Origin of the sequence: Pantoea sp. Seng (genome assembly GCF_009829935.1) — a bacterium.
Taxonomy (GTDB): domain Bacteria; phylum Pseudomonadota; class Gammaproteobacteria; order Enterobacterales; family Enterobacteriaceae; genus Pantoea; species Pantoea communis.
Genome location: NZ_SZZV01000019.1, coordinates 54,894 through 107,215 on the forward strand (window position 1 = coordinate 54,894; position 52,322 = coordinate 107,215).

A 52,322-nucleotide genomic window follows, 5' to 3' on the forward strand; every position below is an offset into this window, starting at 1 on the left:
TCAGAAATACCAACCCCGCCAGCGGCAAAGATGCGGCATTCTGCAACATACGTTGATAGCTTTCTGCTGAATCGACATTCAGCAACAGCGTCACTAAACCACGCGCGTTTAACTGGCGCGTCATTTCATTCAGCATCGTGACGGTATTTGGGTTGGTGAATTCATCGCTGACGATGCCGATGATATTGGGATTAACGGCCATGAATGAGCTCTCCTGCAACTTAGCGTGCGGTCATTATTTTGTAGGTAACGTAAGACACTTCACGTTACCCGATTAAGTCGCTATCGCCAATCATCAGACTTGCTGTCTCTTCTGCATTTTTAACGTCGGGTCAGGGCCAGGCGAATTCCCAGGCCAATGAATGTCATACCGACGATACGATCCAGCAGCTTTTGCAGCGTAATGTTGCGCGATACTGCACTCGCAGCACCGCCCGCCAGCAGGGCAAACGTCACATCAGTGATCAACCCAATCACCGCGTATGTTAGTCCCAACAGCAGGAAGGAACTCGCATGATAGTTACCCTCTACCACGACGAATTGTGGGAAGAACGAAATGAAAAACAATAACACTTTGGGATTAGTGATAGATGTAATAAAACCGCGGACTAAAAGATTACGTGTATTGGAGCGTGGCACCTGAGTCTGTGAGCGACATCCCTGTGGTTTGACAATAAATGTTTCCCACACCATCTTGCCACCTAAATAAATAAGATAAGCAGCCCCGATATATTTAATCGCTGTAAATAACATCGGCGAGGCGGTAATTAACGCCGTTAAGCCTATTGCACTGGCCAACGCATGCGTACAGCTGCCGAGCGCCACACCGCTCGCAGATATCACGCCGCTGCGTCGCCCATTGGCCACGCTTTGCCCGACCACATAAGCGAGGTCCGGACCCGGCGTGATACACAGCAGAAATACCGAAACGAGGAACAGGGGAAAATGGATGATATCCAGCATGTTAACTCCTTTTTGAAGTGGCGTTTGTTGTACTGAGTATGGCCACGTAATCCAATCTGATGACGATTTATTTTGAGACAAAGTAACGAAGGTAGAGCTGATACTCTTCGCTCATATTATCGGGCATATCATCAGTGGTGAAGAATGCCAATGACAACCCCTCACTTTTATCATTTATTAAACTACCATGCCATTTTTTTGACCAGTAAAGGGCGGTGACAACATTGATTTCATCGTTATTATTAAGCGTAAAAGTAAATTCTTTGCCAGAAAAGACTTTCAAAAAATGAAGTTCATCGATATCAATATTCGTCTCTTCTTTCACTTCACGCACAGCGGTTTGTTCGAGGCTTTCACCCGGTTCCATCAACCCACCGGGTAGTCCCCAGCTTCCGTCTAATCGCTGTTGTAGTAAAATACGTTGCTTATCGTCAAGGATGATGACGTTCGCTCCCACAAGCAGCAACATACGATGTCCAACTAAGGTTCTCATCTCGCTGACATAGCTCATCATGTTCTCCATCCCGTTTAGAATTAAGAAAAAATAGCGTTAATTCATGACGATTTAGCAACGCCAATACACAATGCGCACGCATTGCGCCATCACTCTTTTGTCGCCGCTACAGTATGAGTGACAGGACTAAACCTCATCGTCATGGAGTTAAACTTGTGGCAACACTTACCCTACGCGTAGCGCGACCAGTTTCACAACTGGAGCTCAGTCGTGAACTTTATCAATCAGGATTGGGACTGGATGTGATTGGCGCCTTTGAAGACCACCAAGGCTTCAATGGCGTGATGCTGGGAAAAGCAGATGTGCCCTGGCATCTGGAATTCACACAATGCACTTCGCATCCGGTCATCCCTTCACCCTCATCAGAAGATCTGTTGGTGCTGTATTTACCCGAGCGTGATAGGTGGCAGCAAACATGCCAGCAAATGGTATTGGCGGGATTTGTACAGATTGATTCGTTCAACCCATATTGGGATCAAAACGGAAAAACGTATCAAGATCACGATGGTTATCGAACCGTCATACAGTGTCAGCAGTGGCCGTAGCCTCTCGCATGCCTGACCGCGACAGAAATGTGCAGGGCGCCGACGCGCCCTGCACATTACTCTTCGAGTAGAATCGAGAAACCGCCGTAAATCATTCTTTTGCCATCAAACGGCATGTTTTCGCCCATCTCTTTCATCCGCGGATCGGACATCATTTTCTGATTGGCCGCATCACGCACTTCACGTGAGGGATATTCAATCCAGCTGAACACCACTGTTTCTCCCTCTTCCGCTTTCACCGACCGATAAAAATCCGTGAGCTTGCCTTCAGGTACATCATCTGCCCAGCACTCCACGATGCGGGTGGCACCAAACTCCTTAAACAGCGGCGCTGCTTTGGCCGCCATGGCACGGTAATCCTCTTTATTAACTTCAGGCACCGCAACGACAAAACCATCTACGTACGACATAGGCTATTCCTCCGTCGTGCTGTACACGGCCGACAGTGACCGCAGAGTAAAGTGTACAAATGATGTGCAAATCATGAGCAACTGCAGCACTGAAACTGCGTGTTGTCTCGCAGATTCCTGCTTGCGGCCGAAATTGCGTTACACTGTGCACCTCGATAGTTACGCCATCAGGATAGTTATGCGCATCACCATTGATTCGGCCGATCAGCCGTTTATTCACCGTTTGCTCGGAGAAGAGATAGGGCAAGTGGATACTCAATCCAGCGACACGCGTTTACAACACGCCCTCGACATCGCTCGGCAGCAGAAAAATCACGAAGCGGAACTCGACTGGAAACGCAATGCGGTGTTTTTAGCGTTGTTTATTTTCCTCTATGCCGTCCTGGGCGCCTCGCTGACGCTGGATCTCACCGCACAAGCACCCAGCCACAAAAGTTTGGTGTATGCATTAGAAGCTGTCCCCGTGCTGATCGCCTTTTCCGGTCTGTTTGTCTCGTTGTTATTCCTGTTCTTCACCCGCAGCAGCGCGCGACGCCTGCGCAGTTGGGATCAAGGCATTTTTGTGCTGGAGAAATACGTTGGCACCAACCTCTATAAGCAAATCAATGAGATGGGCGCTCGCACTACCAACTATTCACAGTCAGCCATTAACGTTGCGCTTGCCCTGTTTATTTGTGTGACCTGGGTGGTGATGTACAACTACTTCACCTTTACCACCAGCGGCGTAATTGGCAGCGTGATTTCTTTGTTTATCACCACCATGACCTACGTGATACTCGATATTCAGTTGTTAAAGTCAGGCACCTCTATTGCGATTGATGAGCCACTGATTCCGGCTGACGAAGATAAAGAGAAGAAATAATCCCCTGCATCAGGTGGCCTAAGGGCCGCCTCGATATTTCTGGCCTATAATCATGCTGACATACCCTTTAATACGGATCAGGATCGATTAAGGAGCAGTAATGAAAATATGGCCCATCGCCGCACTTGCCGCGTTATCGTTAACGCTGGTTGCCTGTAAATCCCCGACGCCACCAAAAGGTGTCACGCCTATCAGCCCTTTTGATGCCAACCGCTATTTGGGCAAATGGTACGAAATCGCCCGCCTGGATCACCGCTTTGAGCGCGGCAAAGATCATGTCACAGCCACTTATACTCAACGCAACGATGGCGGCATAAACGTGCTGAATCGTGGATATGATTCGGTGAAAAAAGAGTGGAGTGAGAGTGAGGGCAAGGCCTATTTCACCGGCAAATCGGATACCGCAGCGCTTAAAGTCTCCTTTTTTGGCCCGTTCTATGGCGGCTATAACGTGATCGCATTGGATGATGATTATCAATACGCGCTAGTGAGCGGTCCAAATCGGGGTTATTTATGGATCTTGTCGCGAGAGCCGAAGCTTCCGAATCAAGTGAAAAAACAGTACCTGGCTATCGCGCAAAGGCTGGGGTTTGATGTGGATAGGCTCATCTGGGTGGATCAAGGTTAAAACTGCACTCAGGAATGAAGTCATTCTACTTTCCATCCCTGTGTAGTTCAGCATAACCGGGCGTGAGATTCTGGTTATGCTGCAGCGTTGGGGTGGAGAATCTTCAATCGGCTTATGACCAATAACTTGCAGGCTTGCAACCTATCACGGGTTACCCCTTATTGGATGAGGAACACATCATTCAGTGAAAAGTGTACATGAATGATTTATTTGAACGAATCCCTTATTTATTAATCATATAACCAGGCATGTTTATAATGCGCTTCTCTTCGCAATATTGCCCTTTCAAAAAAGCTGCTAAAATACGTCATCGTCTATGATTTCATCAGTATAAAATATCTTTATCTGAAATTTCAAAGCTCTGATCATTCTGACTTATCAATCAACATGTTTAGTCAACCCATCAGGTTGCTGTTCGCTTTTTTCATTATCGCATTGCCAGTGGTGAGGAAAAAATGAATGAAATAACAGAAGAATCCCCCAGAACAAATCTCAGATTATTATGGGGCTTACTGATTGTATTAACACTCATTTCGCTGCAGTGCCCAGCGAGCGAAATTAACCTATATTCCATCAACACGGGTTCCTACGTTTATCATCTGACCGGGAATCATGGGCAATACACTGAAAATTTTGAGAATAACTTCTTTTCGGTAGAAAGAAAATTGTCCGAAGATTCCACCTATAGCGTCCTGATCGGCACCATGAAAAACAGCTTTGACGATCGCTGTCTTGCGTTAGGGGTGAGAAAAGACTGGAAAACCTGGGATGATGGCTGGACCTTTAAAGGTATCTACGGCTACACCGGTGAGTTTTTTTTCGATGCCTTTAAGGATTGTGGCGATCACGGTTCCTATCACGACTTTAAAAAGGCCACCGGAATAGGATTCTCACCCTATATTTATCATGGCTTTCAATATAATTTCACACCCTATTTCGGCATTGAATCGGGAATTATTATCCCCTCGGTATTTGTTATCACCATTCAATGGAGCTTTAGATAAGCTCTGCACTGTTTATTCAAAGTGCTGTTTTTCAAGCCAATCGGCGATGACAGAAGTGAGTCGAACAGGTTGCTCAAGGGGCAACATATGGCCACTGTCACCGATAATTTCCATATCGCCCCCCAATAAAGTGACAATCTCTCGGGATTCTTCAAGACCGCGCAGGCCATCCCCTTCAGATGCAATAACCAATATTGGGCAACTCACCGGTTGCTGCGTGACACCACTGCGATCAAGCATGGCTTGTGTTCGAAAAACATTTGCACCGAGATGTTTCCCCATAACACGAATTTTATCAATTAGTTGAGCATCATTCCGTCGAGAGGGATGTAGCGATGGCTTCAGCACCGCCTGGCTAAAGCCATTAAAATCCCCCATCAAGGCGGTTTGTGATGCCTTATCCAGTAACTCACGTTGTTCAGGCGGATCTTCACGGAGTGAACTGGCAACCAAAACCATACCTGCAGTGCGCTCGGGAAAGGCTTCAGCGATGGCTCGGGCCACATAGCCTCCCAGTGAGAAACCGACCAAAATAAAGCGCGGCGGCAAGGTTGCCACGATATTGCTGGCATATTCGGTGATGCTCTCGCCGCGACTTAAGCTGGCTCTGATACAAGTTCTGTCATCCGGATAGGCGCGAACAAAATCGTCCCACAGCGTTTCATCAAGCATGAAACCTGGAATGAGTACGAGGGGTAAAGTTGTGTTGTTCATCCGTGAATCCTTAATTGTGAGTAATTAATGAGATTGTGTAACGTCAGGTTCGTATAAAGGCTGTGGCTTCACAACATCGCGAATATTCTGTGGATAATGCCAGCCCAGGTGACTATCATCAACCCACCCTACTCACTACTGATAAATAAGGAGGATTACTATGCCATCGTGTGAATTGTTTATTTACTCACACTTTTATAGTAATTGGCCGCGCTCAGCTATCTCTGCATTCGTGCTGCGATAATCCGCCTGAGCGAAGTTAACTACATTTCATTCCTTCCTCCGGCTTACCGGGTTGTCGTCAGCAGTTTTTGACGTCGGGCGTTCGCACGCCTGCAACTTATGAGTAAGCACATGAGCACATTACTATCCGCACACGCAGTCGGCTTTGATAACGCCTTCGGCACACTATTTCACGACATCCACTTCAGCCTGAAAAAAGGCGACCGTATCGGCCTGTTGGGTGATAACGGAACAGGTAAAAGCACCCTCCTGAAGATCCTGAGCGGTGAGCTTGAGAGCAGCCAGGGCAGCGTTACCTTAGCCAATCACTGTCTTCTGGCACGAATTGAACAGCATCTTCCCTCTCAACTCCAGCAAGCCACGCTGCTTGCAGGCGTTATTGCCCGTCTTCCAGAGCAGCAACAGATCAGTGATGCCTGGCGTGCAGAAGCATTACTCTCTTCGCTGGGGTTCGATGCTGAACAGCATACCCAAACGGCAGCGACGTTGAGTGGCGGTCAACATATGCGGTTACTGCTGGCGCGTGCGCTCATTCTTCAGCCCGATCTGTTGTTACTGGATGAACCCAGTAACCATCTGGATCTTCCAACGCTGCTGTGGCTCGAGCAGTTCCTGATAAGTTGGAAAGGCAGCTTTGTGCTGGTGTCACATGACAGTACCTTGCTGGACCAGGTCACCAACTGTAGCTGGATACTGCGCGATCAAACTCTGCAATTCTTCAGTTTGCCCTGCTCTGCAGCACGTCAAGCGCTTGCGCAGCAGGATGAAGCCGATGCACAACGTTTCCAGGCAGAACAGAATGAGATTGATCGCGTTGAAAAGAGCGCCAAACGACTGGCGATTTGGGGACGTACTTACGACAACGAAGGGTTGTCACGTAAAGCGCAACAGATGGAAAAGCGCGCCAATTGGTTGAAGGAGGCGCAAACCACGTTGACCGATGGTAGCCTGTGGCGACTCAAACTGCAGGGGGAAGCGTTGGATGCCGATCGCGTTCTGGCCCTGCCTGAGATGAGCATCCGACCTGCTGACAACGCTCCTGCGTTATTTACATTACCCAGCCTTCAGGTCAAAAGCGGCGACCGCATCGCTATCGTTGGTCGCAACGGCAGTGGGAAATCATCGCTGCTGCGTCAACTTTTGCTGGAGTACCAATGTGAGGCCACCACGCTGTTTCACCCGCGCGCAAGGCTCGGCTATTACGATCAAAGCCTCTCACAATTACAGGATGAAGAGAGCCTCAATGAGGCACTGGCGCATTTCGCACCATTAAGTGACGACCAGCGAAAGATGGCTTTGATAGGCGCCGGCTTCCCCTATCTTCGCCATCAACAATTGGTAGGTTCGCTGAGTGGCGGTGAACGCTCACGACTGCTGTTTGTCGGACTGACACTCGCACGATATTCCATCTTGCTACTGGATGAGCCCACCAACCATCTGGATATGGTCGGCAAAGAAGAGCTGGCGGAAGCCCTCAATCAGTTTGAGGGCGCGGTGTTGCTGGTGTCGCACGATCGCAATTTGATTGCCAGCAGCTGCAATCGTTTTTGGCTGATACAAGATCAGCAACTGAGCGAATGGCATGACTTTGCACAGGTCATTGAACTGATGGGGGCCGCGCAACCTTCAGAAAAGCCTGTTGCCAGCGGTCAGCCCGTGGCGGCCGAATCGCATAACGACGAGGAGGAAATACTGTTGGCCTTGTGCGATTTAGAGAGCAAGCTGGATGAAGATATGATGCGAAAGACTAAGCATCAAAAACCGACGTTGCAGACACAATGGCGCGACGAGATTGCGCAGTTGAAACAGCTGCTGGGGATCTCGTAAGCGTTCTGCCGATAAAAAGCCCCTACGATATTTTGATGCAGTGTCGTAGGGGCATAATCGACGAGCGGCTTAAAGGTTGCCTTGTACATCTACACCAGAGCGGCGTTCAACACCTGCGCCGCTCGCTTTAACTGATCCGCCGGATTGCGCCCAATCAACACGTACTGGTATCCGCTGCGATGCCACCACACCAGATTCATGCCGTGCCGCTTTTCCTGCGCCAGTGCACTCTGCTGAGCATGCTCTTCCCGCGAAATACACAGTGCCATCGGACCGTAACTGCTGTGATTCCAGGCGATTTGGGTGATCAGTGAATCGTCATAGCGCAGCATACGCACGCTTTTCAAACTCGCTTCAGGTAGCGTCAATTGCTCTGCCGTTAAATGCAGATCGAGGTCACGCGCGGTACGTTGTAATGAGCGTGCCAGCACTTGTGGAGAGCTGTCGACATCGGCCAGCGTTTCTGGGCTATAGAGCGACATGTATTGCGCCTCAAGTTCCCGAATGTGCGCGCTTTCGCCCTGCTCAGTGGTTGCCACAGATCGCGGTCGCGCCCAAAACCCAATCCCACTGCCCACCAGCAGAAAACTCACTGAGGCGGCGATCAACGCACGGCGGCTGACCTGAACAACAGCTTTTGCCGGCGCGGATGGCGTGTTTTCGAGCAGATATGCCAGCCGTGACTCCATACGCTCCCGTGGCGCATCATCCAGCATCGGCGCGAATGCATCTGCGAAAGGCTGGTTGCTTTTCATCAACTCGGCCGTCCGTGCTGATAAGGTTTCACTGCGCTTTAATTCGTTTTCAAACGCCTGCGCATCCTCCGCGCGCATTTCACCATCCAGCCAGGCAACGATAGCTTCATCGGCATAGGGCGAGGTAAATCGTGGTGCATTCACAAGCGTTTCTCCTGTCCCGCAGGCCGCGCTTTCACTGCGCTGGCTAAAGTGGTGCGTGCCGCAGCGAGGCGGCTCATGATGGTTCCAATCGGCACGGCCAGCGTGTCGGCAGCTTCCTGATAGGTGAAGCCCTCGACGTAAACTAAAAATACCGCGTTGCGCTGCGCCTCCGGCAACTGCCCGACACGCTGCATCACTTTGGCGTACTGCATGCGCTGTTCATTGTGTTGCTGATGGTCGGGAGCGAGCAGTTCATCACTCTCAACGAATCCCTGCCCCATGCGAACCCGCTGCGCGCGCAGTTCATTAATCCACACCGAGTGCAGCACGGTAAACAGCCAGCGATCGATGCGAGTACCTGGCGTGTATTGGGCGCTGCGTTCCAGCGCCCGCACACAGGTGGATTGCACCAGTTCTTCGGCCACATCTTTGTTGCGCGAAAGCACCATCGCGTAACGCCACATACGTGTCAGATGTGCCGCCAGATGTTGACGGACTTCAGTGCTGGTGATGTTTACGTCCTCCGTCAACCGCCGTCATCAGGACTCCGGATGACCATTAATCGCCGCGTTCAAATCCTGATACTCTTCACAATTCACCCCGCACAGCGATTTGATGATAGTAAGCTGCTCTTTAGCCAGGTCCGGACGGCCTTTGATCATCCAGGCTTCACCTAAATATTCACGCACTTTGGCATATTTGGGGTCCAGCGCGATGGATTTCTGATAGTAACTCATCCCTTCGTCGGTGCGGCCGAGTTTACGTGTGGCGTAACCGCGATAGTTCCACGCCTCTTTGGTGTTCTGATTGTGCAGCGTATCCAGTAACGTCAGCGCAGCTTGATACTCGCCTTTTTTCGCCAGATGGTAGGCGTAGTTGGTCTTGTCCTCATCACTCAGCATGCTGGTTTTTTCCGGCACACAAGATTTGGTTTTGCTGTCATAAACCTGCCCTTTCGGACAGTCCGGGGTTTTCTTGTCGCTGTCGTCATCGCCCATGGCGAGTGCCGCAGGTGTATGTAACGCCATCAGCAAAACCGGCACGGCAAACCAGCGAACCTGATTCATCATCTTCATCATTCATTTATCCTCGCGGAGTGGCATCCGAAATTAGAGCCATTTAAGCGGTAAACAACTCAACGATGATTTCTATTCGGAAAATTTTCATTTTTTTCTCAACGCACCCGATTTAATGCAGGAATCCTGACGAATTTTCTCCTGTTTGTTGCATTTAGTGATTACTATTCTCGCTTCATTAAAGGGATGCTTATGTTGAATACCTCTAAAAAGCGGCTTTTGGTCGCGATCGCTATTTTGGCGATCATTATTTTGGTCTGGGCCTACAGCAGTTCAAGACCAAAACCGAATCCACTGGTCACTGCCGTGGTGCGTCAAGGCGACATCGAAAACGTCATCGCTGCGACCGGCAAGATGGACGCTATCGAGCGCGTCAACGTCGGTGCGCAGGTTTCAGGTCAGGTGAAAAAGCTGTATATCAAAGCCGGTGATAACGTCAGTAAGGGCGAGCTGATCGCTGAAATTGACGATCAGCCACAGCGCAGTGATTTACGCAACGCGCAGGCTGCACTGAGCGTCGCGCAAGCCGATCTGGAAACACGTGAAGCGACGTTGGTCAGGCAGGATGCGCAGTTCAAACGCCTGCAGCAAATGATTAAAGCCAATCTTGTGTCACGTCAGGATTATGACGAAGCGGCCGAAGCCTCGAGCACCGCGCGGGCAGAACTAACGGCACAGAAAGCCCGCGTGATTCAGGCACAGATTGAGGTGGACAAGAAACAGCTCGATCTCAGTTATACCCGCATCATGGCACCGATGGACGGCACGGTGATAGCCATCGTCACCAAACAGGGCCAGACGGTCAACGCCGCGCAAAGTGCACCGACCATCGCCAAACTGGCGCAACTGGGCACCATGACCATTAAAGTGCAGGTTTCCGAAGCGGACATCACTAAGATCCAACCCGGCCAGCAGGCTTGGTTTACCACCTTTGCCAATCCCGACAAACGCTACTATGCCACGCTGCGCAGTATCGAACTGGCCCCGGAATCGGTGATGAAAGATGACGCCTTAATGGGCAACAACGAGAGCACGCCTTCCAGTAGCACCAACGCCGCGATTTATTACAACGCCCTGCTGGATGTGCCTAACCCTGATAACACTCTGCGCATCTCCATGACCGCGCAGGTGAATTTACTGCGTGACACGGCAAAAAATGCCCTGCTGATTCCGGTGCAAGCGACTAAAAAAGATCCCGATGGTAAAACCTACGTGGAAGTCGCCGATCAGCAGAATCAGCCCGAGAAACGGGTCATCACCACCGGTATTTCAGACAGCGTCGATATTCAGGTTCTCAGCGGATTAAAAGCCGGTGAAAAAGTGATTCTCGCGACCCAGGCTATTGGCGCGGACAAGGTGGTGATGTGAGCCTGATCGAACTGAAAAACATTCAGCGCAACTATGTTAACGGTTCAGAATCTCTGCATGTGCTGAAAGACATTAACTTGCAGATCGCCAGTGGCGAAATGGTCGCGATCATTGGCCCTTCCGGCTCGGGCAAATCCACATTGCTGAATATTCTCGGCTGCCTGGATGCCGCCGACAGCGGTCACTATTTTATTGCCGGGCAGAATACCGCTTCACTGTCACCGGATGCGCTGGCGAAAGTCCGTCGCGAACATATTGGTTTTATTTTTCAGCGCTACCACCTGATGCCGGACCTTACCGCATTAAGCAACGTCGAAATTCCGGCGATTTATGCCAATTTACAAGGGCAGTCGCGTCGGGAGCGTGCTGCTCAGTTGCTGGAGCGACTGGGACTAAAAGGCCGTGAACACCATAAACCGGGCGAACTCTCTGGTGGCCAGCAGCAGCGTGTGAGCATTGCGCGCGCACTCATCAACGGCGCTGAAATTATTCTTGCCGATGAACCCACCGGCGCGCTGGATTCCCATTCGGGCGAGGAAGTATTACGCATCCTTCATGATCTGAATCGTGATGGCCACACGGTGATTATCGTCACGCACGATATGAAAGTGGCACAGCACGCTGACCGCATCATCGAAATCCAGGACGGCGAAATTTTTGCCGACAGCGGGCCAAAAACCGATGCGACGCGAGCGCGCTATCAGCCGATGGCCCGCAAAAGCCAGAGCAAGCTGCGAGGATTTGTTGATCGCCTGCGCGAATCTATGCGCATGGCGCTGAATGCCATGAACACCCACCGCTTGCGTACCGCATTGACCATGACCGGCATCATTTTTGGTATCGCTGCCGTGGTCACCGTGGTGGCGCTCGGACAAGGCGCACGAGAAAAAACGCTGGAGAGCATCTCCGGACTCGGCACCAATGTGGTGTCGGTGTATGCCGGCGGCGATTTCGCCGAAGATGATGCGCATCCGGTGTTGACGCTGGTGATGGCTGATGCCGATGTGATTGCTCGCCAGCAGTTTGTCGACAAAGTCAGCCCTGAGCTGCTATCGACGCAGCCGATCCGTTATCTCTCCAACTCGTCGAAAGCATCCGTATCGGGCGTCGGCAAAGATTACTTTGAGATTCAGGGCATCAAACTGACCGAAGGCAGTAACTTCAGTGATGAACGCCACGCCCGGCAAGAGATCATTATCGATACCAATACGCGCAATAAACTGTTCGCTGCCAATGAAAACCCTATCGGCAAGATGGTCGTTTTAGGTTCTGTGCCGGTGCGCGTGATTGGTGTGGCGCATGAAGATAACGGTATTTCGCCCAATCGTCTCAGCGTGTGGCTGCCGTGGAGCACCATGATGTACCGCATCAGTGGGCAAACGGCGCTAACCAGCATTAGCATTAAGCTAAAAGATGATGTGATCAGCGGCCCGGCGGTGGAATCGCTGACGCAATTACTGACTGCGCGTCATGGCACCAAAGACTTCCTGATGTTTAACCGCGATAAGTACCGTAAAGCCATCGAAGGCGCGGCAGCCACCTTGACCTTGCTGATTTTGATGGTGGCGTCGATTGCCTTGATGATTGGCAGTATCGGCGTGATGAATATCATGCTGGTGTCGGTGACTGAGCGAACGCATGAGATTGGCGTGCGCATGGCCGTGGGGGCGCGACGCGGCGATATCATGCAGCAGTTTATGATTGAAGCCGTGCTGGTTTGTCTGGTGGGCGGCTCGCTTGGCGTGGCGCTTTCATTGGTAATCGGTCCGCTGATTAGCCTGATGGCAGGCGGCGTACTGACTGCCATCTACTCATGGGAATCCGCGGGCGCGGCCTTCGCCTGCTCTACCATCATCGGCATGATTTTTGGCTATCTGCCCGCGCGCAAAGCTGCACGTATGGATCCGGTCGCCGCATTAGCGAGTGAGTGAATTTGTCTTCTAAGGGTGCGCATCGCTGCGCACCGATTTTTCCGTCATGTTGGGATTGAGAGCGACTTACATTACGGTTAGATCAGCATCGGTAATGTGGCACTGGCCGTTTGCTGACTAGCAGTGGCGTAATGCGCATCATGTGCCATCAGCTCCCCCATTAACGCCTCAACCAGCAACATCGCCCCTACCTTCCCACTCAACGTTCCGGCATTAAGCGGACCTTCCGGTCGCGCCGCCACCAGCAGCATATCCGCCAGATTGCCCATCGGGCTGCGCAGCGTATTACTTAGCATCAGCACCTGCGCTTTTCGCTTCTTCGCTACATTGATCACATGCATCAGATCTTTGGTGGAACCGGAAGCAGAGATCGCGATGACCAAATCACCTTCACCCAGGGTCGAAGCATTCATGGCCGCACGATGCATATCACCAAACAGCTGCGCGGATTTGCCCAGCCGTAGTAGACGATAATGCAAATATTCACCGGTTATCGCGCTGGCAGCCACACCATAGATTTGGATAGAACGCGCCTGATGCACCGCCGCACCTGCCTGCTGTAAAACCTCGCGATCAATAAATTTTCCGGTATCGCGCAGTGCCTGCACCGACTCTTCCACCAGCGCATCAACCGGATCGCCCGTTGCTGCTAGCGCGGGCTGACTCTGTTGCACATCCAGCGCCAGTGCCATCTTAAATTCGGTATAACCTTTGCAGCTCAGATTACGACATAAGCGCGTCACGCTGGCTTCGCTGGTGTCCGTCTCTTTCGCCAATTCGGTAATGGTGAGATACAGCACTCTCTGCGGTTCGGTCAGGATGAAGTCGCCCAGCTTTTGCAGCGCCGGACTGTAACCCGGCAGGCCCTGCTTCAGATGCAGCAAAATATTTCCATTGTCCGTCATGACACCTCTCCATTAGCCAATATTGATGGCGCTTAGTGTGCGTAAAGGCCCTGCTTTGTGCCAGCAGAATTCATTATAAGTGAAAGCTATCACACTAATGGTAGTAATTTTCATCCGATTAAGTAGATTGTGATAATAATTTTTACCACAACAACACTTCGGGGATAAAAATTTATGTCAATGTTCAGTGGAGCCTCTTCAGGAGGCTGGTTTGAAAAAGCGCAACGTTTTGGAAAATCCTTTATGTTGCCGATCGCGGTATTGCCTGCCGCCGGCTTGCTGTTGGGCATTGGCGGCGCGTTATCCAATCCCAACACTGTTAAAGCCTATCCGTTTCTGGATATCGCCTGGCTACAAGGGGTGTTCACCATCATGGCCAGCGCAGGTTCGGTGGTCTTCGCCAACCTCGCTGTGCTGTTTGCGGTGGGCGTGGCGGTAGGTCTCGCGAAAAGCGACAAGGGCACAGCAGGACTGGCATCTCTGCTCGCCTATCTGGTGATGAATGCCACCATCAATGCCCTCTTGATGCTAACCGGCGTGCTGGCCAGCAGTAATCTCAGTGCCGTGGGTCAAGGCATGGCGCTCGGCATTCAAACGCTGGAAACGGGCGTATTCGGTGGCGTGGTGATTGGGCTGGTCACGGCGCTGCTGCACAATCGTTATAACAAAATCGCCCTGCCGCAATTCCTTGGCTTCTTCGGTGGCTCACGTTTCGTCCCGATTATTAGCTCGTTTGTGGCGATTATCGTTGGTGCAGCAATGACCCTCGTATGGCCGCACTTCCAAAAGCTGATTTTTGGCATGGGCGGATTGGTCGATGCCACGGGGTATTTTGGCACATTTATCTATGGCTTTGTGCTCCGCATGCTCGGGCCATTCGGCTTGCATCACATCTTCTATCTGCCGTTCTGGACCACCGCATTGGGCGGTAGCGAAATGGTGAATGGCCATCTTGTTGAAGGTACGCAGCGCATTTTCTTTGCTCAGTTAGCCGATCCGAACACCCAGCAGTTTTACTTGGGGACTGCGCGTTTTATGTCGGGCCGTTTTATCACCATGATGTTCGGACTGCTTGGTGCCTGTCTGGCGATGTATCACACCGCCAAGCCCGAGAACCGCAAACGTGTGGCCGGTTTGTTGTTGTCCGCCGCCCTTACCTCATTTCTGACTGGGATCACCGAACCGATTGAGTTCTCGTTCCTGTTTGTGGCGCCGGTGTTGTATGTAATCCACGCGCTTTTCGATGGCCTGGCCTTTATGATCGCCCACATTTTACACATCACCATTGGGCAAACCTTCTCCGGCGGATTAATCGATTTCATTCTGTTTGGTGTTTTGCAGGGCGAAGCGAAGACGCATTGGATGTATGTGCCGTTGGTCGGTGTGCCGTGGTTCCTGCTCTATTACTTCACCTTCCGCCTGCTGATTGCTCGTTTCAATTTTAAAACGCCAGGCCGTGAAGATATCAGCATCGATACGCTGCCGATTGCCGCTGGCGAACGCCCTTTGCAGGTGATTGAAGCGCTGGGCGGTAAAGACAATATTGCCGAACTTGACTGCTGCGCCACACGTTTGCGTATCACACTAAACGACAGTTCTAAACTTAATGAAGCCGCATTGAAGGCCACGGGCGCTCGCGCGGTTATCCAGCGTGGCAACGGCGTACAGGTGATCTATGGCCCGCACGTCACCATTATCAAAAATGAAGTTGAGGAGTTACTCGCGCTATGAAAGTAAACATGCTGGAGCAAATTAAAGGAAAACTGGTGGTGTCTTGTCAGGCACTGGAAAATGAACCCCTGCACAGCGCCTATATCATGTCGCGTATGGCATTAGCCGCGAAGCAAGGTGGCGCGTCGGCAATCCGCGCCAACAGTCTGATCGATGTAGAGCAGATTATGCAAACCGTGGATTTGCCCATTATCGCCATTATCAAACGAGATTATTCAGGCAGTGATGTATATATCACTGCCACGCTCAAAGAGGTCGATGAATTGATGGCGGCGAATCCAGCGATGATCGCGCTGGACGCCACGCAACATCAGAGGCCTGGCGAACTGCAGTTGCCGCAGTTGGTGGCGGCGATTCGTCAACGCTATCCGCAGTTATTGCTGATGGCAGATATCGCGACAGTTGATGAGGCGTTGCTGGCGGATGAACTCGGCTTCGACTGCGTAGGTACTACGCTGCATGGCTACACGGCGGAAACGCGCGGAAAGTATCTGGCGGCAAATGATTTTCACTTTCTGCGTGAAGTATTAACAGCAGTGAAGGCGCCAGTGATTGCAGAAGGCAATGTGGAAACACCTGAGATGGCGGCGCAGTGTTTAAAACTGGGCGCGCATGCTGTGGTGGTCGGTGGCGCGATAACCCGTCCTCAGCAAATAACGCAGCGTTTTGTCAACGCAATCAGCTAAGACGTCTTGCTCGGGTCATAAAAACAGCAAAGCCGCCCGAAGGCGGCCTTAACGCGGAAGCGGAAACTGAACTTATTTGTACAGTTCTGCCGTCATGTGCACACGGTTGTTGGTGTTCGCTTCAGTGATTTTATACTGAGCGCCCTGCTGTTGTGCGACTGCGGCAACTTTCGCTTCGGCACCGTCAAGAGTTGAAGACTCAACGGAGATGCTCTGGGCAAAGCTGGCAGCGGACATCAGTGAAAGAGCGGCGGCAGCGGCGATGGTCAGTGTTTTGATAGTTTTCATGGTCTTATTCCTTTGGGTTGTTTGTGAAGGCTGTGTGCCTTCGATGGAAATAATAATACCCTAGGTTACAATTACCATATTAACTATTAGTGCGGTCATGATGATCCAGCTAATCATGCACAGCGTTACTGTCACATCGACTGTCATAATGATCAGGATGTTATCCACATTTCGGGTGAAAAGACTGCGCGCTAACCTGTGGATAAATCACCTCCCACCGCAAACCACGCCAGCTGCACTGCCGTGGTTACTTTTCGTACGAGCTTGTGCCTGATTGCTCACTCATCTCCTGTTACGCCTAACGGATCAAATCGTTACCGATTACGGTTAGTGTGGTTTCATACCGAATCCTCTTTCTCAACCACCAGTACCCGCGCGGCGCCCTGCGGATGGGCAACATGCTCGGTTCCCACACTGGCAAAGAAAATATCACCGACATTCAACATCACTTTCTGTACTTCGCCCTGCTCGCGGTAATGCATTTCTACTGCACCATCCAACACCACAAAGACCTCTTCGCCGTCGTTGATGTGCCAGCGATAAGGTTTATCAGTCCAATGCAATCTGACGCTGGTACCGTCGAAATTGGCAATATCGACGGCATCCCAGGCTTTGGCTGGAGTAAAGTTTTTACTGATGATGGTTTTCATGCGGATCCTAAATGATTGAGATTGCGCACTATCTTAACGGTAAGCCATAGATGGATGAGGACATGCATCGACCCTTTTCGGACAGATTAATTCCTCACCACGGCGAACTTACGCAAAGCAACAATATTCATCACGGCCAGTATTGCTGCGGCAATAAAGGTCATCGCCACCTGGCCGGGAATATAAGCCATACAGGCCGCGAGAAATTGCCCGGCAAAGATTGCCATCGATAAACGCGCCAGTTGTCGTCCACGCTCATGCGGTTGGCTGGTTTCAACCGTCATATGGTTGACCAGAGGCACTGACAGGCCAAATCCTATGCCTAACAGGATGCCGCCCGGCAGGCACAGCAGCATGTCCGGTGCAGCAGCAAACTCCAGGTGCGCCAACATATAACAAACGAACGCCATGATCAGGGTTGGATAAGGACCAAATTGCAGTGCCACATGCGGCATCAACGCTGCAGCCAACACGGCCACCAGCGAAACGAATGACAGAAAATACCCGATATGAGCGGCATTAACGCCCAACGCGGCAAAGCGTTGTGGCAGCATGATGATGGCGGTATAGAAACACATCATGGAGCAGATGGCCGCCAGCAATACCGGACGCAATGCCCGATCGCTGTTGGTTGCGCCTTCATCCCTGGTTTCAGTGGCGATTTGCTGTTGCGGACGTGGAAACAAAATGACCACCAATGCGAGCAGCAACCAGGACAAAAGATAGAGTGCATAGGGATAGCGCCAACTCAAGGAAGCCAGAATCCCGCCAATAAATAAAAACACCACTCCACCAAGTTCGATAGCCATGCCCTGACGCGCCATCATTTTAAGTCGTGCTTCAGCCTGATAAAAACTGGCAATTAAACTGGTTCCAGCCGACATCACTACGGCGGTAAAACAGCCTAATAGGACACGATCAATGATCTGCAGGGGTGCGCCGGGTAACCAGGCACCCGCCACGCCCAATCCGCCGTAACAGAAAAGACCCACAAGAAGCATGGGGTAAGCGCCATAACGGTCTATCGCTCGTCCGGCAAAAGGCCCTGCCAGTACTACGCCCAATGCTGGCAGCGTTACCAACCAATTAGCCAGATGTGAGACTCCTAATTGCGCAGCAATCTCACTCAATCCCGGTACGATAACGCAGCCCACCATGATGGTCAGGCAACTTACCGCCAATAACGTCATTGCCGCTGCAGGTTTTAATACAGTCATGAATACACCTATCCGCATAATGGGTTTATCATCCACATATCGGACATGAGTGTTAGGGTAATCGCGTGTGATGTCAATCGCTAGCGGGTAACGTGATAAAGTGGCGCGTGGGTAAATCGATGAAACGGATGAATAATGGTCGCAGATACTGAAGCTAACGGATCACAGGTGATTGCACGTGCCGCCACCCTTTTGCGCGCACTGGAAAATCGCCCCGCTGGATTATCAATGTCCGAACTGGCGAAATCGACTGCGTTACCGCGAACCACGGTTCATCGATTGGTGACCTCTCTGATTGCGCAGCAGTTGCTGATCCAGGACAGCGCGGGAATTAAATTGGGGCCAGCACTGACCAGACTTGCCGCCTCAGCGCACACCGATATTATTGCGCTGGCGCAACCGGCGATGGAGACGCTGGGGCGTCGCACCCGCGAAACGGTGGACTTGTGTGTCTGGCGTGGCAGCCACACGGTACTGGTCAGCCAATATGCTTCGGATCAGGAGCTGCGCGTGGTTTCGCCCATCAGCACAGCCTTTCCTTCCCACTGCGCCGCACATGGCAAAGCCCTATTGGCGGAACAGCCTGAAGAGCTTTTGACGACGTTAATGCCGCAGTTGAATGAGGTGCGCACCCTGCAAACGTTGAAAGATCGTCAGCCTTTGCTGAAAGCGATTGAGTCAATTCGCCAGCAAGGTTATGCGATTGATCGGGAGGAGCATGCGCGCGGCGTTTGTGGCGTCAGTGTTGCTCTGCACACCGGGCCGGGTGAACGCTATGCCCTGGCCTTAGCCGTGCCGGCTATGCGCTTCGATGAGCAGTTTCCCCAACTACTGGCCGCGCTGATGCAGGCGAAGGCAGAAATTGAAACGCTGGTGGCGCGCTAAAAAGATAAAACCCGCCAGGGCGGGTTAGATTTGAGAGTGGTTTACACACCCCAAAACAGAATGTTAATAGCGTCTTTAATTTCAGTTTCGTAGATTGCAAGACTTCCGACTTTATCGCCAAACACGCTTTTTGAAACGCTAACGACATCGTCAGTTTTCAGCCGATAAGCAGTGCCATTGAGTTGAACGATTGGAAGGAGCTCTTTACTCACTTTTTCAGAGAGTAAAGAGGCATCAACAAGCGGGATGGCCATTCTAAATCCCGGTGTATCAAGGATGTTACTCTGAACATCGACAAAAAGTTGGTAATGACTGGTCCGCTTATATTCATAAACATCAAATTGCATGAGTTACCACTTCCTGTTCTCATCAGCGAACGAGCCAAACTTTTGGTTAAAAGCGGCAAGTTCTTCCATGCCCTCACGATTTTCTTCCTTCCAACGTTCCCCTTTAATGCGCTTAGCCTCTTTGGCGTAAGCCGCATCCGCTAATGCAGAAACGTTAACGCCGGAGTCAACCAAATATTTATAGTTGTCTTTCTCAACGGTGATACTGACTTTGCCTCTCATTTAGCCCCCTAAATCGATGTCGTTTAGAGGTATACTATATGGGTATACAATGAGGGTAAATAGTCACCATTGCCAAATCTGTGTCAGGGAAATCTTAATATTACAGATTTAAGGTATATGAGGGGGGCCTGGATGACCTTAGAGATCATCTAAGTAGAACGTATGAGAGGCGGTTACTTAGTTCAGAAACAGCAAAGCCGCCCGAAGGCGGCCTTAACGCTGAAGCGGAAACTGAACTTATTTATACAGCTCTGCAGTCATGTGCACACGGTTGTTGGTGTTTGCTTCAGTGATTTTATACTGTGCGCCCTGCTCTTGTGCCACTGCGGCAACTTTTGCTTCTGCACCGTCAAGAGTTGAGGACTCAACGGAAATGCTCTGTGCAAAGCTGGCAAATGAAACCAGAGTAAGGGCTGAAACTGCAACGAAAGTTTTGATAGATTTCATGGTCATTTCCTCAAATTCATTTTCAGATTATGAGGCATTCTGCCTCGATGTGAAAAAGAATAGACCTGTATTGTGATGGTTGAAATCTAATCATTTTGCTTTTATCGTTCTAATTATTTGAATGAGAGTTTTGGGCTGAGTATTTGCCTTAGCGCATCAGAAATAACAAAGCCGCCCGAAGGCGACTTGAATTAAGGCCTTGCCGCAGAGCCATCCGGCAAGCGAGCATTAGTCCACTCGGGTTGATCACCTTTAACTGGATACTTAGCTGCACGGGCTTCATCAATATCTACACCTAAACCTGGGCGAGCACTGAGGTATGCATAACCACGATCAATCTCCGGGCAGCCCGGGAAGACTTCCTGCAAAGCCTCATTGACCGGCGTATATTCCTGAATACCGAGGTTAGTAATGCTCATATCAATATGCAGATTTGCAGCGACACCAACGGGTGAAATATCACCTGGTCCATGCCAGGCGGTTCTTACGCCGTAGAGCTCAGCAAAAGTCGCCAGCTTTTTGGCAGGCGTAATACCGCCGATGGTACTGACATGGCAACGAATATAATCGATAAGCTGGTTTTGGATCAGGGGTTTCCATTCGTTAATCTGGGTAAATAACTCTCCCATCGCAATCGGTGTACTGCTCTGTGTCCGTAATGTTTTAAGCCAATCGATGTTCTCAGGGGCGACAGGATCTTCGAGGAAAAACAACTGGAACTCTTCCAGCGATTTCGCCATTTGAATCGAGGCAATCGGTGTGATTCGCTCGTGTACGTCATGAATAAACTCCACACCAAAACCAATTTTATTACGCAGATGATCAAACAAACGGGGCACCGCACGCGCGTAAGCTTCGGGGTCGAAATAAACGCCCGGCGTCTGACTACGCGGTGACACCTTCGGCTGAATATTACGTGCCTTAGCCAACTTACCGGCGATCAGACGTAAATCATCGGTGCCAGCACCGCCGTACATGCCCACCTGGCAGCGTACATATTGATAACCCTCTTCCATACGGGCCCGAATATTATCTTCAACTTCAACTTCATCTGCGCCGTCACAGTGGCGATAAAGAGCAATGCCATCACGGCACTTACCACCCAACAGTTCAAACACTGGCAACCCAGCCACTTTACCTTTTAAATCCCACAAGGCCATATCGACGCCAGACAGTGCGTTGTTCATGACCGGGCCATTTCGCCAATAGCCACTCACCGCAGCCGATTGCCAAATATCCTCAATACGCGCGGGATCCTTACCTATTAAGAACGGTTTCATGTAGTTGTCGATAGCAGAGGCGACGGCATGAATACGTTGTGTAAACGTCGCACAGCCTAAACCGTATAACCCAGGTTCACTGGTTTCAATTTTGACCACCACCAGGTCAATACCGCCCGGTGCAGTGAGAATGGTTTTTACGTTGGTAATCTTAAGTTGGCTCATGCTAATCCTCATTAATCCTGTATGATGTCCTACATGTTTGAAGTATAAAAAAAGCCGCAATGGGCTTTTGCTATGTTCAGTTATGGCGTACATCTTCGATAGCGTGCACGTTATGGGTCATCGCACTGTTCAGCGTCTCTGTTGCCAAATCTGCATCACGATTTTTCAGCGCCATAAATACCTTAATGTGGGCTTCAACGCTCTCAAGCGTAATGCCCAGCACACGGTTTAACTCTTCGAGATAATGCACATAGATGCCTTTGAGTGACTCCATAACATGAATAAAAATTTTGTTATGCGAAGCTTTCACGATGGCCAGATGGAAGTCGTAGTCTGCCAGGGAATACTTCTTGTAATCATCCCGATTAACCAGCATTCGATTGAGCGCACTCTCTAACGCCTGAATGTCTTCATCAGTCGCATTCTCTACAGCCAACTTCATGCAACGAAACTCAACGGTTTGGCGAAACACGCGCATATCGTCAAACTCTTCCTGAGACAGATGCAAAATCGGCTGATTGTCGCTGAAGGCCCCATAGCGCGCGACATCCAGGGTAACATAAGTCCCCTTGCCCTGATGCGTGATGACGATACCTAAATCACGTAACTTTTGCACAGCACTGCGCACGCTGACTCGGCTGACCTGGAAGGTGGCCGTGAGTTCTGCTTCAGAAGGCAACTTACAGCCTGGCTCCCAGATGCCATCCTGAATGTTCTGCTTCATCTGTTCGTAGATCACGTCCACGATATTGTGTTTTTGAATACTTGCCAGCGCCACGTTGCTCACTCACTTGTCCTACATGTTGGTCTTTTTAACTTTTTCACTCTCCTGGCACAAGACGTTTTTTCTTTTATCACGCTTAACCCTTTTGACTAGAATTATAAAAACACATCAATTTCATACAGTTGATGTGTTATTTACTATTTCCAGCTCCTGCTAACTGATCCCATTTTTGTGAAACAGTCTGCAATTTATTGATCAGGTTATTGCTGCTACTTACAACCTCACGTACAACTTTTACACCAACTTGTTAGTCATGTTACATGAGGAATTATCATGCACTCCCTTTTCGATTTAACGGGAAAAACGGCCTTGATTACCGGTTCAACGCGTGGGCTCGGTTTTTCCTATGCCACGGGATTAGCGCAAGCTGGCGCTTCTGTCATCCTCAACGGCACTCGCGAACAGCACATGCATCACGCGTTAGCACAGTTAAAAGCCCAGGAATTTAATGCGCGAGGCTTTCTCTTTAACGTCGCAAACGAGGATGAGATAGAGCGCGTTTTCGCACAGCTTGATGAAGAAAATATCCACGTCGATATCGTCATCAATAATGCGGGCATTCAATTCCGTAAACCTATGCTGGAGCTGGCGTTAAGTGACTGGCAGCGTGTAATAGATGTGAATCTCACCAGTGCCTTCCTGGTGGCTCGTGCCGCAGCGCGGCGTATGGTGGCGCGCAACAGCGGTGGCAAAATTATCAACATCGGCTCACTCACGAGTGAAGCCGCTCGCGCCACCGTTGCCCCTTATACCGCAGCAAAAGGCGGTATCAAATTACTGACGAAATCGATGGCAGCTGAATGGGCAGTCCATAACATCCAATCGAATGGCATTGGGCCAGGTTATATCCTCACCGACATGAACAGTGCGCTGGTAGAAAACCTGGAATTTAATCAATGGGTTTGCAATAGCACACCCTCAGGGCGCTGGGGTAAACCTGATGAGTTGATTGGCACAGCGGTGTACCTGGCCTCCTCTGCCTCTAACTACGTCAATGGACAAATGATTTATGTCGACGGCGGTTGGCTCGCCACGCTTTAGACCAACGTCATTTAAAAATGCATTTCCAGACTCATTGTACCCTCCCCTTAAAACGATAAGAGGTCAGAACATGAATCAGACCATTTCAGGGACACTATCTAATAAACGTTGGGGGCGGCTCATTCCCATCGCCTTCATCACCTACAGCCTGGCTTATTTGGATCGAGCAAACTACGGTTTCGGCGCTGCAGCTGGACTCGCAGAAGACCTCAACATCACACCGGCAATATCGTCGCTGCTGGGCGCTCTATTCTTCCTGGGTTATTTCTGTTTTCAAGTGCCAGGCGGTATCTATGCAGAGAAACACTCAGCCAAGCGATTGATTTTCTGGAGTCTCATCCTTTGGGGGGCGCTGGCTGCTGCAACAGGAATGGTGCATAACGTTGCACTTTTAGCGGCCGTACGTTTTCTTCTGGGTGTCGCCGAAAGCGTTGTCATGCCCGCAATGCTGATATTTCTCAGTCATTGGTTCACACGGGAAGAGCGTTCCAGAGCAAATACCTTCTTGTTTCTAGGTAATCCCATCACAGTTTTGTGGATGTCGATCCTTTCAGGATACTTAATCAATTCCTTTGGTTGGCGTGGGATGTTCATTATCGAAGGTGCGCCAGCCATCATTTGGGCGGTCATCTGGTGGGTGATATACGCCGATCGACCAAAAGACGCCAAATGGTTAAGCGATACGGAAAAACGTGCCATCGAGAATGCGCTGGCTGAAGAACAACAAGCCATAAAACCCGTTAAAAACTATCGCGAAGCATTTCGTTCACCCAAAGTGCTTGCCCTTGCTTTCATCCATTTCTTTTGGAACATAGGCATGTACGGCTTCATTATGTGGCTGCCCTCGATGCTCAAAACGGCATCTGGATTAGGCATCGTGGCAACCGGTTGGCTATCTGCAGCCCCCTATCTGCTGGCCGTTCCACTGATGTTAACCGCGTCCTGGTACTCTGATAAATTTCAGCAGCGCAAAGCTATCGTTTTGGCTTTCCTCGGGCTGGGGGCCGTTTGTTTTATTGCATCCTTCACCCTCGGCGCATCTCATTTCTGGATTTCCTGGTCACTTCTGGTCATTGCGGGAGGAGCAATGTATACGCCGTATGGTCCATTCTTTGCCGCCATACCTGAAATGATCCCGCGCAACGTTGTAGCCGGTGCAATGTCATTTGTCGTTTGTTTTGGCGCATTAGGGTCATTCGTCGGCGCCTGGATTGTGGGTTACTTAAATGGTTTGACCGGGAGTCCGGCGGCTTCATATGTCTTTATGGGCGCGTCTCTAGTGGTTGCTGTGCTTTTAACCGCACTGACCCGGTTTAGTAACGCATCGAACACGTTAACCCACGCCACCACTGCGCACTGAGAAAGGTCAATCCATGACAGCTAAACCCACCCGTACCCGTTTCTCCGTGCTGGCGATGTTGTTTGTTGTAACGGCCATTAACTATATGGACCGTGCCAACCTCTCCGTGGCGGGTTCTCATATTCAGGGAGACCTGGCGCTCTCACCGACTCAACTCGGATTGCTGTTTTCAATGTTTACCTGGTTCTACGCCATGAGCCAGATTCCCGTGGGATATCTGCTGGATCGCATCGGATCCCGCTGGCTGTATGGTAGCGCGATTGTGCTGTGGAGCGTGTTCACCTTATTAATGGGGTTTGCTTCACACCATCTTTTCGCCACCGCCACTGCTTCATTTATGATGTTGCTGGCTTGCCGTGCTTTGGTGGGGATCGCTGAAGCCCCCTCCTTTCCTTCGAATACCAAAATCATTGCGACATGGTTCCCTGATCACGAGCGTGCTCGCGCAACGGCAACCTATTCCAGTGCGCAATACATTGGGCTCGCACTCCTTACCCCTCTACTTTCCCTGATCGTAAGTAAATGGGGCTGGGAGATGTCGTTTTACATTTCTGGTGCGGTCGGCATTGTATTTGGTTTTTACTGGCTGATTCGCTATCGCGATCCGCAACACAGCACGCAGGTAAACAAAGGTGAACTGGATATTATTCGCCAGGGTGGCGGCTATGGTTCTGAAGTAAAAGGGGCAAATACCCGGGTAAACTGGCCTGAAGTGCGCTTCATCTTGCGTCAACGCACCACCTGGGGGCTGTTTATTGCCCAGTTCGCAGCGTCGTCCACGCTCTACTTTTTCCTGACCTGGTTTATTGTCTATCTGGAGAAAGGATTGCACCTGTCGATCGACAAAGCAGGGATTGGCGCCATGTTCCCTTACCTCATGGCCATGGCTGGTGTGTTGTGCGGCGGTACATTAAGTGATCTGCTGCTGAAGCGCGGCCGCAGCCGTACCTTTGCGCGTAAACTTCCTGTGATGACAGGAATGTTGCTGACCTGTTCTATTGCGCTGGTGAATTTCTTCCAGGACCAACCCGTGATAGCGATTGGTATCCTGTCTATCGCCTTTTTCGCCAATGCTTTCTCCAATCTCGGTTGGGTGGTATGCAGTGATGTGATTCCTCGTCACCTGATTGGCACCATTGGTGGATTTCTCAATATCTTCGGTAACTTGTCCGGTATCGCCAGCCCCATCATCATCGGCATTATTTTGCAACGCACGCAAAACTTTCAATACGCGATGTGGTACATCGCGGCTGTCGCTCTGGCAGGTTTCCTCGCCTATCTGTTCCTGGTGGGAAAAATCGAAGTCATGGTTCCTCCAGAAGAACAACCGACCCCGCGTGACAAAGAGAAATATAAGACACCTTCAAATGCTTAGGAGTAATCATGCAGCATAAAACGGTTAAAGCCGTCATGGTGGCGGGAGCCCATGATGTACGGTGTGAGAATCAAGATATTGCCTTGAACAGCGATCAAGTGCTGGTGAAAGTGGAGCGCGGGGGAATCTGTGGTTCCGATATCCATTATTTCTTGCATGGTCGGGCAGGTATGTCGGTATTGAAGTCGCCGATGGTGTTAGGGCATGAATTTGTTGGCATCGTTGAGCAAGCACCACAGGCAAGCAGCCTGCATGCAGGGCAACGAGTGGCCATCAACCCATCGCAACCCTGCCAGCAGTGCGATATCTGCCGCTCAGGTAAACAAAATCTCTGCCGCTCCATGCGATTCATGGGAAGCGCACAGTTTTACCCTCATGTTAACGGTGGATTCGCCCAGCATGTGGTGGTCGCGCCAGAGCAGTGTATCCCTTATGAAGATAATGTAGAGGCAAAGGTGATTGCCTTCGCCGAACCGCTAGCTGTGTGTATTCACGCCATCAAACAGGCTGGGGATTTAACGGGCAAACGCGTTTTGGTGACTGGCGCAGGACCGATTGGATGTCTGGTGATTGCAGCGGCTTTAGCTTCAGGCGCGACAGAAGTGGTGGCGACCGATCTCAGCGAACGTTGCCACACGTTGGCATTAGAAATGGGAGCGGCCTCGGTCTGGGACCCGCGAGATGAAGGAGTCGTTGCCGGATGGCGTGAACAAGGTGGCCGCTTCGATGTGTGTTTTGAGGCCTCCGGCGCTGCCGCTGCCGTCGCCTCAGTCGTTGCCTATACCCGACCCGGCGGGATTATCGTGCAACTTGGTATGGGTCAGGCTGAAATCACCTATCCCATCGGTCCTCTCTTGGTTAAAGAGGTTCAATTACGCGGCTCGTTTAGGTTCGTCGATGAGTTTTCCACTGCCGTACGTTGGCTGGAGACGGGGAAAATTAATCCTCTGCCGTTACTGTCCGCTGAAATGCCGATGGACCAGGCGGTTGCCGCACTCGAGTTGGCGGCTGACAAAGAAAGGGCCGCAAAAGTGCAGTTAGTTTTCTAGGTTTCAGATACAGCAAAGCCGCCCGAAGGCGGCCTTAACGCTGAAGCGGAAACTAAACTTATTTGTACAGCTCTGCAGTCATGTGCACACGGTTGTTGGTGTTTGCTTCAGTGATTTTATACTGAGCGCCCTGCTCTTGTGCCACTGCGGCAACTTTTGCTTCTGCACCGTCAAGAGTTGAAGACTCTACGGAAATGCTCTGTGCAAAGCTGGCGGCAGACATCAGTGAAAGAGCGGCAGCAGCGGCGATGGTCAGTGTTTTAATGGTTTTCATGGTCATATTCCTTTGGGTTATTGATGAAGGCTGTGTGCCTTCGATGAAATGATGATAACCTTAGTTATCGTTTCTATATTAACTATTAGTGCGATAATGATGATCAGCCTAATTATTATTCGCAAGCAAGGTGCGCACGGTCGAGATAAACTGCGGCCACTGATGGAAACGCATCACCGGCATATGTGCATGACGCTGCGTGCGCAGCGCTTCAACAAATGCACTGGCTTGCTGATCAATCTGGACATGATTCTGTTTCATGATGCGGTCTCCACTGCATTACGCCTCTCAACGAAAAAGGCCGCCCCGTAAGGCGGCCTGCTCCGGCACTTCCCTGTGCAACCATCCGATAATTATTTGTACAACTCAGCGGTCATGTGCACGATATTGCCGTCGCTGGCTTCAATGATTTTGTATTGTGCGTTCTGCTGATGTGCCTGAGCAGCGATTTTCGCTTCCGCACCGTCCAGAGTCAGTGAAGTGGCAGATACTGTTTGAGCAAAGCTGGCAGCAGACATCAGTGAAAGAGCGGCAACAGCGGCGATTGACATTGCTTTGATAGTTTTCATGGTCATATTCCTTGGTTTGTTTGATGAGAAGGCTGTGTGCCTTCGATGGAAGTGATAATAACCAAGTAAACTATATCTATCTTAACTATTAGTGCGATCATTATGATCGCACTAATAGTTAATTAGCCTAAGACAGACTCAGAAATTCAATCACTTGTCTCACTTCCCGTTGATCTTCACTGGATAATGCCCGTAGTGGGCGTGGCAAATTATTCTCGTCCGCCAGGCTCAGGAGAGCCGCTGCAGCCGCCATCACTCGGATACTTCCGCCATGCTGACGGAACAGCGCCCAAAGCGGGGCTAACCGTTGGGACTGCTCGGCGACTGCAGTGAAATCCCCTGCCTGAGCGGCTCGGGTAAGCGCTAATGCCGTGTTGGGGAACAAGCCACCACACACGGAATACCAAACCTCACATCCGGCCATAAGACCGTTACCCGCTGAGGCATCGCCACTGACGCCGATACTAATGCGTTCAGGCAGTTGCGCACGCAGTGCGCTCACCCGCTGGGTAGCCGCTGACATTTGGTCAGGAACACCGGGGATTTTTATCGAAGCTATGTTGGAAAGCGCGGCTATCCGTGCGTAGAGCGCGTCGGAAAACTGCGTGTGCGTCGTGCCGGGGTTGTCATAAACGCAAATGGGCACCGAGACGTGCTGAACCACCTCGGCATAAAAATTAAACACTTCTTCTTCGGTGAGCTTTTGGTACGAAACTACCGGCAATAGCAGAGCCCTTACGCCTGCCTGCTGCGCATCATCAGCCAGCCGCAACACTTCATCAGTGCTAATCGCGCCAATGCTGACCATTACCGGAATACCGTCTGCATGCTGGACCGCGAGTGTCGCCACGCGCTTGCGTTGCTCTCGGGAGAAGTAGGCATAGCTGCCGGTTGAACCCAGCACGCCCAGCGTGTCGACCTTAGCGGCAGTTAATCGCGCCAGAATCTTTAGAAAGGATTGTTCGTCGATGCCTGTAGCATTGACGGGGGTCAGTGGGAACGCACTAAGACCTGAAAACATAGCCAGCTCCTGTTAGATAACGCAAAAGCGCATCTTAACAACAGCTGGCTATTTGTCATAGGACAAAGCCGTCAGCGTTTGTCCCTTTTTCTAAATCTCAACCAGATCAGACCGATCACTACAATGATGCCCGCAGCAGCCATGCCAAGCCGCGATACCAGCATCAAATGTGACGCGTCACCGCCCGCGCGCAATGATTTCACACGCTCTTCAGTGATTTGCACCTTGCTGTAACCGATATCCTGCATCACATAGTTAGTGACGGCAGCCACCTGATGGTCATTCAACTCACCGGCAAAACCAATCATCCCCTGACCGTGTTCTGGCCATACGCCATCCAATACCGCCATCGCCACATTATCGGCGTTAGGCTTGTTGAGCACCGGATGATTCTGCAACGCTGGCAAACCGTTTAGCCCTTCACCTGTCAGGTTATGGCAGGAGGCGCAGTTGTTGCGATAGATCTGCTCACCTTCGCTGACCGCAGCCTGTGGCGTGTCGTCGCCTCGCACTGGCGTCCAGTGATTCGTCGGTGCTGGCTCAGCCGCAGCACTATCCTGCGGCAGCAGATACGTTGCAATAGCCTGACGATCTGCTGGCGTCATGCGCGAGAAGCTTTTATCAATGGCTTCGAGCATCGGTCCACCCGCCGTGGCGCCGTTGCTGGCATGGCCTGTCGCCAGATACTGTGCCAGCATGTCACGCGTCCAGTGCGGTTTTCCCTGCAACGTAGCCGCCGTGATATCGGGCGCAAACCAGGTACCCAGTGAAGCACCCTGCAGGTTCTTATCCTGCTGCTCCGCCATCAGGAAATTACGCGGCGTGTGGCAGGTGCTGCAGTGGGTTAAACCCTGCACCAGATAGGCGCCGCGATTCCATTCTTCTGACTGCTTCTCGTCCGGCTGGAAGGGCTTGCTGTCCATAAACAACAGATTCCAGGCTGCCATGCTGAAACGCAGATTGAAGGGGAACGGCAATGCCGTTTTCTCAGGCTGAATATCTACCGGCTGCACACCCTGCATAAAGTAGGCATACAATGCAGCGACATCCTCATCGGTGAGCTTCGCGTAAGCGGTATACGGCATCGCCGGATAAAGTTGACTGCCATCACCGCGAACCCCTTTACGCAACGCATCGGCAAACTGCTGCTCGCTGTATTGGCCGATCCCTGCCGTTTTAGAGGGGGTGATATTGGTACTGAAGATCGTGCCCAACGGGCTGGCAATCGCGTGGCCGCCACTGAAAGGGGCTTTACCCTCTTCGGTGTGACACGCGCCGCAGTCACCGGCAATCGCCAGATACTCCCCGCGCTTAATCAGTTGCTCATCCGCTGCATGCGCTTGTGAAACAGCCAACGCCAACGTGCCTGCTGCAAGCAGGGCTTTCCAGTGCTTAGCCATGTTGCGTCTCCTGCAGGATTTTGTCGGCGGTACGAAGAGCCAGCGCCATTGCCGTGAGCGTGACGTTACAGGTGCCCACCGTTGGCATCACACCCGTGCCAACCATAAACAGATTATGATGATCATGTGCACGCCCCCACGCATCGGTCACACTGGTCGCCGGGTCGAGGCCCATAGAGAGCGTGCCGGTGATGTGCTGACGATTAGAGAACTTGCCAGTTTTGCTGTGCTTAATGTTGGTTGCGCCGAGTTTGGCCGCAATCGCGTCATAGCATTCACGCGTTTTTTCGGTGCCTTTGATGACATAGTCGTTCACGTCCCAATACAGCGATGGCGTGGGTAAACCCAGCTCGTCCTTGTTGCTGCTCAAGGCCACGCGGTTGTTCGGATCGGGTAACTGCTCAAGCGCATTTTTGATGCTAAGGCGACGCGCGGCGCGGAAGCGAATCGCTTCCTGCAACTTCTTGCCAAACAGCCCTTCCGCCAGCGCTTCTTTAGTCACTGAGGCAACCTGTGAGGCGTTAGAGATATCGATACGGAACGGTGAATGTTCGCTGCGGAAATCGCCGTCACGGAACTGACCAATCGAACAAGGACTCACCGGGCCACGCCCTGGCCAAATCTCTTCATCGACGTCAAACGTCACGCCTATCGCCGGGTGATCGCACAGGTTGCGACCCACATTATCGTGCGCGTTGGCGATACCGTTCGGGAATTTATCGCTGACAGACATCAGCAGCAGTTTTGGGGTTTCAATCGCGTTGGCGGCCAGTACAAAGGTTTCAGCCGTGACACGATGGCTGACTTTGTTCCAGTCATAGTAATTGGCTGCCACGATATTGCCCTTGGCATCGTGCTCCAGCTGATACACCACCGCTTCGGTGATCACTTTCACGCCGCTGTTTTCAGCCTGCTGTGCGGCAATCCCGCCGTGATACTGGGCGTCGATTGGGCAGAGCGGCATGCAGTTGTTATTGCCGCAGCAGGCCGGACGGCCATCGTAACTGTGGCTGTTGCGACCCGTGCTGTCATCGAGCACGGTGAAGTCGGGTGCCAGGCGTGCGGTCACGCGTTGCTGCAACCAGGACGCCGGCACGCGCTCCATCGGATAAGGTTTGCTGCGCGGCGAACCATTGTCCGGCGATCCGCCGACCCCCGCGATCACTTCCGCCTGATAGTAGTACTCTTCCAGGTCGTCATAGCCAATTGGCCAATCTTTGCCGACGCCATACTGGCTGTGCTGACGGAAGTCGTTGGGAACAAAGCGCCACAACTGCGCCGCCCAGTGCCAGCTGGTGCCACCAAACATTCGAATGTACTGCGCAGCAAACGGATGCGGCCCGGCCTGATGCAGGTAATCATTCGGTTCCGGTGTATAGCGCGGATGCGGTGCCTTGGGCGAGAACGGATACGGCGACATAAAGTCAGATTTGAACGCCGATGCACGGAAACGCTCAACCAGCTGATCGCGTGCTACTTTCGGGCCGGACTCTAGTAACAGTACTGATTTACCTGCTTTTGCCAGACGGGTCGCCAGCAGCGAGCCGTTAACGCCCGCGCCGATAACAACCACATCGGCGGAATTATTGTTTTTCATAACGACATTACTCTTCTGAATCAGGGCTGTTGCGCCCAGCTACCACATTTGCCGTAGGAGAAACTCGGCGGCACTAATTTGTCATCCACCAGCAGATTGGCGAGCGTGTTCACGTAGGTGACATACAGCGCGTGATTGCCTTTGCCGACCACACCGTTGTACCAGCCGCCAAGTATCGCTTTTGCCAGCTTTTCGCTGTCCGCATCCGAGACAAACGCCAGGTGATCTTGCTGCAGCAGTTCTGGCTGGTTTTGCAGTAACGCCTTCAACTGTGCCAGCGCAGGGAGAAAACCTTTCTGCGTCTGACTCAGGGCCAAAAGCAGCGCACGCCCAACGGTGGCGTTTAGGGATTCTTGTTGCGTCAGCAGTTGTGAAACCTGCATAAAATCATCCAGCCCAGCCACGTTGGCCGGTGACTGGGCGGCGTTAAGGCGCGGCAACGGCAAAAGCTGGCCTGCGGCGCTGGCAATCGTCACCAGCCCGACCATCTTCAACACGCGGCGGCGTGAGTAGTGCTTCATAGTGTCTTCCAGTAAAAACGTCGCCTGCCATCACAGGCGACAGAATAAAATCGAATCTATTTTTTATGTCTGCGGCGCATCAGCCACCACATCAGCAGTGCAACTACCACCAACGCACCGACGCCTACCCCGACCTGCGCCAGCATCACCAGTGGTGATGACGGTCCACCACGACGGATTTCCGCCACCTGATCTGGTGAGACGGTTGCGTCAACATTGCCGTAGTGATGCAAGATCCAGTTCGACAGCGTGGCAACTTGCTGATCATCAAGCTGATTCAGTGCGTTCGGCTGCGAACCAAACGGCGGCATAAACACATCACCTTCGGCGGTATGACGCTGCACACCGTAAAGAATGGTAGCAATCAGGTTCGACGGATTACGCTCTGCAGTAGCACTATTATGGAATAGGCTCGGATAAAACGCGTCTTTGGTTCCCTGGCCGCTGCTGCCGTGACACGACGCGCAATTGCCGGAGAACAGGCGAGCACCTTCATCGCTGGTGGGCGCGTTGAATACATCACCTCGGAACGCCACCAGATTTTGAGCCGCTTTACCCTGTTCGAAGCGCGAAGCGCCGCTCGCCGGTGCATCTTTATCCGTCACGCTGCCCATGTATTCGGCAATGGCGGCCAAATCGGCATCCGATAAGTGCTGGAAGCTGTGGGTAATCGCCTCCGCCATGCTACCAGCAGCCTGCGCTTTCCCCGCGAGACGACCGGTTTTCAGGTAAGTGATAAGATCCTGCTGTGACCACTGGCCAATCCCACTCACCGCGTTGGCGGTGATATTGGGCGCGAACCACGGGCCGACCTGCGCACCAGTAAAGGCATCACCCTCTTTCTCCTGCATCAGAAAACCGCGTGGGGTGTGGCAAGTGCTACAGTGCGCTGCGCCATCCACCAGATAGCGTCCGCGATTCCAGCTGTCAGAGTGTGACGCATCCGCTGTGTAACCCGGAGCTTTCAGGAACAGCGCGTTCCAGAACATCATCGAAAAACGCAGATTCAACGGGAACGGCAGATGGGTCTCTTCCGTCGTGTTATCCACCGGCTGCACGCCTGACATGAAGTAGGCGTACAGCGCATGCACATCTTCATCCGTAAAGGTGGCGTAAGCGGTGTAAGGCATCGCCGGATAAAGATTGGCGCCATCGGCACGCACACCTTTACGCAGCGCATCAGCAAATTGCTGCTCACTGTAGTTGCCAATCCCTGCGACCTTCGACGGCGTGATGTTGGTGGCGATGATTTCACCCACCGGTGATTCAATCGCTTTACCACCGGCGAAGGGTTTACCGTGTTCAGCGGTATGACAGGCAGTACAATCTGAGGCTACCGCTAAATATTCACCTTTTTTGACCAAGGCATCATCAGCGGCATGAGCGGCACCGCTCGCCAGTGCCAGAACCAGCGCGATCTGTTTTATTTTCAACATGATTACGCCTCCAGAGCCTGTTTAACGATGGCATCAGCGGCTTTAAAGGCGAGCGCCACCATCGTCAAGGTGCTGTTACCGCAGGCGGTACTTGCCATCGCCCCGCCGCCCGGCAGGAACAGATTGCGGTGATCGTGAGCGCGACACTCATTATCCACTACCGAATTAGCCGGGTCGTTACCCATGATGGTGCCACCCATGATGTGCTTGCTCTGGTTGAATTGTTTCGAGAACTTCTTATCGATCGCGCCCATCGCTTCGGCAATCTTGTCAGCGATCGGTTTGGAGTAGTTCAGGTACGAACGGCGAACATAGTCGCCCACATCGTAGTGAATGGCCGGTTTCGGCAGACCAAGCCAATCCTTTTTATCGCTCAGCGTAAGGCGGTTATTGGCATCAGGCAGGATCTCATGCGCCAGCACGATATCGGCGGTGCAGGCGGTCATGCGGCGGATTTCTTCATCCAGTGCTTTACCCACCAGCCCTTTCTCCAGTGCGCCAAAAGTGACGAAGCGGTTGCGCGCAAAGTTGTTGAAGCGGAAGTAAGCACCCGCATGCTCAGAACGGAAATCGCCTTGCGAGGTTTCCATAATGCCGCTATTCACCACCGGTCCTACGCCCGCCCAATAAGGTTCATCCAGCGTTACGGTCATGGTGATTTGTGGATGGTCCATCATATTGCGGCCGACTTGATCGGAGCTATTCGCAATGCCGTTCGGGTTGCGCGAATCAGCAGACATCAGCAGCAATTTTGGTGTTTCCAGCCCGTTACACGCAATGATGAACAGCTTGCCGCTGACACGATGGGTTTGCCTGTGCTGATCGTAGTAGTGCACCGCTTCGATTTTGTTGCCGGCACTGGTTTCAATACGCCACACCACCGCGTTATTAAGGATGGTGGCACCTTTGGCTTCGAGGCGGGAAAGTGCCGTCGCACCATCATACTTCGCGCCCACCGGACAAACCGGCACACAGTTGTTATTGGCGCAGCATGCCGGGCGATCGTCATAGGACATGCCGCTGTTACGGGCCTGCGCGGTAGGGATGTTATGCAACCCCAGCTTCTCGCGCACCACTTCGGTAAAGCGTGCTTCCCCCGGTCCAAACGGCAGCGCGGGCATCGGATAAGGTTTCGAACGCAGTGGCGGCCATTGCAGTGCCGGATCGTCCGGTCCACAAATGCCGAGTTTATATTCAGCACGGGCGTAATAAGGTTCCAGCGTCTCATAATCAAACGCCCAGTCACGGCCAACGCCGTAGCGAGAATGCAATTGCATATCCGCAGGCGTTAAGCGCCAACATGTTCCTGCCCAGTGCCAGGTCGATCCGCCCGCATAGCGCACATAGCTTTGCGCATAAGAGTCTTCGCCGCTTAATTGCAGATACCCTTTGCCCGCCCCTGCCGGTTCCGGATGCGGAGCCCAATCGCGGGACGGGTAGCACTCAATCGGGTTGCCTTTGGCCGCCAGGGGTAGATTGCGATAATTTTCAACGATTTCGGCACGCGAAACGCGCGGGCCGGCTTCCAGCATCAATACCGGAATGCCGGCATCAAGCAGTTGCTCAGCGATCACCACACCGACCACGCCGGTGCCAACGATCACCACGGGTGACTGAGAAGGAGCTGCCATATTTTATCTTCTTTTATTGGTCAGAATTTCGGTACGGGAAGAACCGGTGTGTTGGTGCGCTGCCAGTTATTTGGCCCACTGATGCCGTAAGACGGAATCGTGATGGTGTCCATCGTGGTGTTCCAGGTCAGCGCCTTTTCATAAGCGAACGCTTTTGCCGAACGTTTCGGTTCGAGGCAGCCGGTGTACCAGCCAAAGATGATTTTGTGCGCCAGTTGCTGCAAAGCACCTTCCGGAATCGCCGGGAAGAAATCCTCAACGATCTGCGCCTTATTAGCTTTGGCAATTGCCAGCAGATGATTGAGATTTGTCATGAGTTCCGGCTGTTCGAGTTCCAACAGCGCCAACATGCGCTGCCCGACCGTATCATCCAGTTTGTGATTGACCAGAAGACGAGATATCTGCATGAAAGGAATGAAATTTTTCGACGAGTCTGCAAACGCCAAACGCGGAATCGTCGTGGTGATCAGGCCGCCAGCCACGATCACAGCGCCGGACAGTAACACTCTCCGACGTGACAACTGGACCTCGCCGAGTGGCAGGTCTTGCGAAGTACTCATGGTGTATCCCTGGTTAGTGACACGCTCAAAATCCCCGCAAAACGGAGGAAAAAATATCTAATTGATTGATATAATGTAAAACACCCGCCGATTAACAATCACGCAACGCAACGTTAATCAGATACCTTAGAAACGCACGGGTTTTTAATATAATAAATAGATCCTAAACAAAATCCATACGTAATGATGTTTTCGAATCAAAAATGAGTGGGATTGGGCAGGAAAAATGGTGATGTAATCATTTTGAGTGATGTAAGTCGCAGTAAATCTTTAACAAAATGCGATTGAGACCGGATTGGAGTGTAAGAGCGAACTTAAAAAACCGCCATCTCTATGAGACAGCGGCCTTAATTTGATACAAACCTACTGACTCAGCGTTGCGTTCAGCGCATCAATGGAAGTCTGCAGACCAGCCTCCACGCTCATGGTAAGGTCTTCCATCTCCAGCGAGACGTCGCCGTTGTAACCGGTCATGCGCAATACAGAAAAGAACTCTTTCCACCACTTCAGATCCTGACCGCAACCGACAGCAACGTAGTTCCAGGTCCGGGTTTTCGTGTTCGTCACCGGTTGATACTCCATCAAGCCGTCAACGTCGGCCAAACCACGCTCAATACGCGCGTCCTTGCCGTGGACGTGGAACACTGCCCCTTCCAGCTTACGTGCAGCAGCAATCGGGTCCGCACCCATCGCAATCAGGTGCGAAGGATCGAGGTTCATGCCGATCATGTCATCCACCTCGTGACGCAGGCGCAGCAATGTCGAGGGGTTGTACACCAATTGGCATGGGAACTCTTCAATCGCGATTTGTTCTACGCCATGCTGTTTAGCGTGCTGGACAAATTTCTTCCACCACGGAATGGCCACCTCATTCCACTGATAATCGATCACACCCGGCATATAATCTGGCCATGAGATGGTAGAGGTAATCCAGTTCGGCACGCGATCTTCTGGCCCCCCACCTGGCAGGCCACTCATCATCACGATCTTTTTCACGCCCAACTTGCCTGCCAACTCAACCGCGCGATAGCTACTTTTCGTGTGTGTCTCACCCAATTCACCCGGTGCCAACGGGTTCCCTGAGCAGTTTAACGCCACGATGCGCATTTCTCGTTCAGCCAGCTCTTGCTTGAACTTCTCCAGTTTTTCTGGCGAGGCCAGAAGTTCCTCTGTTTTCACGTGCGGACAGGGTGACCATCCACCTGCCGTCATTTCTACGCCCTCAATACCGTAGCTTTTAACTTTATCCAGCATCGCCGCAAAAGGTAAATCCGCCAGAACGTCAGTACATAATGCAAGCTTCATTGTTTAATCCTTCATCTGGTGCGTAAATCACGCTTTCTCAAATTGTTCGATAAATTCTTGTTTGGTTTTTGCATTGGCTAATAACGTGGTTTTCACTTCATCGCCGAGCAAATTGGCAATATCAGCTAACAGTGGAATATGTTCATTTTCAGTTGCCGCAACAGCAACGACGACAAACACCACCTTTCCAGCGCCCCAACTCACACCATTTGGAAATTGAAAAACCTGATACCCGGTTTTAATCACCTGGTCGAGGTTCTCTTTCACACAATGAGGGAAAGCAATACCCGCCCCTATATAGGTAGAAACGCTTTTTTCACGCGCTAACATGCCATTGATAAAGCCAGGTTTTACATAACCGGACTGCTCTAACGCCTTTGCCGCTATCTCAATGGCTTGGTTTTTATTCGCTGCCCAACATTGCAAATGCAGCGCATCTTCCGTCAGTTTCAACATCGTCATTCCTCACTTTTCGCGAGAAGTTAGGTTATTAGCGATAAAGCGCGGGCTGCTCTGGAATCACCACGTCATGTTTCTCGCCATCTTTCAGCGAAGCCAGACCGGCATCACAGACCAGCGCGACGACGTAGCCATCCCAGGAGGAAGGGCCGCTCATTTCGCGACCATCACGCACGCTGTCAACAAAATGCTGAACTTCGCGATCGTAAGCCGTTGCAAAACGTTCCATGCAAGATTGCGCAATGTGTTGTGCATTGCCGTTCAGTGAGCGGGTACTGATGAACTGTTGCTCCGTCAAGGCGGCAATGGCATTTTCACCAATCACTTCACAGCGGATGTCGTAGCCGTAGTGGCAGTTCACAAACAGTTCATCGTCAATACGAACACCGAATTCGGTTTCGAAGATCACAATCAGCGGATCCTGCAAGTGCGGCAATGCGCGGCGGGTTTTCTTACGCGGCTTGTCTACACGCACAGACGTGATATTTTCGTTCAGCAAATAGCGAATGATGTCGATTTCGTGAGTGGCGGAGTCGTTAACCGCCATCTCGAGCGTGTAGCTCTCTGGCACTGACGGGTTGCGGTGAGCACAGTGAATCAACATGATGTCGCCCAACGCGCCCCCCTCAATCGACTGCTTCAGCGCCTGATAACCCGGGTCAAAACGGCGCATAAAGCCCAATTGTAAAAGGCGCTTACCCGCTTTGACCTCTGCATCAATAATTTCTTTCGATTCATCAGCCGTTGGTGTCAGCGGTTTTTCGCAGAATACGGGCTTGCCCGCATTAAAGGCCGCCAAAATTGCGCTTTGTGTACCGGACCAATAGAGCAGATAAAGACTGCATCGACCAATTCGGAATTGATCATCTCTTCTACATCATAAAACGCGGTGGCACCAAATTCGTTCGCCACGGCAGCGGCTGTTGTGTGGTTAATATCGCAAACAGCAGTGACTTGCGCGCCGGAAATAACATGGTGGAAACGTTTCAGATGGTCCCGGCCGATCATGCCCAGACCAATTAAGCCGATTTTGACTGTCATTTATTCATCCTCAGGTTAAAAACGAAATTTCTTTTCAATCTGTTCCAGAGTCAGGCCACGCGTTTCTGGTAAATATTTCACTAGCAGAATAAGCATGATGACGTTGGTCGCGCCGAAGAAACCGAAAGTCATGCCGCCACCGTAATGGCTAAGCAAATAAGGGAAGATAGATTGGATCATAAAGTCGAAGATCCACAGGCCAAATACCGCAAAGCCCATGCCGACACCACGCATTCTTAATGGATAGATTTCCGCTAACATCAGCCAGAATACTGGCGCAATCCAACCCTGCATAAACACCAGGAATACCAACATCAAGCCAAGAATGACATAAGGTGCGTTGGCGAAATTGGCATGCAGCGTATCCACTCCGTTGACGGTTTCAGTGTGGAAGAAGAATTTAAACGCCAGGCCAATCAACACCAGGCTAACGGTTACCCCAGCCTGACCGGTGAAAAACATTTTTCGGCGTGAATGCTTGCCAATCAACGCCATGCCCAGCAGCGTCGCCAATACGGAGATAATGCCGTTTGCCACCGCGCCGGTAACCGCTGCCGCATCACCGAGCCCAGTTGCTTTCAGGACGGTTGGCGCGTAGTACATGATGGTGTTGACTCCAGTCACTCGAGTGGCCAGCACAATCATTAAACCAATCAAAACCAGTTGAATCACCCAGCGATTTTTTAGCTCAGCGAACAGATTAAACTTCACCTGATCAGCCTTAACGATCTGCTGAATCTCTTTCACTTCGCGGTCGACTTCCTCCGGAAGGCGCAATGTTTTCAGCACCTTCACGGCCTTATCCGTTTCGCCACGGCGAATAAAGAAGCGTGGCGATTCAGGCATCATTAACATCCCGAACCACAAAAGCGCACCCGGCAGTGCGGGAATCGCCAGCATAATGCGCCAGTTGTGCTGCATCTCTGGATACAGGTTTACAATCGCAGCGTTAACGGAATACGCCAGGAATTGCCCGGTCACGATCATTAATTCGTTGACCGTCACCAATCGTTCACGCTGATCTGCCCGCGCTAATTCGGAAATATAAATAGGTACTGTAACGGAGGCACAGCCCACCGCTAAGCCCAGAATAAATCGGGCCACAATCATTGAGGGCACATCCCAGGCGAATGCAGTGCCTAAAGCGCCAAACATAAAGATAGCTGCAACCCATAGCAGGTTTTTACGCCTCCCCTGTTTATCCGATAAATATCCGCCAAATAACGATCCAAGTGCCGCACCGAATAACAGGAATGAGGTAATAAAACCTTCCTGCGCAGGTGTCAGATTCAGGTCATACTTCATGAATATCAGCGCACCGGAAATAACACCGGTATCGTAACCAAAGCATAAACCACCAATCGTCGAAACAATGGTGATTAACCGCATGCGCTGAGGATTTTGCAGGTTCGTTTTATTATACATAGCTGTTCCATCTGGTTGTAAGGTAAAACCGTTGCAAGCCGTATTTTTGGTCAGTCGTCGCTGAGGAATTTTACGCAGCCTGAATCAGAACATTTATTTAATGCACAACATCATTATTGTTATTTTTCTGGCAACGCTGAACACGCTGTCAGTCCCCTTTTCGTTACAACAACGTTATATCAAAGTGAATTCCAAACACCAGTTGCTCTCGCCCACACGAATTAACAGCGTGCGAAAGATCATATATTCCTCACAAAAATCACAAAAACCAGTGATTAAAGTCACATTGCAAATATTATGCATTGACATAGCAAGAATGAAGACAAATAAAAAAAGCCATTTTTTCACATGTTTGTTGAAATATTTCTTCGCGACTATGGCACGCATTCAATGGCACTTATCGCCTGTGGCTTCGACAATTTTGTATTTCCACCTGTTCGAATACAGCAATATTGATGATATTTTCATTTTAGCCCTCAACTTATCCCTATTGATTGCAAGTTCATGCCGCTCAACACAACATCATGCTTTCCTGGTATTTAATGCGTGGGTGTATTTTGATCAAAATAAAAGTGTGATGACGATCAAATTTATATTTTAGCCAATGTTTAAAAAACAAAAATCAACACCTGGCACTCTCCTAAAATCATCAACGCCTTACCTGTCAATGGATTAAATATCAGTAAAAAGCAAAAATGATGATTACGAGGCTGAAAACTAATGCAAGAATAGCGCTATACCAACAGGAGCTACCATGATTACCTTTTGCATCAATGAACATCCCTCCGCCCGTGGCTTCGACAACAGTTTGCGTCCGCGCCTGGCGTTTATGTGCAAAGCAGAAGGTAAAGAAGAGGCCATTCCTCGCGTCATGCACAAGCATGATGACCGCTTTGAAGTGATGTTCATACGCTCAGGCAGTGGCATCTACAACATCGATGGCCGAGGCTATGACGTCAAGCAAGGCGATATCATGTTGTTTAACGCGAATGTACTTCATGACGAAAGCCCTGATGCGTCAGACGATTTATTGATCTTCAGTTGCGGCGTTGAGCAACTTAAGGTTGATGGCTTGCCTCTCAATGTTCTCACCACGCGCGCCCAACCTGCCGTGATGCCCAGCGGTGAGTTTTATGATGAAATTTGCCAGTTGTTTGATCAGATGTGGGCACACGTTAACAGCAAACGGCTCTTTAGTGCCGAAATCGGCGATAACTTACTGAGCGTGCTGCTATTACTGTGCCGCAATATCTGGATTGAAAACAAACAAGAGCAGGAGAGCAATAACACCCTACTGGGACAACGCATCAAAGATTACATTGATAATCACTATAAAGAAGATATCGCACTGAGTACGATCACCGCTGCATTGAATATGAATCAATTTTATCTGGCGCACGTATTCAAAGATTATTCAGGGTATTCACCCAAACAATATCAGACGCGTCGCCGAATTGGCGAGGCGCAAAATTTGCTATTGAGCACCAATCTGGGTGTCACTGAGGTGGCTAACGCCGTGGGTTACGATAACGTCAATAACTTCCATCGCATCTTTCATAATCTTGTCGGCATACCACCTGCACGCTATAAAAAATTCTGGCTGACCGGGCAACTCAATCGTTAATTTTTCGTTCTTCCAAAAGCAAAATGCCCTCTTTCGAGGGCATCTTTTCATAGCGCAATCTTATTTCAGTGTAATACGCGCAATACCATCGGTGCCTTTAGTTGAAGAGTCTTTATTGAACTCGGCCTTCAAGGTTACATACAGGGTATTGTTATCCGGTCCAATCAGCAGGCTGTTGGGATTCTGTTCGAATGACCAACTGTTCTTTACTGCGTAAGTGGTGGCATCCAACTGCAGTACTTTCTTCGATTCGCGCTGGCTGATGAAGATCTCATTGCGCTTCGCATCGAATTTAATACCCAGAGAATCACCCTCGATACGCTTGATCACTTTACCGGTGCGCTCGTCAAACACCAATGTGGCTTTGCCTTTAGAATCGTCAGTCACAAACAGGCGGCCAGTGGATGGATCTTCTGCCATGTTCAGGAACAGATACTCTTTACCGTCACCGGCTGTCCAGCGCTTCTCGATTTTGTGGGTGCGCGGATTAATCACCAGGATCTCGCCAGAGCCGTTGGCCGCATAAATACGTTCAGTAACCGGAGAGTAAATAATGCCCGTTACCCATTTGCCCGCATTTTTAATCTCGGTTTTCAGTTTGAAGGTCTTAGTATCGACCACGGAGATATAACCTGGATCGGCCACTCGACCGACATACAACTCATTGCCATGCCACAGCACTTCACGCGCACCCGCTGGGTAGCCTTCTTTGCTGATTTTGCCCGGGAACACTAAACGCTGCAGCACTTTACCGCTTTGCGCGTCCACTTTGGAAATAGCGCCATCCAGTGAGTTGGTGGTGTAGAACACGCTGCCCTGCTCATCGATCGCCGTACCAAAGTTTTTCAGATCGGTGTGTGTCTCACCCTTGGTCTCAAGCGTCGCAGGATCAAGACGATAGATCATACCGCCGTTAACATCTTTGAATGCCTGTGCGCTGGCGACAAACAGTGCTTTCGATACTGGAGAGTAGGCCATTTCGTACAGACCATCGCCCAGGTCGCGTTTCAACACTGCGGTATCAACCGGTTTTACAGTCTCAGCGGCTGGTGCCTCGGCTTTTTTGGCAGGTGCCTGGCAAGCCGTCAGGCTAAATGCTGCGGCGATCGCCATAGCAACAGTGGCTTTACGCGGGCTAAACAACGATTTCATGCTGAACTCCATCAATGGATGAACGGCTCCGACCACATCGTAGCGGGCGGAAAATATAAGAAGAATGAGAATCATACGCATTAACGTAAAGTAATCAAATATTCGCGTAGATTTATGTGCTCATTCCACCCAGCTAACTCAATTCGCCGCCTGATTTGACGCTACCTGATATTAAAAAAGTGCCAAATCTTGCCAAATAAAAGTGAAAACACCAGCAACTAACGGGTTATAAATCCCTCCAGATGACTGAATTACTTCGTGTTTACACATTATTACACTTCAAATTGAATCCTTGCGAGATTCTATAAAGCAAATGATTATCATTGGCGTTCGTAATTAGATAGTGCATTCGTTTGTTCTGCCCTTTTGGGTAGCACGACGCAACCACCAGCATAACAACCGAAGCGTAATGGCTTCTTATAACCATCATTTACCACGGAAATGATTATGTCTTTGATCGGCAGGGAATCAGGTATCCGCAAAACGTTCAGCGTTTCATTGTTGGGTATGGCAGTACACGCCCTTCTCAACCCCACATTGGCGCAGGCTGCTGATACCACTCAGCAGGATCTGGTGGTCAATGCGACCACCAGTGACAGCAGTGATGATAATGACAAGCAGGACTATGCGGTGAAAACCACGCGAGCGGGCACAAAGCTGCTACTCACGCCGCGTGACGTGCCGCAATCTGTCAGTGTAGTGACGCAGCAGCGTATGCAGGACCAGCAGTTGCAAACTGTCACCGACGTGCTGAACAACACCACTGGTATCACCAGCAACTTGGTGGATTCTGAACGTTCAGAATACTATTCGCGCGGTTTCAAGATCACCAACTTCACCTTTGACGGCATCCCCACCTCGGTCGGTGATAGCTGGAACTATGGTGATGCAGCCTCGGACACGGCCATTTACGATCGTATTGAAGTGGTGCGCGGTGCCACCGGTTTGATGACTGGTGCTGGCAGTCCCTCTGCTTCGGTGAATATGGTGCGCAAGCACGCCGACAGCAAAGAGTTTACGGGTTCGGTGGACGCTAGCTATGGCAGTTGGGATAAACAGCGTTATGTTGCAGACATCTCAGGGCCACTCAACAGCGAGGGTTCGTTGCGCGGGCGCGTGGTGACGGGTTATCAGGATCAGGACAGCTGGCTGGACCGCTATCATAAAAACAAGAAATTCCTATATGGCGTGGTCGATGCGGATTTAACCGACAAAACGACCTTTTCTCTCGGCTACGACTATGAAAAAGCGGATACTCGCGACCCAACCTGGGGTGGATTACCCGTCTTCTACAGCAACGGGTCACTTACCCATTACAACCGCAGCCTGAACTCAGGCGCAGACTGGACGTACTACCACACTGAAGTGCAGAAAGTGTATGCCGATCTGGTGCACAACTTCGATAACGGTTGGAGCTTCCATGTGAATGGCACCCATGCCAAGAATACGTTCAGTGACAAGCTTTTATATGTCATGGGTAATCCAGATGAAAGCACAGGTGAGGGTTCAACAGGATATGGCAGTCTGGACCGCGGTAAACGTGAGCAAACTTCGGTTGATGCCTTTGCCAGTGGACCGTTTGAGCTGTTAGGCCGCCAGCACCAATTAATGGCAGGCTTAAGTTACAGCCGCCAACACAACCAGACTTATAGTCAGGATGGTGTTACTGATCTTGATGAGTATGACATTACCTCAGCGGATATGGGGCCCTTCAACAATAACTGGAATGGCAATATTGCCGAACCTCAGTGGCAGGGTTGGTATCTGAACGCCAATGACGTTATCCGTCAGAAGTCAGCCTATACCGCAGCGCGTTTCTCATTGGCCGATCCGTTGTCATTGATTATTGGAGCGCGCTACACCGAGTGGAGCACCAACGGTAGCAGCGGTAACATGACCAAAAACAATACCACCCCGTATGCGGGTCTGGTGTATGACATCAATGATACCTGGTCAGCCTATGCCAGCTATACGTCGATTTTCCAGCCACAGACTTATCGCGACAGTTCAGGCCATTATCTCTCCCCAGTGACCGGGAAGAGCTACGAAACGGGTGTGAAATCAGCCTGGTATGATGGCCGTTTAACCGCCACCTTCGCAGTGTTCCGCATCCAGCAAGAGAATGTTGGCACCGAAGAGAATGGCGTGTACGTCAACAACAGCAGCGAACAGGCCTACACCGCCACTAAGGGCGCACGCAGCAAAGGCGCCGAGTTTGAACTGAACGGTGCACTTACCGATAACCTGCAATTAACCTTCGGCGCAACGCGCTATGTAGCGCGTGATTCGGATGGTCGTTATAACCCTGATCAACCGCAAACCCAGTTCAAGCTGTTTACCCGATACAACGTACCGATGTTGCCTGACCTGACCATCGGCGGGGGTATTAACTGGCAGAACCGCGTATTTGAAGATGTGAGCGCGCCAGATGGCAGCACCCAGCGCGTGTATCAGGGAAGCTATCCACTGGCAAACCTGTTTGCCCGTTATCAGGTCACCAAACAGGTTGCGGTGCAAGCTAACGTCGATAACTTATTCGACCGTGAGTACTACACCTATATGAACAACTATGTTTACGGTGAGCCGCGCAACTTCTCGGTTAGCGTGTCATATCAATTCTGATAAAAAAATCCCCGGCGCCAGGCCGGGGATACTTTCTGCATCACACTTTATTTTTATAATTAAAGCTGATCTGCGAATTCTGTTCTCGTGGCAGACGCCGCGCCTCCAGATATACCGATTTCCAATACGGATTATTCAGTGAGGAGCGCATCACGCCCTGGCTAACCGAAGCGTGGAGGAATTGGTGGTCGGTGTCATAAAAGCCAACGTGTAACTCGTGTTTGATACGAAAGAACACTAAATCACCGGGTTGCAGGTGCGCCTTATCAACCGGCTGCCCCATGGCAATTAATTCGCGCGTTGTGACACGATCCATTGGAATATTGAAACGATCTTTTAAGGTTCGCCAAACAAAACCGGAGCAATCCACACCGTTTAATTGCGTGCCGCCCCACTGATATTTGGTGCCTTCCCATGAGTGCATCTGGTCGTGTAATGCCGCGATCACGGGAATCAAATCGGGTTGCTTACCACCATCGGTTGAAGCATCGACACTCTCTTCCGCAGGTGCATGAGAAGTTTTGGAAGAGCAACCTGCCAGGGTAATAACAAACAGACAGGCGATAAATTTTCTGGCCGCAGAGTTGATCATGGGATGACGTTTTCGCTGAGGGAGACAGTGGTTAGAGATTTATACCGCAAAAAAGTTGCAAAAATAAATAGCTCGCCGCTGAATTCTTTTAATCCTCTTCTTTTTTACTTAAGTTTACGCAAAGGTAACATCATGTATTTGGGATAAAAATTAACTATTCCTTCGCCAATTTTCGCTTTGGAGGTTATTAATTCGCCCAACTCTGCTGCTATTTCATCCCACCATCAGCATCTGTCTGCCGATGGTGGCAAGCCGGCATCATTTTATTGTTTGGATTGGCTGCGTAACGGCGACTCTGGCAGGAATAATGACAAAATAAAGGCCAGCGCCATCACCACCGCCGCCATCTGGAATGCCGCATGTACCGCTGTGCTAAATACCTGCAAATACGCTTGTTGCACATCATACGGCAAATGGTGCACTGCATTCGGGTCCAGCGTGGCGGGCAATACATCGCCCTTTTCCACCAATTCAGTCAAACCCGATTTCAAGACGTGACTAAACATCGCGCCAAACAGCGCCACCCCGATTGAACCGCCCACCGAACGGAACAACGTGACAGAGGATGTGGCGACGCCAATACGGTCGGGTGTCACACTGTTCTGCACCGCCAGCACCAGCACCTGCATCACCATCCCCATGCCCATTCCGAGCACGCAGGCGTAGAGATAAATCTGCCACAGCGAGGATTGCAGGGTGAGCGTCGTCATAAGAGCCATCCCGACGGTTGCCAGCAAGGTTCCGCCAATCGGGAACAGACGATAGCGACCAGTACGACTGATAATGCGTCCGCTGATAATCGATGTCACCAGCAGCCCACCCATCAGCGGCAGCAACTGCAACCCAGCTTCGGTCGGGGTTGAGCCTTTCACCACCTGCAAATAGAGTGGCAGGAAAGTGACGCTGCCGAACAGCGACATCCCGACAATAAAAGCCATCAAACTGGAGAGCGAAAAACTGCGATTACGGAACAGCCCAAGCGGAATAATCGGTTCCCATGCACGACGTTCTTCGTAGATAAAGCCAATCACTCCGACCAGACCAAACGCCAGGATGCACCACAACTGCGGATCGCTCCATGCCCGCAACGTACCGCCTTCACTGGTAAACAGGGTGATACCCACTAGCGCAAGACTCAGGCAAACAGCACCGGGATAATCAATCTCATGCGGTTTACGTTTGTTATCGGCTTTAAACACCGCATTAATAATCAGCAGCGCAAACAACCCTAACGGTAAATTGATATAGAAAATCCAGCGCCACGAGGCGTGCTGGACGATGAAGCCCCCCAGTAATGGCCCCACCACGGTCGCCAGACCGAAAACGCCGCCAAAGAGTCCCTGGTATTTACCGCGTTCTGCTGGTGGAATAATATCCGCGACGGCCGCCATACTGACCACCATCAGTCCGCCACCGCCGAGACCTTGCAGTGCGCGGGTAAAGATTAATTGCTCCATATTTTGCGCCAGGCCACACAGTGCCGAGCCGATGAGAAACAAGATGACCGAGATTTGTAGCACCGTTTTACGGCCAAACAGATCGCCGAACTTGCCGTAAAGCGGGACAACAATTGTCGAGGCCAACATGTAGGCCGTGACGATCCACGACAGCCGATCAAGCCCGCCCAATTCACCCACAATGGTTGGCAGTGCTGTCGAGACGATGGTCTGGTCAAGGGCGGAAAGCAGCATGACCAGCATCAATGCGCCCATCAGTAAGCGGACGGAAGGAAGACGCTCTTCTCCACTGCCTGAGTGCGGCACAAGTGTTTTAGGTTTCATATCAGACACCAATTGAAATTAATTAAATACACAATTAATATTGATCGAAGTCTGACATGAAACAAGTGAGCGCGTAAAGATGACCGCACGAAAAGTCCCAGCTGATGATAAGACAACTCCTGCCAAACCCCGCCGTCCTGGACGTCCTCGGGGCGGAGCCATCACTGCACAACAGCGCGAGCACCTGTTGGACATTACGCTTGCGATTTATGCCGAAAGCGGCATCGCTGAAACCTCGCTGAATGCGATTGCACGTAAAGCTGGCGTGAGTCCGGCGATGCTCAACTACTATTTTCAGTCGCGCGAATCGTTGTTAGATGTGGTGGTTGAGGAGCGCTTTTTGCCGCTACGCCAGCGTCTTGAAGCTCACTTCAACAATGACGAAAGTGACCCTGTCACTACTTTTAGTGGATTTATTCGTGAAATCGCTGACATAGTACTGAACAATGACTGGTTTGCCCCACTGTGGATGCAAGAAGTCACCAGCGGTTCTCACGGCTTAGGTCAGCACATTAAAGAACGATATGGTCATGCGGGACGCGACAAAGTCAGGGCTTTGATTGTGCGCTGGCAACAGCAGGGATTATTAAATGCGGCGCTAAATCCCGATTTGTTGATGACCTCCATCCTGAGCCTGATTCTCGTGCCGTTCACACGCTTCGCCAATGAGCCGGAGTTTGATACGGAGCTGATTGTACAGCACACACTTAGCCTGTTCTGCCAGGGTATCCGCCCGCTAAGCTAACCCGTTTTCTGCCTCGCATCTACACTGTTGAAATGACATTCAGCGGGCAGGAAAAACATGATGATTTTAGATGCCGATACCAATATACAGCTTGAGCGTACCCTGCAAGTACCCGCCGATGTGATTTGGCGCTGCTGGACCAGACCAGAACATCTCCAACACTTTTTTGTGCCTAAGCCTCATAAGTTAGTCAGTTGAGATATCGATCTGCATCCTGGTGGTCGGTTCAACACGATTTTTGAGGTGGAGGGGAATGAAATGCGCAACGAAGGGGTGTTTCTGGAGCTGATACCGGGTCGTAAACTCGTCTTTACCGATACCTATACAGAAGGATGGAAACCTGCTGAGCATCCTTTCATGACCGCAATATTGCTACTGGAACCGCTCAATCCGCACGCGACTCGTTACGTTGCCATTGCCAGGCATCGCAACGCTGAAGCACGCGCCGAACATGAAAAAATGGGCTTTCATAGCGGCTAGGGCATGGTTGCCGACCAGCTTGAAGCTTATGCCCAGATGCTTTAAGGGCACCTGCGGTATTCTTGATAATGAGCCTACTTAAAGGCTCATGGGCAATGAAGCTTTACTTAAATTCCTTGAGCCAGGATTAACCTACTACTTCAATAAAAACATGTAGACCTTTGTGGCCTACAAGATCAACCTGCTCGACGATAACAACAAACTCGGTCTGCCGAATGATGACCAGGTAGCATTGGGTCTGGTGTATCAGTTCTAATATATAGAAAGGCCAGCAATGCTGGCCTTTTTCGACTACTCGCAGTCAAGTTTGCAGCGGGTGAATTACTCGATCACTAACTGGACCTTTTTGCCCATCGCCGCAACCATACCCACTAACGAATCAATGGTAAATTTTTCTGTTTTTAGATTAACCACATCTGAAACTCGGGGTCTGGAAACGTGCAGGATCTTTGCCGCTTCAATCTGCTTATGGCCACTTGCCGTCATCCATTCAGAAATTTCAGTCATTAGCTGCTTCTTTAATTCGTCGGCTCGGTTAATTTCTTCACGAGATTGTGTCAGAAGGGAGTCCGCTTCAGCCGGTTCGAATCCGAGATCAGCAAAAATATTGCTGCCCGCTTTGGTGATATGCCGCGACTGGGTATCGATTTTATCGGTCATGTTAGTTTTCTCCGTTCTTCGATAACTGCTTTATAACGCTCGATGATTATATTCACATCTTTGGGGCTGGTTTGTTGTGTTTTCTTTTGGAAGGCGTGTATGACATAAATGGCTTCAACAAATTTTGCCACATAAACGACGCGATATTCGCCATCATTGCCTTTTATTTTGACCTCAATAACACCTGCTCCCCAGCGATTCACAGCCTTGTAGTGAGTGGGATTATGCCCATTTTGAATTTTGTGAAGTTCAAATCCAACGTCCTTTTTCACCTCATTGGGGAACATTTTGATGTCCTCCAGCGTTGTACCACGCCAGTCTAAATCCTTTTCATCCATTTCTGTGCGCTCCACACCACTCCATTTGTGTATAAAATATTATACATACCTAAGTGTACGGAACAAACTTCACACAATAAAAAACCCCGCATTTGCGAGGCTTCTCTCAAACTAATGTGTTTACGGATACAACCCGCGATCCATCCTTGCCAGCAGAATTCGCTCGCAGGCAACGGCGTAAGCTGCCGTACGCAGCGTCACGTTCAGCGCATCCGCTTTATGCCACACTGTTTCAATCGCGTGCTGCATAATGCTGTCCAGCCGTTGATTGATCTCCTCTTCGCTCCAGAAGAAGCTGGAGAAATCCTGCACCCATTCGAAGTAACTCACCGTCACGCCGCCCGCATTCGCAATCACATCTGGCACCACAGCAATGCCGCGTTGCTGCAAGATATCATCCGCTTCCGGTAGCGTTGGGCCATTTGCCCCCTCAATAATCAGGCTGCACTTCAGTTGGTTGGCACGTTCAGCAGTAATCTGCCCTTCCAGCGCAGCAGGAACCAGAATGTCGTAAGGCTGCGTCCAAAAATGTTCATCCGCTATGGTGTCAGCACCCGGGAAGCCCGCGATACTACCGTGAGCCTGCTGCCACGTCTGTAACGCCGGGATATCCACTCCGCTGGACAAATACAATGTGGCTTTGTGATCCTGCACCGCCACCACTTTTGCCCCAATCGCATGGAACAGTTCGGCGCTGACGCTGCCAACGTTACCAAAACCCTGCACCGCCACGCGGCTATCTGGCACATCAATGCCCAGCTTAGTCGCAGCGCTGCAACCGGTGACGAAAACCCCGCGCCCGGTGGCTTTGACGCGCCCCAGTGACCCGCCCAGATGCACCGGTTTGCCGGTCACTACGCCGGTGGTAGTGGCGCCAACGTTCATCGACCAGGTATCCATCATCCACGCCATTACCTGCGCGTTGGTTCCAACATCAGGGGCGGGAATATCCTGTTGGGGACCAATCATATTGCCGATTTCGCTGGTATAGCGCCGCGTTAAACGCTCTAGCTCTTTATGGGATAAGGTTGCCGGATCGACACGCACGCCGCCTTTCGCTCCGCCAAACGGCAGGTTGAGCGCAGCGCACTTCACCGTCATCCATGCAGAGAGCGCCATCACCTCCTGCAACGTCACATCAGGATGGAAACGCACCCCACCCTTACCCGGCCCACGCGACAAATTGTGCTGCACGCGATAACCCTCAAAATGACGCACTGAGCCATCATCCATTTCCAGAGGGATATCAACGATTAATGCCCGCTTCGGATGCGTCAACGTATCGGCCCAGCGGCTAAGATCGCCCAGCAGTGGCAACACGCGTTCAACCTGCGTCAAATACGTTGACCAGGCTGAGTGACAGTCGCCTGTCACATAGGAAAGTTCAGACAAACTGACCTCCAGATTTTACTGTCAGGATAGAAAATGCCGCCAACGGCAGAATGGCGGCGAGAGGATTGGTTTAGTCGTGCAGGCCGAGTTTTTTCTCCAGATAGTGGATGTTGGTGCCACCCTGCTGGAAATGTTCGTCGGACATGATTTTCACCTGCAGCTCGACGTTGGTCTTGATGCCGTCGATGATCAGTTCCGCCAGCGCATTTTTCATGCGCGCGATGGCCACTTCACGGGTGTCACCGTAGGTGATCAGCTTGCCGATCATGGAATCGTAGTAC

The 52,322-nt window shown here is 51.1% G+C and carries 55 protein-coding genes and 3 pseudogenes (1 of these 58 only partly in view); 19 read left to right on the top strand and 39 right to left on the bottom strand.

Features of this window, described 5'->3' with window-relative positions; translation table 11 throughout:
* From FD737_RS18665 to FD737_RS18675, 3 genes are all read right to left on the bottom strand, one after another.
* Positions 1-202 carry the start of a substrate-binding domain-containing protein gene (locus FD737_RS18665; RefSeq protein WP_160834257.1) on the bottom strand. Its footprint begins 662 nt before the window's first position, so 202 of the gene's 864 nt are visible here — the first part of the coding sequence; its start codon is at positions 200-202; the stop codon falls past the left edge of the window.
* 119 nt (positions 203-321) lie between these two features.
* Positions 322-963, bottom strand: a complete 642-nt coding sequence (locus tag FD737_RS18670) for a LysE family translocator (RefSeq protein ID WP_097119066.1) — start codon at positions 961-963, stop codon at positions 322-324.
* A gap of 67 nt (positions 964-1,030) precedes the next feature.
* A complete protein-coding gene (locus tag FD737_RS18675) occupies positions 1,031-1,477 on the bottom strand; it encodes an NUDIX hydrolase (RefSeq protein WP_313377453.1) in 447 nt (148 codons plus the stop codon).
* 155 nt (positions 1,478-1,632) lie between these two features.
* Between FD737_RS18675 and FD737_RS18680 the strand changes: the two genes are divergently transcribed.
* On the top strand, positions 1,633-2,022 hold the full coding sequence (locus FD737_RS18680) for a prolyl endopeptidase (protein WP_097119064.1): 390 nt from the start codon (positions 1,633-1,635) through the stop codon (positions 2,020-2,022).
* A gap of 56 nt (positions 2,023-2,078) precedes the next feature.
* Here FD737_RS18680 and FD737_RS18685 read toward each other — a convergent pair whose 3' ends face one another.
* Positions 2,079-2,432: a DUF1428 domain-containing protein gene (locus FD737_RS18685; protein ID WP_034829871.1), complete on the bottom strand. Its 354-nt coding sequence runs from the start codon at positions 2,430-2,432 to the stop codon at positions 2,079-2,081.
* Between the two features lie 178 nt (positions 2,433-2,610).
* Here FD737_RS18685 and FD737_RS18690 point away from each other — a divergent pair, with 178 nt between their 5' ends.
* The 3 genes from FD737_RS18690 (at position 2,611) to FD737_RS18700 (ending at position 4,926) form a co-directional block, all read left to right on the top strand.
* On the top strand, positions 2,611-3,294 hold the full coding sequence (locus FD737_RS18690) for a hypothetical protein (protein ID WP_058960967.1): 684 nt from the start codon (positions 2,611-2,613) through the stop codon (positions 3,292-3,294).
* A gap of 100 nt (positions 3,295-3,394) precedes the next feature.
* Positions 3,395-3,922: an outer membrane lipoprotein Blc gene (blc, locus tag FD737_RS18695; RefSeq protein WP_097119063.1), complete on the top strand. Its 528-nt coding sequence runs from the start codon at positions 3,395-3,397 to the stop codon at positions 3,920-3,922.
* Positions 3,923-4,377: 455 nt separating this feature from the next.
* Positions 4,378-4,926, top strand: coding sequence for a hypothetical protein (locus FD737_RS18700; protein WP_237448828.1), 549 nt, complete (start codon positions 4,378-4,380; stop codon positions 4,924-4,926).
* Between the two features lie 12 nt (positions 4,927-4,938).
* Here the strand turns inward: FD737_RS18700 and FD737_RS18705 are convergent, their stop codons facing one another.
* Positions 4,939-5,640: an alpha/beta fold hydrolase gene (locus FD737_RS18705; RefSeq protein ID WP_160834258.1), complete on the bottom strand. Its 702-nt coding sequence runs from the start codon at positions 5,638-5,640 to the stop codon at positions 4,939-4,941.
* Between the two features lie 354 nt (positions 5,641-5,994).
* Here FD737_RS18705 and FD737_RS18710 point away from each other — a divergent pair, with 354 nt between their 5' ends.
* Complete coding sequence (locus tag FD737_RS18710) at positions 5,995-7,710, top strand: ABC-F family ATP-binding cassette domain-containing protein (protein ID WP_160834259.1); 1,716 nt, start codon at positions 5,995-5,997, stop codon at positions 7,708-7,710.
* 89 nt (positions 7,711-7,799) lie between these two features.
* Here FD737_RS18710 and FD737_RS18715 read toward each other — a convergent pair whose 3' ends face one another.
* The 3 genes from FD737_RS18715 to FD737_RS18725 form a co-directional block, all read right to left on the bottom strand.
* Entirely contained in the window at positions 7,800-8,609 is an 810-nt protein-coding gene (locus tag FD737_RS18715; RefSeq protein ID WP_160834260.1) for a hypothetical protein, read from the bottom strand.
* Positions 8,606-9,073 carry a sigma-70 family RNA polymerase sigma factor gene (locus FD737_RS18720; protein WP_237448830.1) on the bottom strand — a complete coding sequence of 156 codons (468 nt, stop codon included), beginning with the start codon at positions 9,071-9,073 and terminating at the stop codon, positions 8,606-8,608. Before FD737_RS18720 ends, FD737_RS18715 begins: the two co-directional genes overlap by 4 nt.
* A gap of 75 nt (positions 9,074-9,148) precedes the next feature.
* Positions 9,149-9,676 (bottom strand): tetratricopeptide repeat protein, encoded by a 528-nt coding sequence (locus FD737_RS18725; protein ID WP_370523123.1) that lies wholly within the window; start codon positions 9,674-9,676, stop codon positions 9,149-9,151.
* A 201-nt stretch (positions 9,677-9,877) separates the two neighbouring features.
* On the opposite strand from FD737_RS18725, the gene FD737_RS18730 reads away from it, so the two are divergent.
* Together FD737_RS18730 and FD737_RS18735 are read left to right on the top strand one after the other, a co-directional pair.
* A complete protein-coding gene (locus tag FD737_RS18730; RefSeq protein WP_160834263.1) occupies positions 9,878-11,053 on the top strand; it encodes an efflux RND transporter periplasmic adaptor subunit in 1,176 nt (391 codons plus the stop codon).
* Positions 11,050-12,984, top strand: a complete 1,935-nt coding sequence (locus FD737_RS18735) for a MacB family efflux pump subunit (protein ID WP_160834264.1) — start codon at positions 11,050-11,052, stop codon at positions 12,982-12,984. Before FD737_RS18730 ends, FD737_RS18735 begins: the two co-directional genes overlap by 4 nt.
* Before the next feature lie 77 nt (positions 12,985-13,061).
* On the opposite strand, the gene FD737_RS18740 is transcribed toward FD737_RS18735, so the two are convergent.
* Positions 13,062-13,889: a MurR/RpiR family transcriptional regulator gene (locus FD737_RS18740; protein WP_160834265.1), complete on the bottom strand. Its 828-nt coding sequence runs from the start codon at positions 13,887-13,889 to the stop codon at positions 13,062-13,064.
* Between the two features lie 174 nt (positions 13,890-14,063).
* On the opposite strand from FD737_RS18740, the gene FD737_RS18745 reads away from it, so the two are divergent.
* Both FD737_RS18745 and FD737_RS18750 read left to right on the top strand, forming a co-directional pair.
* A complete protein-coding gene (locus FD737_RS18745; RefSeq protein WP_160834266.1) occupies positions 14,064-15,620 on the top strand; it encodes a maltose/glucose-specific PTS transporter subunit IIC in 1,557 nt (518 codons plus the stop codon).
* A complete protein-coding gene (locus FD737_RS18750; RefSeq protein ID WP_160834267.1) occupies positions 15,617-16,306 on the top strand; it encodes an N-acetylmannosamine-6-phosphate 2-epimerase in 690 nt (229 codons plus the stop codon). Before FD737_RS18745 ends, FD737_RS18750 begins: the two co-directional genes overlap by 4 nt.
* Before the next feature lie 72 nt (positions 16,307-16,378).
* Here the strand turns inward: FD737_RS18750 and FD737_RS18755 are convergent, their stop codons facing one another.
* The 3 genes from FD737_RS18755 to FD737_RS18765 all read right to left on the bottom strand — a co-directional run bounded on the left by FD737_RS18755 (position 16,379) and on the right by FD737_RS18765 (position 18,461).
* Positions 16,379-16,594 carry a YdgH/BhsA/McbA-like domain containing protein gene (locus FD737_RS18755; RefSeq protein ID WP_034829885.1) on the bottom strand — a complete coding sequence of 72 codons (216 nt, stop codon included), beginning with the start codon at positions 16,592-16,594 and terminating at the stop codon, positions 16,379-16,381.
* Between the two features lie 338 nt (positions 16,595-16,932).
* The gene (locus FD737_RS18760) at positions 16,933-17,244 is read right to left on the bottom strand and encodes a cupin (protein ID WP_097119056.1); all 312 of its coding nucleotides are present in this window, start codon (positions 17,242-17,244) and stop codon (positions 16,933-16,935) included.
* Positions 17,245-17,330: 86 nt separating this feature from the next.
* Positions 17,331-18,461 carry an MFS transporter gene (locus tag FD737_RS18765; protein ID WP_160834268.1) on the bottom strand — a complete coding sequence of 377 codons (1,131 nt, stop codon included), beginning with the start codon at positions 18,459-18,461 and terminating at the stop codon, positions 17,331-17,333.
* Positions 18,462-18,596: 135 nt separating this feature from the next.
* On the opposite strand from FD737_RS18765, the gene FD737_RS18770 reads away from it, so the two are divergent.
* Positions 18,597-19,346 (top strand): IclR family transcriptional regulator, encoded by a 750-nt coding sequence (locus tag FD737_RS18770; RefSeq protein WP_034829888.1) that lies wholly within the window; start codon positions 18,597-18,599, stop codon positions 19,344-19,346.
* 41 nt (positions 19,347-19,387) lie between these two features.
* Here the strand turns inward: FD737_RS18770 and FD737_RS18775 are convergent, their stop codons facing one another.
* The 5 genes from FD737_RS18775 to FD737_RS18795 form a co-directional block, all read right to left on the bottom strand.
* Entirely contained in the window at positions 19,388-19,693 is a 306-nt protein-coding gene (locus FD737_RS18775) for a CcdB family protein (protein ID WP_034829889.1), read from the bottom strand.
* A 3-nt stretch (positions 19,694-19,696) separates the two neighbouring features.
* On the bottom strand, positions 19,697-19,915 hold the full coding sequence (locus tag FD737_RS18780) for a type II toxin-antitoxin system CcdA family antitoxin (protein WP_034829890.1): 219 nt from the start codon (positions 19,913-19,915) through the stop codon (positions 19,697-19,699).
* Between the two features lie 237 nt (positions 19,916-20,152).
* Positions 20,153-20,362, bottom strand: coding sequence for a YdgH/BhsA/McbA-like domain containing protein (locus tag FD737_RS18785; protein ID WP_097119053.1), 210 nt, complete (start codon positions 20,360-20,362; stop codon positions 20,153-20,155).
* A 191-nt stretch (positions 20,363-20,553) separates the two neighbouring features.
* Positions 20,554-21,807, bottom strand: a complete 1,254-nt coding sequence (locus FD737_RS18790; RefSeq protein WP_097119052.1) for an enolase C-terminal domain-like protein — start codon at positions 21,805-21,807, stop codon at positions 20,554-20,556.
* 76 nt (positions 21,808-21,883) lie between these two features.
* A complete protein-coding gene (locus FD737_RS18795; RefSeq protein ID WP_160834288.1) occupies positions 21,884-22,585 on the bottom strand; it encodes a FadR/GntR family transcriptional regulator in 702 nt (233 codons plus the stop codon).
* A gap of 279 nt (positions 22,586-22,864) precedes the next feature.
* Here FD737_RS18795 and FD737_RS18800 point away from each other — a divergent pair, with 279 nt between their 5' ends.
* The 4 genes from FD737_RS18800 to idnD all read left to right on the top strand — a co-directional run bounded on the left by FD737_RS18800 (position 22,865) and on the right by idnD (position 27,416).
* On the top strand, positions 22,865-23,632 hold the full coding sequence (locus FD737_RS18800) for an SDR family oxidoreductase (RefSeq protein WP_160834269.1): 768 nt from the start codon (positions 22,865-22,867) through the stop codon (positions 23,630-23,632).
* Positions 23,633-23,702: 70 nt separating this feature from the next.
* Positions 23,703-24,992 (top strand): MFS transporter, encoded by a 1,290-nt coding sequence (locus FD737_RS18805; RefSeq protein WP_160834270.1) that lies wholly within the window; start codon positions 23,703-23,705, stop codon positions 24,990-24,992.
* Between the two features lie 13 nt (positions 24,993-25,005).
* Positions 25,006-26,367 carry an MFS transporter gene (locus tag FD737_RS18810; protein WP_097119049.1) on the top strand — a complete coding sequence of 454 codons (1,362 nt, stop codon included), beginning with the start codon at positions 25,006-25,008 and terminating at the stop codon, positions 26,365-26,367.
* A gap of 8 nt (positions 26,368-26,375) precedes the next feature.
* A complete protein-coding gene (idnD, locus tag FD737_RS18815; protein WP_160834271.1) occupies positions 26,376-27,416 on the top strand; it encodes an L-idonate 5-dehydrogenase in 1,041 nt (346 codons plus the stop codon).
* 58 nt (positions 27,417-27,474) lie between these two features.
* On the opposite strand, the gene FD737_RS18820 is transcribed toward idnD, so the two are convergent.
* The 15 genes and pseudogenes from FD737_RS18820 to FD737_RS18880 form a co-directional block, all read right to left on the bottom strand.
* On the bottom strand, positions 27,475-27,690 hold the full coding sequence (locus tag FD737_RS18820; RefSeq protein WP_034829897.1) for a YdgH/BhsA/McbA-like domain containing protein: 216 nt from the start codon (positions 27,688-27,690) through the stop codon (positions 27,475-27,477).
* Between the two features lie 108 nt (positions 27,691-27,798).
* Positions 27,799-27,951, bottom strand: a complete 153-nt coding sequence (locus FD737_RS23770) for a hypothetical protein (RefSeq protein WP_202404602.1) — start codon at positions 27,949-27,951, stop codon at positions 27,799-27,801.
* Between the two features lie 92 nt (positions 27,952-28,043).
* Positions 28,044-28,259, bottom strand: coding sequence for a YdgH/BhsA/McbA-like domain containing protein (locus tag FD737_RS18825; protein ID WP_097119047.1), 216 nt, complete (start codon positions 28,257-28,259; stop codon positions 28,044-28,046).
* Positions 28,260-28,386: 127 nt separating this feature from the next.
* Positions 28,387-29,280 (bottom strand): dihydrodipicolinate synthase family protein, encoded by an 894-nt coding sequence (locus FD737_RS18830; protein WP_160834272.1) that lies wholly within the window; start codon positions 29,278-29,280, stop codon positions 28,387-28,389.
* Between the two features lie 71 nt (positions 29,281-29,351).
* Positions 29,352-30,680, bottom strand: a complete 1,329-nt coding sequence (locus FD737_RS18835) for a cytochrome c (protein WP_160834273.1) — start codon at positions 30,678-30,680, stop codon at positions 29,352-29,354.
* Entirely contained in the window at positions 30,673-32,277 is a 1,605-nt protein-coding gene (locus FD737_RS18840; protein ID WP_160834274.1) for a GMC family oxidoreductase, read from the bottom strand. Before FD737_RS18840 ends, FD737_RS18835 begins: the two co-directional genes overlap by 8 nt.
* A gap of 20 nt (positions 32,278-32,297) precedes the next feature.
* Positions 32,298-32,798, bottom strand: coding sequence for a sugar dehydrogenase complex small subunit (locus FD737_RS18845; RefSeq protein ID WP_058960991.1), 501 nt, complete (start codon positions 32,796-32,798; stop codon positions 32,298-32,300).
* A gap of 56 nt (positions 32,799-32,854) precedes the next feature.
* Entirely contained in the window at positions 32,855-34,234 is a 1,380-nt protein-coding gene (locus FD737_RS18850; protein WP_160834275.1) for a cytochrome c, read from the bottom strand.
* 2 nt (positions 34,235-34,236) lie between these two features.
* Positions 34,237-35,865, bottom strand: coding sequence for a GMC family oxidoreductase (locus FD737_RS18855; RefSeq protein WP_160834276.1), 1,629 nt, complete (start codon positions 35,863-35,865; stop codon positions 34,237-34,239).
* 20 nt (positions 35,866-35,885) lie between these two features.
* Positions 35,886-36,425 carry a sugar dehydrogenase complex small subunit gene (locus FD737_RS18860; protein ID WP_160834277.1) on the bottom strand — a complete coding sequence of 180 codons (540 nt, stop codon included), beginning with the start codon at positions 36,423-36,425 and terminating at the stop codon, positions 35,886-35,888.
* A gap of 363 nt (positions 36,426-36,788) precedes the next feature.
* Complete coding sequence (locus FD737_RS18865; RefSeq protein WP_034829909.1) at positions 36,789-37,730, bottom strand: sugar phosphate isomerase/epimerase; 942 nt, start codon at positions 37,728-37,730, stop codon at positions 36,789-36,791.
* A gap of 27 nt (positions 37,731-37,757) precedes the next feature.
* Positions 37,758-38,186 carry a PTS sugar transporter subunit IIA gene (locus FD737_RS18870; protein ID WP_160834278.1) on the bottom strand — a complete coding sequence of 143 codons (429 nt, stop codon included), beginning with the start codon at positions 38,184-38,186 and terminating at the stop codon, positions 37,758-37,760.
* Between the two features lie 34 nt (positions 38,187-38,220).
* Complete coding sequence (locus tag FD737_RS23960; protein WP_237448831.1) at positions 38,221-38,862, bottom strand: Gfo/Idh/MocA family protein; 642 nt, start codon at positions 38,860-38,862, stop codon at positions 38,221-38,223.
* A 75-nt stretch (positions 38,863-38,937) separates the two neighbouring features.
* Positions 38,938-39,230 (bottom strand): annotated as a pseudogene (locus tag FD737_RS23965) (Gfo/Idh/MocA family protein); the annotation flags it as partial.
* A gap of 15 nt (positions 39,231-39,245) precedes the next feature.
* Positions 39,246-40,655 carry a sugar porter family MFS transporter gene (locus FD737_RS18880; RefSeq protein ID WP_045816579.1) on the bottom strand — a complete coding sequence of 470 codons (1,410 nt, stop codon included), beginning with the start codon at positions 40,653-40,655 and terminating at the stop codon, positions 39,246-39,248.
* Positions 40,656-41,409: 754 nt separating this feature from the next.
* Here FD737_RS18880 and FD737_RS18885 point away from each other — a divergent pair.
* Positions 41,410-42,279, top strand: coding sequence for an AraC family transcriptional regulator (locus tag FD737_RS18885; protein WP_160834279.1), 870 nt, complete (start codon positions 41,410-41,412; stop codon positions 42,277-42,279).
* Between the two features lie 60 nt (positions 42,280-42,339).
* On the opposite strand, the gene FD737_RS18890 is transcribed toward FD737_RS18885, so the two are convergent.
* On the bottom strand, positions 42,340-43,431 hold the full coding sequence (locus FD737_RS18890; RefSeq protein ID WP_160834280.1) for a YncE family protein: 1,092 nt from the start codon (positions 43,429-43,431) through the stop codon (positions 42,340-42,342).
* A 447-nt stretch (positions 43,432-43,878) separates the two neighbouring features.
* Here FD737_RS18890 and fhuE point away from each other — a divergent pair, with 447 nt between their 5' ends.
* Positions 43,879-46,053: a ferric-rhodotorulic acid/ferric-coprogen receptor FhuE gene (gene fhuE, locus FD737_RS18895; protein WP_160834281.1), complete on the top strand. Its 2,175-nt coding sequence runs from the start codon at positions 43,879-43,881 to the stop codon at positions 46,051-46,053.
* A gap of 40 nt (positions 46,054-46,093) precedes the next feature.
* Here the strand turns inward: fhuE and FD737_RS18900 are convergent, their stop codons facing one another.
* Together FD737_RS18900 and FD737_RS18905 are read right to left on the bottom strand one after the other, a co-directional pair.
* Complete coding sequence (locus FD737_RS18900) at positions 46,094-46,645, bottom strand: C40 family peptidase (RefSeq protein ID WP_034829917.1); 552 nt, start codon at positions 46,643-46,645, stop codon at positions 46,094-46,096.
* Positions 46,646-46,908: 263 nt separating this feature from the next.
* Complete coding sequence (locus tag FD737_RS18905; protein WP_160834282.1) at positions 46,909-48,426, bottom strand: MDR family MFS transporter; 1,518 nt, start codon at positions 48,424-48,426, stop codon at positions 46,909-46,911.
* Between the two features lie 79 nt (positions 48,427-48,505).
* Here FD737_RS18905 and FD737_RS18910 point away from each other — a divergent pair, with 79 nt between their 5' ends.
* From FD737_RS18910 to FD737_RS24190, 3 genes and pseudogenes are all read left to right on the top strand, one after another.
* Complete coding sequence (locus FD737_RS18910) at positions 48,506-49,171, top strand: TetR/AcrR family transcriptional regulator (RefSeq protein ID WP_097119032.1); 666 nt, start codon at positions 48,506-48,508, stop codon at positions 49,169-49,171.
* Between the two features lie 60 nt (positions 49,172-49,231).
* Positions 49,232-49,651, top strand: a pseudogene (locus FD737_RS18915) (SRPBCC domain-containing protein).
* Between the two features lie 163 nt (positions 49,652-49,814).
* Entirely contained in the window at positions 49,815-49,907 is a 93-nt protein-coding gene (locus tag FD737_RS24190; protein WP_072226574.1) for a porin, read from the top strand.
* A gap of 65 nt (positions 49,908-49,972) precedes the next feature.
* Here the strand turns inward: FD737_RS24190 and FD737_RS18925 are convergent, their stop codons facing one another.
* From FD737_RS18925 to FD737_RS18940, 4 genes and pseudogenes are all read right to left on the bottom strand, one after another.
* A complete protein-coding gene (locus FD737_RS18925; protein ID WP_034829921.1) occupies positions 49,973-50,311 on the bottom strand; it encodes a helix-turn-helix domain-containing protein in 339 nt (112 codons plus the stop codon).
* The gene (locus tag FD737_RS18930) at positions 50,308-50,649 is read right to left on the bottom strand and encodes a type II toxin-antitoxin system RelE/ParE family toxin (protein WP_097119030.1); all 342 of its coding nucleotides are present in this window, start codon (positions 50,647-50,649) and stop codon (positions 50,308-50,310) included. Before FD737_RS18930 ends, FD737_RS18925 begins: the two co-directional genes overlap by 4 nt.
* A 120-nt stretch (positions 50,650-50,769) precedes the next feature.
* Positions 50,770-52,041 (bottom strand): Glu/Leu/Phe/Val dehydrogenase, encoded by a 1,272-nt coding sequence (locus FD737_RS18935; RefSeq protein ID WP_160834283.1) that lies wholly within the window; start codon positions 52,039-52,041, stop codon positions 50,770-50,772.
* 70 nt (positions 52,042-52,111) lie between these two features.
* Positions 52,112-52,322, bottom strand: a pseudogene (locus tag FD737_RS18940) (acetyl-CoA carboxylase biotin carboxylase subunit); the annotation flags it as partial.

What these genes read in the sequence shown, in the direction of transcription:
- FD737_RS18700 (WP_237448828.1), top strand. Translation starts at nt 4,378, where the DNA reads ATGAATGAAATAACAGAAGAATCCCCCAGAACAAATCTCAGATTATTA.
- FD737_RS18685 (WP_034829871.1), bottom strand. Translation starts at nt 2,432, where the DNA reads ATGTCGTACGTAGATGGTTTTGTCGTTGCGGTGCCTGAAGTTAATAAA.
- FD737_RS18770 (WP_034829888.1), top strand. Translation starts at nt 18,597, where the DNA reads ATGGTCGCAGATACTGAAGCTAACGGATCACAGGTGATTGCACGTGCC.
- FD737_RS18690 (WP_058960967.1), top strand. Translation starts at nt 2,611, where the DNA reads ATGCGCATCACCATTGATTCGGCCGATCAGCCGTTTATTCACCGTTTG.
- FD737_RS18670 (WP_097119066.1), bottom strand. Translation starts at nt 963, where the DNA reads ATGCTGGATATCATCCATTTTCCCCTGTTCCTCGTTTCGGTATTTCTG.
- FD737_RS18705 (WP_160834258.1), bottom strand. Translation starts at nt 5,640, where the DNA reads ATGAACAACACAACTTTACCCCTCGTACTCATTCCAGGTTTCATGCTT.
- FD737_RS18780 (WP_034829890.1), bottom strand. Translation starts at nt 19,915, where the DNA reads ATGAGAGGCAAAGTCAGTATCACCGTTGAGAAAGACAACTATAAATAT.
- FD737_RS18810 (WP_097119049.1), top strand. Translation starts at nt 25,006, where the DNA reads ATGACAGCTAAACCCACCCGTACCCGTTTCTCCGTGCTGGCGATGTTG.
- FD737_RS18755 (WP_034829885.1), bottom strand. Translation starts at nt 16,594, where the DNA reads ATGAAAACTATCAAAACACTGACCATCGCCGCTGCCGCCGCTCTTTCA.
- FD737_RS18855 (WP_160834276.1), bottom strand. Translation starts at nt 35,865, where the DNA reads ATGGCAGCTCCTTCTCAGTCACCCGTGGTGATCGTTGGCACCGGCGTG.
- FD737_RS18720 (WP_237448830.1), bottom strand. Translation starts at nt 9,073, where the DNA reads ATGTGGCGTTACGCGATGGTGCTTTCGCGCAACAAAGATGTGGCCGAA.
- FD737_RS18800 (WP_160834269.1), top strand. Translation starts at nt 22,865, where the DNA reads ATGCACTCCCTTTTCGATTTAACGGGAAAAACGGCCTTGATTACCGGT.
- FD737_RS18910 (WP_097119032.1), top strand. Translation starts at nt 48,506, where the DNA reads ATGACCGCACGAAAAGTCCCAGCTGATGATAAGACAACTCCTGCCAAA.
- FD737_RS18830 (WP_160834272.1), bottom strand. Translation starts at nt 29,280, where the DNA reads ATGTTTTCAGGTCTTAGTGCGTTCCCACTGACCCCCGTCAATGCTACA.
- FD737_RS18825 (WP_097119047.1), bottom strand. Translation starts at nt 28,259, where the DNA reads ATGAAAACTATCAAAGCAATGTCAATCGCCGCTGTTGCCGCTCTTTCA.
- FD737_RS18900 (WP_034829917.1), bottom strand. Translation starts at nt 46,645, where the DNA reads ATGATCAACTCTGCGGCCAGAAAATTTATCGCCTGTCTGTTTGTTATT.
- FD737_RS18840 (WP_160834274.1), bottom strand. Translation starts at nt 32,277, where the DNA reads ATGAAAAACAATAATTCCGCCGATGTGGTTGTTATCGGCGCGGGCGTT.
- FD737_RS18850 (WP_160834275.1), bottom strand. Translation starts at nt 34,234, where the DNA reads ATGTTGAAAATAAAACAGATCGCGCTGGTTCTGGCACTGGCGAGCGGT.
- blc (WP_097119063.1), top strand. Translation starts at nt 3,395, where the DNA reads ATGAAAATATGGCCCATCGCCGCACTTGCCGCGTTATCGTTAACGCTG.
- FD737_RS18930 (WP_097119030.1), bottom strand. Translation starts at nt 50,649, where the DNA reads ATGGATGAAAAGGATTTAGACTGGCGTGGTACAACGCTGGAGGACATC.
- FD737_RS18870 (WP_160834278.1), bottom strand. Translation starts at nt 38,186, where the DNA reads ATGTTGAAACTGACGGAAGATGCGCTGCATTTGCAATGTTGGGCAGCG.
- FD737_RS18785 (WP_097119053.1), bottom strand. Translation starts at nt 20,362, where the DNA reads ATGAAATCTATCAAAACTTTCGTTGCAGTTTCAGCCCTTACTCTGGTT.
- FD737_RS18865 (WP_034829909.1), bottom strand. Translation starts at nt 37,730, where the DNA reads ATGAAGCTTGCATTATGTACTGACGTTCTGGCGGATTTACCTTTTGCG.
- FD737_RS18710 (WP_160834259.1), top strand. Translation starts at nt 5,995, where the DNA reads ATGAGCACATTACTATCCGCACACGCAGTCGGCTTTGATAACGCCTTC.
- FD737_RS18835 (WP_160834273.1), bottom strand. Translation starts at nt 30,680, where the DNA reads ATGGCTAAGCACTGGAAAGCCCTGCTTGCAGCAGGCACGTTGGCGTTG.
- FD737_RS18675 (WP_313377453.1), bottom strand. Translation starts at nt 1,477, where the DNA reads ATGATGAGCTATGTCAGCGAGATGAGAACCTTAGTTGGACATCGTATG.
- idnD (WP_160834271.1), top strand. Translation starts at nt 26,376, where the DNA reads ATGCAGCATAAAACGGTTAAAGCCGTCATGGTGGCGGGAGCCCATGAT.
- FD737_RS18730 (WP_160834263.1), top strand. Translation starts at nt 9,878, where the DNA reads ATGTTGAATACCTCTAAAAAGCGGCTTTTGGTCGCGATCGCTATTTTG.
- FD737_RS18880 (WP_045816579.1), bottom strand. Translation starts at nt 40,655, where the DNA reads ATGTATAATAAAACGAACCTGCAAAATCCTCAGCGCATGCGGTTAATC.
- FD737_RS23770 (WP_202404602.1), bottom strand. Translation starts at nt 27,951, where the DNA reads ATGAAACAGAATCATGTCCAGATTGATCAGCAAGCCAGTGCATTTGTT.
- FD737_RS18860 (WP_160834277.1), bottom strand. Translation starts at nt 36,425, where the DNA reads ATGAGTACTTCGCAAGACCTGCCACTCGGCGAGGTCCAGTTGTCACGT.
- FD737_RS18790 (WP_097119052.1), bottom strand. Translation starts at nt 21,807, where the DNA reads ATGAGCCAACTTAAGATTACCAACGTAAAAACCATTCTCACTGCACCG.
- FD737_RS23960 (WP_237448831.1), bottom strand. Translation starts at nt 38,862, where the DNA reads ATGCGCCGTTTTGACCCGGGTTATCAGGCGCTGAAGCAGTCGATTGAG.
- FD737_RS18845 (WP_058960991.1), bottom strand. Translation starts at nt 32,798, where the DNA reads ATGAAGCACTACTCACGCCGCCGCGTGTTGAAGATGGTCGGGCTGGTG.
- FD737_RS18740 (WP_160834265.1), bottom strand. Translation starts at nt 13,889, where the DNA reads ATGACGGACAATGGAAATATTTTGCTGCATCTGAAGCAGGGCCTGCCG.
- FD737_RS18905 (WP_160834282.1), bottom strand. Translation starts at nt 48,426, where the DNA reads ATGAAACCTAAAACACTTGTGCCGCACTCAGGCAGTGGAGAAGAGCGT.
- FD737_RS18885 (WP_160834279.1), top strand. Translation starts at nt 41,410, where the DNA reads ATGATTACCTTTTGCATCAATGAACATCCCTCCGCCCGTGGCTTCGAC.
- FD737_RS18925 (WP_034829921.1), bottom strand. Translation starts at nt 50,311, where the DNA reads ATGACCGATAAAATCGATACCCAGTCGCGGCATATCACCAAAGCGGGC.
- FD737_RS18775 (WP_034829889.1), bottom strand. Translation starts at nt 19,693, where the DNA reads ATGCAATTTGATGTTTATGAATATAAGCGGACCAGTCATTACCAACTT.
- FD737_RS18760 (WP_097119056.1), bottom strand. Translation starts at nt 17,244, where the DNA reads ATGAAAACCATCATCAGTAAAAACTTTACTCCAGCCAAAGCCTGGGAT.
- FD737_RS18750 (WP_160834267.1), top strand. Translation starts at nt 15,617, where the DNA reads ATGAAAGTAAACATGCTGGAGCAAATTAAAGGAAAACTGGTGGTGTCT.
- FD737_RS18805 (WP_160834270.1), top strand. Translation starts at nt 23,703, where the DNA reads ATGAATCAGACCATTTCAGGGACACTATCTAATAAACGTTGGGGGCGG.
- FD737_RS18725 (WP_370523123.1), bottom strand. Translation starts at nt 9,676, where the DNA reads ATGAATCAGGTTCGCTGGTTTGCCGTGCCGGTTTTGCTGATGGCGTTA.
- FD737_RS18745 (WP_160834266.1), top strand. Translation starts at nt 14,064, where the DNA reads ATGTCAATGTTCAGTGGAGCCTCTTCAGGAGGCTGGTTTGAAAAAGCG.
- FD737_RS18820 (WP_034829897.1), bottom strand. Translation starts at nt 27,690, where the DNA reads ATGAAAACCATTAAAACACTGACCATCGCCGCTGCTGCCGCTCTTTCA.
- FD737_RS18765 (WP_160834268.1), bottom strand. Translation starts at nt 18,461, where the DNA reads ATGACTGTATTAAAACCTGCAGCGGCAATGACGTTATTGGCGGTAAGT.
- FD737_RS18890 (WP_160834280.1), bottom strand. Translation starts at nt 43,431, where the DNA reads ATGAAATCGTTGTTTAGCCCGCGTAAAGCCACTGTTGCTATGGCGATC.
- fhuE (WP_160834281.1), top strand. Translation starts at nt 43,879, where the DNA reads ATGTCTTTGATCGGCAGGGAATCAGGTATCCGCAAAACGTTCAGCGTT.